The sequence below is a fragment of the Microbispora sp. H13382 genome (genome assembly GCF_014161445.1).
Classification (GTDB): Bacteria; Actinomycetota; Actinomycetes; order Streptosporangiales; family Streptosporangiaceae; genus Microbispora.
Window position 1 is genome coordinate 57139 of the sequence record NZ_JABBXA010000025.1, and the last position, 56113, is coordinate 113251.

General features: G+C 69.5%; 57 protein-coding genes and 1 pseudogene (2 of these 58 running past the window's edge). 28 read left to right on the top strand and 30 right to left on the bottom strand.

Features of this window, described 5'->3' with window-relative positions:
• Positions 1–1093 carry the 3' portion of a GNAT family N-acetyltransferase gene (locus tag HHX41_RS34745; protein WP_182909328.1) on the top strand. Its footprint begins 1565 nt before the window's first position, so only the last 1093 of its 2658 coding nucleotides appear in the window; the start codon falls outside the window, past its left edge; its stop codon occupies positions 1091–1093.
• Positions 1094–1195: 102 nt separating this feature from the next.
• Here the strand turns inward: HHX41_RS34745 and HHX41_RS34750 are convergent, their stop codons facing one another.
• Positions 1196–1816, bottom strand: a complete 621-nt coding sequence (locus tag HHX41_RS34750; RefSeq protein WP_182909329.1) for a copper resistance CopC family protein — start codon at positions 1814–1816, stop codon at positions 1196–1198.
• Positions 1817–2106: 290 nt separating this feature from the next.
• Here HHX41_RS34750 and HHX41_RS34755 point away from each other — a divergent pair, with 290 nt between their 5' ends.
• From HHX41_RS34755 to HHX41_RS34770, 4 genes are all read left to right on the top strand, one after another.
• Positions 2107–3036, top strand: coding sequence for a copper resistance protein CopC (locus HHX41_RS34755; RefSeq protein ID WP_259401542.1), 930 nt, complete (start codon positions 2107–2109; stop codon positions 3034–3036).
• 31 nt (positions 3037–3067) lie between these two features.
• Entirely contained in the window at positions 3068–3562 is a 495-nt protein-coding gene (locus tag HHX41_RS34760; RefSeq protein ID WP_182909331.1) for a hypothetical protein, read from the top strand.
• Positions 3563–3572: 10 nt separating this feature from the next.
• Positions 3573–4889 carry a hypothetical protein gene (locus tag HHX41_RS34765; protein ID WP_182909332.1) on the top strand — a complete coding sequence of 439 codons (1317 nt, stop codon included), beginning with the start codon at positions 3573–3575 and terminating at the stop codon, positions 4887–4889.
• A 174-nt stretch (positions 4890–5063) separates the two neighbouring features.
• The gene (locus HHX41_RS34770; protein ID WP_182909333.1) at positions 5064–6326 is read left to right on the top strand and encodes a CdaR family transcriptional regulator; all 1263 of its coding nucleotides are present in this window, start codon (positions 5064–5066) and stop codon (positions 6324–6326) included.
• A gap of 45 nt (positions 6327–6371) precedes the next feature.
• On the opposite strand, the gene HHX41_RS34775 is transcribed toward HHX41_RS34770, so the two are convergent.
• The 4 genes from HHX41_RS34775 to HHX41_RS34790 are packed head-to-tail and all read right to left on the bottom strand — an operon-like array spanning position 6372 to position 9710.
• Positions 6372–7256, bottom strand: a complete 885-nt coding sequence (locus tag HHX41_RS34775) for an NAD(P)-dependent oxidoreductase (RefSeq protein ID WP_182909334.1) — start codon at positions 7254–7256, stop codon at positions 6372–6374.
• Positions 7253–8059, bottom strand: a complete 807-nt coding sequence (locus HHX41_RS34780; RefSeq protein WP_182909335.1) for an alpha/beta fold hydrolase — start codon at positions 8057–8059, stop codon at positions 7253–7255. The genes HHX41_RS34775 and HHX41_RS34780 overlap by 4 nt, the downstream gene beginning before the upstream one ends.
• Positions 8056–8601, bottom strand: coding sequence for a carboxymuconolactone decarboxylase family protein (locus HHX41_RS34785; protein WP_182909336.1), 546 nt, complete (start codon positions 8599–8601; stop codon positions 8056–8058). Before HHX41_RS34785 ends, HHX41_RS34780 begins: the two co-directional genes overlap by 4 nt.
• Positions 8601–9710: an LLM class flavin-dependent oxidoreductase gene (locus HHX41_RS34790; RefSeq protein WP_182909337.1), complete on the bottom strand. Its 1110-nt coding sequence runs from the start codon at positions 9708–9710 to the stop codon at positions 8601–8603. The genes HHX41_RS34785 and HHX41_RS34790 overlap by 1 nt, the downstream gene beginning before the upstream one ends.
• 320 nt (positions 9711–10030) lie before the next feature.
• On the opposite strand from HHX41_RS34790, the gene HHX41_RS34795 reads away from it, so the two are divergent.
• From HHX41_RS34795 to HHX41_RS34835, 9 genes are all read left to right on the top strand, one after another.
• Positions 10031–11191 carry a flavin reductase gene (locus HHX41_RS34795; RefSeq protein ID WP_182909338.1) on the top strand — a complete coding sequence of 387 codons (1161 nt, stop codon included), beginning with the start codon at positions 10031–10033 and terminating at the stop codon, positions 11189–11191.
• Positions 11188–12735 (top strand): ABC transporter ATP-binding protein, encoded by a 1548-nt coding sequence (locus tag HHX41_RS34800; RefSeq protein WP_182909339.1) that lies wholly within the window; start codon positions 11188–11190, stop codon positions 12733–12735. The genes HHX41_RS34795 and HHX41_RS34800 overlap by 4 nt, the downstream gene beginning before the upstream one ends.
• Positions 12728–13837, top strand: coding sequence for an ABC transporter permease (locus HHX41_RS34805; protein ID WP_169988014.1), 1110 nt, complete (start codon positions 12728–12730; stop codon positions 13835–13837). The genes HHX41_RS34800 and HHX41_RS34805 overlap by 8 nt, the downstream gene beginning before the upstream one ends.
• Positions 13834–14763 carry an ABC transporter permease gene (locus HHX41_RS34810; protein WP_182909340.1) on the top strand — a complete coding sequence of 310 codons (930 nt, stop codon included), beginning with the start codon at positions 13834–13836 and terminating at the stop codon, positions 14761–14763. Before HHX41_RS34805 ends, HHX41_RS34810 begins: the two co-directional genes overlap by 4 nt.
• A gap of 45 nt (positions 14764–14808) precedes the next feature.
• Positions 14809–15912, top strand: a complete 1104-nt coding sequence (locus HHX41_RS34815; RefSeq protein ID WP_182909341.1) for a BMP family protein — start codon at positions 14809–14811, stop codon at positions 15910–15912.
• A 62-nt stretch (positions 15913–15974) separates the two neighbouring features.
• Positions 15975–17333: a RidA family protein gene (locus HHX41_RS34820; protein WP_182909342.1), complete on the top strand. Its 1359-nt coding sequence runs from the start codon at positions 15975–15977 to the stop codon at positions 17331–17333.
• A 46-nt stretch (positions 17334–17379) separates the two neighbouring features.
• Entirely contained in the window at positions 17380–19140 is a 1761-nt protein-coding gene (locus tag HHX41_RS34825) for a CocE/NonD family hydrolase (RefSeq protein ID WP_220504688.1), read from the top strand.
• Entirely contained in the window at positions 19137–20135 is a 999-nt protein-coding gene (locus HHX41_RS34830) for a Gfo/Idh/MocA family protein (RefSeq protein WP_182909343.1), read from the top strand. The genes HHX41_RS34825 and HHX41_RS34830 overlap by 4 nt, the downstream gene beginning before the upstream one ends.
• An 826-nt stretch (positions 20136–20961) precedes the next feature.
• A complete protein-coding gene (locus tag HHX41_RS34835; RefSeq protein WP_182909344.1) occupies positions 20962–21333 on the top strand; it encodes a hypothetical protein in 372 nt (123 codons plus the stop codon).
• A 10-nt stretch (positions 21334–21343) separates the two neighbouring features.
• On the opposite strand, the gene HHX41_RS42475 is transcribed toward HHX41_RS34835, so the two are convergent.
• The 7 genes from HHX41_RS42475 to HHX41_RS42480 form a co-directional block, all read right to left on the bottom strand.
• Positions 21344–21568, bottom strand: coding sequence for a helix-turn-helix domain-containing protein (locus tag HHX41_RS42475; RefSeq protein ID WP_396795653.1), 225 nt, complete (start codon positions 21566–21568; stop codon positions 21344–21346).
• Positions 21569–21845: 277 nt separating this feature from the next.
• Complete coding sequence (locus HHX41_RS34840; RefSeq protein ID WP_182909345.1) at positions 21846–22226, bottom strand: YccF domain-containing protein; 381 nt, start codon at positions 22224–22226, stop codon at positions 21846–21848.
• A 207-nt stretch (positions 22227–22433) separates the two neighbouring features.
• On the bottom strand, positions 22434–23195 hold the full coding sequence (locus HHX41_RS34845) for an ABC transporter permease (protein ID WP_182909346.1): 762 nt from the start codon (positions 23193–23195) through the stop codon (positions 22434–22436).
• 9 nt (positions 23196–23204) lie between these two features.
• Positions 23205–24014 carry an ABC transporter ATP-binding protein gene (locus HHX41_RS34850; RefSeq protein ID WP_182909347.1) on the bottom strand — a complete coding sequence of 270 codons (810 nt, stop codon included), beginning with the start codon at positions 24012–24014 and terminating at the stop codon, positions 23205–23207.
• Positions 24014–24427 (bottom strand): DUF1048 domain-containing protein, encoded by a 414-nt coding sequence (locus HHX41_RS34855; protein WP_182909348.1) that lies wholly within the window; start codon positions 24425–24427, stop codon positions 24014–24016. The genes HHX41_RS34850 and HHX41_RS34855 overlap by 1 nt, the downstream gene beginning before the upstream one ends.
• 2 nt (positions 24428–24429) lie before the next feature.
• Positions 24430–24759 carry a PadR family transcriptional regulator gene (locus HHX41_RS34860; protein ID WP_182909349.1) on the bottom strand — a complete coding sequence of 110 codons (330 nt, stop codon included), beginning with the start codon at positions 24757–24759 and terminating at the stop codon, positions 24430–24432.
• Between the two features lie 353 nt (positions 24760–25112).
• Entirely contained in the window at positions 25113–25433 is a 321-nt protein-coding gene (locus HHX41_RS42480) for an STAS domain-containing protein (RefSeq protein ID WP_396795636.1), read from the bottom strand.
• Positions 25434–25574: 141 nt separating this feature from the next.
• Here HHX41_RS42480 and HHX41_RS34865 point away from each other — a divergent pair, with 141 nt between their 5' ends.
• Both HHX41_RS34865 and HHX41_RS34870 read left to right on the top strand, forming a co-directional pair.
• Entirely contained in the window at positions 25575–26804 is a 1230-nt protein-coding gene (locus HHX41_RS34865; protein ID WP_182909350.1) for a sodium:proton antiporter, read from the top strand.
• Positions 26801–28147, top strand: a complete 1347-nt coding sequence (locus HHX41_RS34870; protein WP_182909351.1) for a TrkH family potassium uptake protein — start codon at positions 26801–26803, stop codon at positions 28145–28147. The genes HHX41_RS34865 and HHX41_RS34870 overlap by 4 nt, the downstream gene beginning before the upstream one ends.
• Before the next feature lie 177 nt (positions 28148–28324).
• On the opposite strand, the pseudogene HHX41_RS34875 reads toward HHX41_RS34870, so the two are convergent.
• Both HHX41_RS34875 and HHX41_RS34880 read right to left on the bottom strand, forming a co-directional pair.
• A pseudogene (locus tag HHX41_RS34875) lies at positions 28325–29449 on the bottom strand (ArsB/NhaD family transporter); the annotation flags it as partial.
• A gap of 4 nt (positions 29450–29453) precedes the next feature.
• Entirely contained in the window at positions 29454–29897 is a 444-nt protein-coding gene (locus tag HHX41_RS34880) for a CBS domain-containing protein (protein WP_182909352.1), read from the bottom strand.
• A gap of 105 nt (positions 29898–30002) precedes the next feature.
• Between HHX41_RS34880 and HHX41_RS34885 the strand changes: the two genes are divergently transcribed.
• Both HHX41_RS34885 and HHX41_RS34890 read left to right on the top strand, forming a co-directional pair.
• A complete protein-coding gene (locus HHX41_RS34885; protein ID WP_182909353.1) occupies positions 30003–30908 on the top strand; it encodes an ABC transporter ATP-binding protein in 906 nt (301 codons plus the stop codon).
• The gene (locus HHX41_RS34890; RefSeq protein ID WP_182909354.1) at positions 30901–31680 is read left to right on the top strand and encodes an ABC transporter permease; all 780 of its coding nucleotides are present in this window, start codon (positions 30901–30903) and stop codon (positions 31678–31680) included. The genes HHX41_RS34885 and HHX41_RS34890 overlap by 8 nt, the downstream gene beginning before the upstream one ends.
• Before the next feature lie 149 nt (positions 31681–31829).
• Here HHX41_RS34890 and HHX41_RS34895 read toward each other — a convergent pair whose 3' ends face one another.
• Both HHX41_RS34895 and HHX41_RS34900 read right to left on the bottom strand, forming a co-directional pair.
• Complete coding sequence (locus tag HHX41_RS34895) at positions 31830–32453, bottom strand: TetR/AcrR family transcriptional regulator (protein WP_182909355.1); 624 nt, start codon at positions 32451–32453, stop codon at positions 31830–31832.
• Between the two features lie 27 nt (positions 32454–32480).
• A complete protein-coding gene (locus tag HHX41_RS34900) occupies positions 32481–33626 on the bottom strand; it encodes an FAD-dependent oxidoreductase (protein ID WP_182909356.1) in 1146 nt (381 codons plus the stop codon).
• A gap of 123 nt (positions 33627–33749) precedes the next feature.
• Here HHX41_RS34900 and HHX41_RS34905 point away from each other — a divergent pair, with 123 nt between their 5' ends.
• The 4 genes from HHX41_RS34905 (at position 33750) to HHX41_RS34920 (ending at position 37113) form a co-directional block, all read left to right on the top strand.
• Positions 33750–34202: a GbsR/MarR family transcriptional regulator gene (locus HHX41_RS34905; protein WP_182909357.1), complete on the top strand. Its 453-nt coding sequence runs from the start codon at positions 33750–33752 to the stop codon at positions 34200–34202.
• Positions 34151–35335 (top strand): FAD-dependent monooxygenase, encoded by a 1185-nt coding sequence (locus tag HHX41_RS34910; RefSeq protein ID WP_396795640.1) that lies wholly within the window; start codon positions 34151–34153, stop codon positions 35333–35335. Before HHX41_RS34905 ends, HHX41_RS34910 begins: the two co-directional genes overlap by 52 nt.
• 129 nt (positions 35336–35464) lie before the next feature.
• Complete coding sequence (locus tag HHX41_RS34915; protein ID WP_182909359.1) at positions 35465–35761, top strand: hypothetical protein; 297 nt, start codon at positions 35465–35467, stop codon at positions 35759–35761.
• A gap of 860 nt (positions 35762–36621) precedes the next feature.
• On the top strand, positions 36622–37113 hold the full coding sequence (locus HHX41_RS34920) for a TspO/MBR family protein (protein ID WP_182909360.1): 492 nt from the start codon (positions 36622–36624) through the stop codon (positions 37111–37113).
• Here HHX41_RS34920 and HHX41_RS42485 read toward each other — a convergent pair.
• Entirely contained in the window at positions 37044–37400 is a 357-nt protein-coding gene (locus tag HHX41_RS42485; protein ID WP_220504691.1) for a TetR-like C-terminal domain-containing protein, read from the bottom strand. The two genes, HHX41_RS34920 and HHX41_RS42485, sit on opposite strands and share 70 nt — an antisense overlap.
• Before the next feature lie 402 nt (positions 37401–37802).
• On the bottom strand, positions 37803–38165 hold the full coding sequence (locus HHX41_RS34930; RefSeq protein ID WP_182909361.1) for a nuclear transport factor 2 family protein: 363 nt from the start codon (positions 38163–38165) through the stop codon (positions 37803–37805).
• Between the two features lie 361 nt (positions 38166–38526).
• On the opposite strand from HHX41_RS34930, the gene HHX41_RS34935 reads away from it, so the two are divergent.
• The gene (locus HHX41_RS34935) at positions 38527–38913 is read left to right on the top strand and encodes an alcohol dehydrogenase catalytic domain-containing protein (RefSeq protein WP_220504692.1); all 387 of its coding nucleotides are present in this window, start codon (positions 38527–38529) and stop codon (positions 38911–38913) included.
• Here the strand turns inward: HHX41_RS34935 and HHX41_RS34940 are convergent.
• Positions 38894–40165, bottom strand: a complete 1272-nt coding sequence (locus HHX41_RS34940) for an APC family permease (RefSeq protein WP_182909362.1) — start codon at positions 40163–40165, stop codon at positions 38894–38896. The two genes, HHX41_RS34935 and HHX41_RS34940, sit on opposite strands and share 20 nt — an antisense overlap.
• A gap of 217 nt (positions 40166–40382) precedes the next feature.
• On the opposite strand from HHX41_RS34940, the gene HHX41_RS34945 reads away from it, so the two are divergent.
• The gene (locus HHX41_RS34945) at positions 40383–41129 is read left to right on the top strand and encodes a hemerythrin domain-containing protein (protein ID WP_310742313.1); all 747 of its coding nucleotides are present in this window, start codon (positions 40383–40385) and stop codon (positions 41127–41129) included.
• 514 nt (positions 41130–41643) lie between these two features.
• On the top strand, positions 41644–41946 hold the full coding sequence (locus HHX41_RS34950) for a PadR family transcriptional regulator (protein ID WP_182909364.1): 303 nt from the start codon (positions 41644–41646) through the stop codon (positions 41944–41946).
• 362 nt (positions 41947–42308) lie between these two features.
• Here the strand turns inward: HHX41_RS34950 and HHX41_RS34955 are convergent, their stop codons facing one another.
• The 3 genes from HHX41_RS34955 to HHX41_RS39950 all read right to left on the bottom strand — a co-directional run bounded on the left by HHX41_RS34955 (position 42309) and on the right by HHX41_RS39950 (position 44675).
• Positions 42309–43523, bottom strand: coding sequence for a GNAT family N-acetyltransferase (locus tag HHX41_RS34955; RefSeq protein ID WP_220504693.1), 1215 nt, complete (start codon positions 43521–43523; stop codon positions 42309–42311).
• Between the two features lie 63 nt (positions 43524–43586).
• A complete protein-coding gene (locus HHX41_RS39945) occupies positions 43587–44216 on the bottom strand; it encodes a hypothetical protein (RefSeq protein WP_220504694.1) in 630 nt (209 codons plus the stop codon).
• 15 nt (positions 44217–44231) lie between these two features.
• Entirely contained in the window at positions 44232–44675 is a 444-nt protein-coding gene (locus HHX41_RS39950) for a GTP-binding protein (protein ID WP_220504695.1), read from the bottom strand.
• A gap of 24 nt (positions 44676–44699) precedes the next feature.
• Here HHX41_RS39950 and HHX41_RS34965 point away from each other — a divergent pair, with 24 nt between their 5' ends.
• Positions 44700–45263: an inorganic phosphate transporter gene (locus HHX41_RS34965; protein ID WP_182909365.1), complete on the top strand. Its 564-nt coding sequence runs from the start codon at positions 44700–44702 to the stop codon at positions 45261–45263.
• A gap of 375 nt (positions 45264–45638) precedes the next feature.
• Positions 45639–46043 carry an arsenate reductase ArsC gene (locus HHX41_RS34970; protein ID WP_182909366.1) on the top strand — a complete coding sequence of 135 codons (405 nt, stop codon included), beginning with the start codon at positions 45639–45641 and terminating at the stop codon, positions 46041–46043.
• Positions 46044–46665: 622 nt separating this feature from the next.
• Here HHX41_RS34970 and HHX41_RS34975 read toward each other — a convergent pair.
• From HHX41_RS34975 to HHX41_RS35010, 8 genes are all read right to left on the bottom strand, one after another.
• Positions 46666–47901 carry an iron-containing alcohol dehydrogenase gene (locus HHX41_RS34975; protein WP_182909367.1) on the bottom strand — a complete coding sequence of 412 codons (1236 nt, stop codon included), beginning with the start codon at positions 47899–47901 and terminating at the stop codon, positions 46666–46668.
• 1 nt (position 47902) lies between these two features.
• Positions 47903–48391, bottom strand: a complete 489-nt coding sequence (locus tag HHX41_RS34980; protein WP_220504696.1) for an Ldh family oxidoreductase — start codon at positions 48389–48391, stop codon at positions 47903–47905.
• Positions 48388–49848: an NAD-dependent succinate-semialdehyde dehydrogenase gene (locus tag HHX41_RS34985; RefSeq protein ID WP_182909368.1), complete on the bottom strand. Its 1461-nt coding sequence runs from the start codon at positions 49846–49848 to the stop codon at positions 48388–48390. The genes HHX41_RS34980 and HHX41_RS34985 overlap by 4 nt, the downstream gene beginning before the upstream one ends.
• Before the next feature lie 289 nt (positions 49849–50137).
• Positions 50138–51214, bottom strand: coding sequence for an ABC transporter ATP-binding protein (locus HHX41_RS34990; RefSeq protein ID WP_182909369.1), 1077 nt, complete (start codon positions 51212–51214; stop codon positions 50138–50140).
• Entirely contained in the window at positions 51214–52281 is a 1068-nt protein-coding gene (locus HHX41_RS34995) for an ABC transporter ATP-binding protein (protein ID WP_182909370.1), read from the bottom strand. Before HHX41_RS34995 ends, HHX41_RS34990 begins: the two co-directional genes overlap by 1 nt.
• On the bottom strand, positions 52281–53192 hold the full coding sequence (locus tag HHX41_RS35000; protein ID WP_182909371.1) for a carbohydrate ABC transporter permease: 912 nt from the start codon (positions 53190–53192) through the stop codon (positions 52281–52283). Before HHX41_RS35000 ends, HHX41_RS34995 begins: the two co-directional genes overlap by 1 nt.
• Positions 53192–54100, bottom strand: coding sequence for a carbohydrate ABC transporter permease (locus tag HHX41_RS35005; RefSeq protein ID WP_220504697.1), 909 nt, complete (start codon positions 54098–54100; stop codon positions 53192–53194). Before HHX41_RS35005 ends, HHX41_RS35000 begins: the two co-directional genes overlap by 1 nt.
• Positions 54101–54138: 38 nt before the next feature.
• On the bottom strand, positions 54139–55488 hold the full coding sequence (locus HHX41_RS35010; RefSeq protein WP_220504698.1) for an extracellular solute-binding protein: 1350 nt from the start codon (positions 55486–55488) through the stop codon (positions 54139–54141).
• A gap of 464 nt (positions 55489–55952) precedes the next feature.
• Here HHX41_RS35010 and HHX41_RS35015 point away from each other — a divergent pair, with 464 nt between their 5' ends.
• Positions 55953–56113, top strand: partial view of a GntR family transcriptional regulator gene (locus HHX41_RS35015; RefSeq protein ID WP_182909374.1) — the 5' portion only. It continues 583 nt past the right edge of the window; 161 of the gene's 744 nt are visible here — the first part of the coding sequence; the start codon lies at positions 55953–55955; its stop codon lies beyond the right edge, outside the window.

Sequence of the window (56113 nt, forward strand, 5' to 3'; positions counted from 1 at the left end):
CCGTCTTCGCCCGGCCGCGGCCGTCGGCAACCCCGTCGATCTCACCGCCGAGGCCGACGCCGCCGACTTCGCCTTCACGATCGCGACCGTCCTCGCCGACCCGGGCGTCGACGCTGTCCTGATCGTCTACACCCCGCCGTTCGGCTCGGGCCTGGAGGAGACCAGGGAAGCGATCGCGGCCACCACCACGGACGCGGCGAAGCCCGTACTCGCCTGCCTGGCCGGGCACGACGAGCTCATCGACGGGAGGGTGCCCGCGTACGCCTTCCCCGAGCAGGCCGTGCACGCTCTCGCCCAGGCGGCCGGGTACGCCGCCCGGCGCGTCCGGCCGGTGACCTCACCGGAGGAACCACCGGGAATCGATCTGCCGCTCGCCCGCCGCGTCGTCGCCGCGGACCTGTCCGCCCATCCCGAGGGACGCTGGCTGGACGAACACACCGCAGCCCGCCTGCTGTCGGCCTACGGCGTCCACGTCGCCGAATCCGTCGCCGTCAACGGGCCCGAGAGCGCCGCCGAGGCCACCGCGCTCACCGGACTGCCCGCCGTGCTCAAGGCGACCGGCCCCCGGCTCGTCCACAAGTCCGAGGTCGGCGGCGTCCGGCTCGATTTGCAGACCCCCGAGCAGGTCCGGCAGGCATACCGGGAGATGTCCGCCCGCCTCGGCCCCGCCATGCAGGGGGCGATCGTCCAGGCCATGGCCGCCGAGGGCACCGAGATGATCATCGGAGGCGTCGCGCACGAGACGTTCGGGCCACTGATCATGGCAGGGCTCGGCGGGGTGGCCACAGAGCTGCTCGCCGACCGCGCCTTCCGCGTGCCGCCGATCGACCGAGCGGAGGCCGGGAGAATGATCGGCGAGCTGCGCTGCGCGCCGCTCCTGCACGGCTACCGGGGCCGCCCGGAAGCCGACGTCCGCGCGTTGGAGGACCAGATCGTCCGCGTCGGCCGCCTCATGGACGACCAGCCCGACATCGCCGAGCTCGACCTCAACCCCGTCATCGTGACGCCAGGCGGAGTGGTGGCCGTGGACGTGCGCGTGCGACTCGCGCCCGCCCCGCCTCTCCCCTCACCCTTCCGGCGCCGTCTCCGCTGACGCGCATCCGGGAGACACCTGCGCTTTCACAGCGGTGGCTGAGACGGTGCGCGCGTGGGTCCGCCGGACCGGCGTCATCGCCGCATCGAGGGCCCGGCAGCATCACGACTCTGCTGCGCCTCGCCGCCGCCGGCGCACGACCAGGGTCCCCGCGGCTACCGCCACCGCCAAGACGGCGACGACCAGTGCGGCGGTCCACCCGCCACCTGACGACGAGGAGGCGGCCGCCGACGTGCCGGCCGCCGGGGACGACGGCGCGGCCCCAGCGGGGGTCGCCACCCCGGCGGATGACGGGCCGGCAGCCGGACTCGCGGTCGTCGGCGTCGCCGAGGGTACGGGCGCGGGAGCTTTCAGGGTGAAGTGAAGCTCCCCACTGACGGGATGACCGTCGGAGGACACCACGCGGAAGGCGATCGCATAACGGCCGTTGGGCAGATCGGCGGTCAGTGGCTGGGTGACGACGGGCCCTTTGGTGCCCGGCTTGCCATTGGCGACCTTCTGCCCGCCCGGGCCGGTCACCACGATGGTGACGAACTGGCGATTGATGCTCTCGGTGAAGACCAGCTCGACGTGGGAGGGCGCCTTTTCCACCGTCGCGCCGTCCTTGGGCGTCGACGACTTCAGCTCCGTGTGCGCGGCCGCGGGACCCGTCACTCCGGCGATCACGGTGGTCACGACAGCGGCGGCTGCGAACAGGCGGATGACGATGTGCGCGTATCTCACGGCTTGCCCTTCCAGAGAAGAGGAGAACGCCTAAGGCTATCCGCGCTGATCGTCCCCTCCCCCTGAGCACCGCCGTAGTGCCTTCGGGGCGCTTCACCGGGCACGTCCACCGCTGAGTCCGGGGCCGAACACCGCGGTTCCGTCGTCCGATCCAGCTCCACTTCTGTTGCAACCGCATCGAGTTCTGTTCATTCGTGGCAAAAGTCGTTAACCTCGACGCAATCGGTCTCACCGGTCCGAGCCGCATCTCCCCATCCAGGGGCCGTACCTCGTGGAGGGCAGAAGTGACGATGGCGCGCTGGCTGGGCCGGTTGCTTCTGCTGATCGTCGCCGGCGTGCTGGCGACGACCGCCCTGGCGGCGCCCGCCTCCGCCCACGGCCAGCTCGCGATGTCGACACCGGTCAAGGACAGTACGGTGCGCGAGCCGATGGAGTCCCTCGCGCTCTACTTCACCGAGGCGCCCGCCCCGAACGCGTACTTCGCGGTCACCGCCCCCAGTGGCGCCCGCGTCGACCGGCCCTGGACGCACGGCCGGCCCGAACGGCTCGACGAGCCGGTTCAGGAGTACAACCTCGTCAACGGGACGTGGGAACCGGTGGTGTACAACACCGGATACCCGGCAGAGATCCCGGTCGCCTACTGGCCGGAGCGGGGCAAGTACGTCGTCCGCTACCTGTCCATCGCCTCCGACGGGGAGCCGGTGCAAGGAGAACTGCGGTTCACCTACAACGGCAGGACCTCAGGGCCGCCCAAGGGCTGGCAGGCCCCGGACAACGAGCCCGACCCCAGCCTGCTCGACTCGCACGAGCCCGGGAGCGGCACCCAGGCCCCGATGCCGGAGACCGGCGGCAGCCCGGCGGCGCTGGGCCCCGCGGCGCCCCAGGCCGGCGCCGGCCCGGCCGCGGTTACGGGGACCGGCGCCAGCCCGGCCGCGGTTCCCGAAACCGGCGGCGGTCAGGACTCCGTGCCCGAAACCGGCGCGGCCGGCACCGCCGCCCGGACAGCGCAGCCGGCCGACTCCGGCACCGGGCTGTCGGTATGGCTGGTGCCCTCGGTCCTCGTCGTGGGAGCGGGCGTCCTGGTGGTGCGGGCGGCGCGGCGGCCCGCGCCCGCCACCCCGGCGGCCCGGCGGTCGTCCGGCCGCCCAGCGGCCGGGAAACCCCCACGGGCCCCGGCGTCACGTACTCCCCAGCGTCCCAAATCCACCAGGCGACGCTGACTCGTCCCACCCCTCAGGAAGAAGACCCCCCATGACGATCGCCCCTGCGCGCCTGCGCCCACTGCTCGCCGCGCTCCCGCTCGGCGTGGCCCTGGTGATGGCCACGGCGGCCTGTGGCGGCTCGGATTCCGCCGCCCCCGCCCAGTCGGCCGCTCCGGTGTCCACCGAGTCGGCTGCCCCGGCTCCTGCCGAGTCGGCTCCCGCGGCCCCCAGCGAGCCGGCCGCCGCCGCCTCCACCGACTCGGCCGACTCCGCCGACTCGGCGGTGAAGGAGATCACCGTCGCTGTCGCCGGTCGCAAGGTCACGCCGCCGCCCGGACGGATCGAGGTGACCAAGGGCCAGACGGTGCGGATCACGATCACCAGCGACGCCGCCGACGAGGCACACCTGCACGGGTACGACAAGGAGGCAAGCCTGAAGCCCGGCACCCCCGCGAGCATCGAGTTCGTCGCCGACGAGACCGGGTTGTTCGAGATGGAAACCCACGAGTCGGGACTGCAACTGTTCCAGCTCGTCGTCCGTTAGGGCCGCCGGGATGCTGCTGGCTCACGGCGTCGGCGGCCGTCAGGACCTGCCGATCCCGTTCTCGGCCGCGCTGACCGGCGCGGCCCTCGCGTTGCTGGTGTCGTTCGTGGCGCTCGGCGCGCTGTGGAAACAACCGCGGCTGAATGCCGCCCTCACCGCTGCCCGCTCGCTGCCCACCGCCGTCCAGGCGGCGGTGACCGCGCCGGCCTGGCGGTGGGTCTGGCGAATCGCCGGGCTCGTCGCCGCGGCGTACTTCTGCATCGGGTTGATCTTCGGTCCCGATCGGGCCGACAATCCCACGGCCGGGGCGTTCTACGTACTGTTCTGGGTCGGCCTGGTGCCGCTGTCGCTGCTGTTCGGCCCGGTGTGGCGCGGCCTGAACCCGCTGCGGACGCTGCACCTGCTGGCCTGCAGAGGGCTCGGACGCGACCCCGAGCTCGGCCTGCGGCCGCTGCCCGCGGGCGTCGGATACTGGCCCGCCTGCGCCGGCCTGTTCGCCTTCGTCTGGCTGGAACTGGTCGCCCCCGAACGGGCCACCCTGCCGGTGATCGGAGCCTGGCTCGCGGCCTACGCCGTGCTCATGCTCGCCGGGGCGGTCGTCTTCGGCTCGCGGTGGTTCGACCACGCCGATCCGTTCGAGGTCTACAGCGACCTCGTGGGCAGGCTGGCCCCGGCGGGCAGACGCCGCGACGGCGTCGTGGTCTGGCGCAACTCCCTCGACGGCATGGCCGGGCTGCGACCGGCACCGGGACTGACGGTACTGGTGGTCGTGCTCCTGGGCTCCACCATGTACGACAGCCTGTCCAACGCCCCGGTGTGGGTGCGCTTCATGCAGGAGAGCGCGGTGCCGGCCCCGGTCACGGGCACCGCCGGCCTGATCGCCGTCATCGCTCTGGTGCTCGCGGCGTACCGGGGCGCGACGGCGTTGGCCGGCCGGTGGGGTGCGGCGGAGCCGGGTACGACGGCGGGCGAGATCGCCCACTCGATCGTTCCGGTGGCCGTCGGATACGTGGTGGCCCACTACTACACCCTGTTCCTGCTGGAGGGGCAGCGGACCATCGCCCTGCTGTCCGATCCGCTGGACACCGGCGCCGACTGGCTCGGCACCGCCGGGTGGACCATCCAGGCGCTCGGCACCACCCCGGCCGGAGTCGCCACCCTCCAGGTGACGGTGATCGTCGTCGGCCACGTGCTGGGCACCGTCCTGGCGCACGACCGCGCGCTGGCCCTGTTCCCTCGGCGTACCGCCGTCCTCGGGCAGATTCCCCTGCTCGTGCTGATGGTGGTCTACACCGTCGTGGGCCTGCTCCTCCTGTTCGCCGCCTGAGCGGACTCGGCGCACCCACCCGCGCAGCTGCCTCGCGGTGACCGGCGTACGCGCAGATCGTCCCAGTGCACCGAGAAAGCCCTCCTACCAGCCCAAACTCGATCAGACGCTATCCTCACCAGACCGACTACCGGGCGCAACCTGGCCCGGCAGGGTCCGTCGAGGGAGATTCCGATGCAGCCTGCTTCCCGGCGCTTGTCCGACCGGCCCTCGTCCGGGGGTGCCTCGCTGCCGGACTGGGCGCGAGAGGCCGCCGACGACGTCGACCTCCGCGTCCTCTGCGACGTGGTCGTGCGCAGGGACATCGAGGTGGCGTTCCCGTCGTACGCCGAGGACCAGGAGTTCGTCGACCACCTCACCGCCAGCGTCCGGGAGAATCTACGGACCCTCCAGGACGTGTTGTGCGCGAGGATGCGCCTGTCCGACGTGCGGCTGCGCCAGCCCTTGACGTTCGGTGCCGTCCAGGCGCGACTGCGCATTCCGCAGAGCGCGCTGCAGCGTTCGTACCGCGTGGGGTTCGTGGCGATGTGGGAGACATGGGCGGCGCGACTGCGCGCGCACGCGCAGACGGCCGACATTTCCCGGGACGAGACGAGCGACGCGCTGACCGCCCTGACCTTGGCGATCTTCGGTTATCAGGACCATGTGGCGGTGCAGGTCGCCGACACCTATATCCGCGAGGACGAGGCACTGAGCCGGTCCCGCGCGCACGTCAGGCAGCGGCTGATCCGCGGCCTCCTCGACGGCGACGAGGACCGCCTCTCCCCCTCCGATCTGCTGACGATCGGCTACGAGTTCGACGCGCACCACGTCGCCGTGCTCCTGCCCGAGGTGGCCGAGGGCGCCGCAGGACGGCTCACGATCGGAATGCGGACGGCGACGGGGGCGCGGCAGTCGCTCATCTACCCCTCGGGGCTGAGAAGCACGGTGGTGTGGCTGAGCCGCCTCTCCCCGTGGCCCGGCGAACTGGTCGACAGGCTGCGCGCCGCCCTGTCGACGGCCGGTGTGACCGCGTCGCTCGGGGAGGGCCGGCCGGGCCTGGAGGGGTTCCGCCGGACGTACGCCCAAACCCAGGACGTCGAGAGGATTCGGGCGGCCTGGGGCCCCGAACGGTCACCCAAGGTGATCAATTACTCGGAGGTGGGGCTCGAGGTCCTGCTGATGCGCGACCACGATCTGGCCCGTCGCTTCGTCGAGGACGAACTCGGCCCGCTGGCCCTCGACAACCCCGAGACGGCCCGGCTGAGGGAGACACTCGACACGTGGTTCCGCCTCGGTAGTCACGTGGCGACCGCCGAGTTCCTCGGCCTCCACGAGCACACCATCCGCAACCGGCTGCGCAAGGTGGAGAAGCTGATCGGCCACGGCGTTGGCGAGCGGCGAACGGAGACGCAGGTCGCGCTCCGCGTGATGACGCTGCTCGCCAATCGGCCGTGAGCCACCGGAGCCCGCTCCCCCGGTGTTCCGGACGAGCCGTGCCGATCAGTCGCCAGTCAGCCCACGCAGGACGGCGAAGACGCTGGCGGTGTCCTGATGTGACCTGCCCTGCGCCACCGCGGCCTGGTAGAGCACCGCGGTGACCGCCAGCAGCGGAGTCGGGCTGGCGACGCTCGCCGCGAAGTCGGCGATGATCCGCAGGTCCTTCTGGAACGTGTCCACGCGCATGGTGGCGTTCTCGAAGCCGCCCGCGACCATCATCGGCCCCCGGATCTCGAACATCCGTGAACTGCCGGCGCCGTCGCCGATCGCGGTGAGCACCTGGCCCAGGTCGAGCCCTGACCGCTGGGCCAGCAGGAGCGCCTCGGCCGCGGCGGCGTTGTGCACCGCGACGAGCAGGTTGGCCACCACCTTCATCCGGGTGCCGTTGCCGAACTCTCCGAGGTCGTAACAGGCGCGGGTGGTGTGCGAAAGGATGGGCAGGACGGCTTCGCGATCGGCGGTGGTACCCCCGCTCAGATAGGCGATCAGATCCCCGTCGCGGGCCTGCTGCCCCGTCCCGCTGAGTGGGCAGTCGAGCAGGAGCACACGGGGGCCGGCGGCCTCGCACGCGCGTCGCTTCTCGTCCGGCGACAGCGTACTGGTCTCGATGACGGTGACCGGCTGTCCGGCGGCCCGCACGCCGTCCGGTCTGGTGAGCACATCGAGCAGCGCCTCGGCGTTCGGCAGTGAGCTGATGATCACCCCGCACTCCCCCGCCATCTCCCGGGCCGACGACACGGTGCGGCCGCCCGCGGCCCGGTGGGCCCGCATCCGCTCCGGGTCCACGTCGAGGCCCACGACGTCGAGCCCCGCTCGCAGCAGGTGGGAGCTCATCGCGGAGCCCATCACGCCGAGGCCGATCACGCCGACGGTTCCGGTGCCGCTCATGACCTCCGCTCCTCGTCGCCGCGATCACGGAGGAACGCGTCCAGCACGGAGACGAACCGGTCCGGCCGCTCTACGACGGCCGCGTGGCGCGCCGATGCGATCCACTCCAGGCGGGCGCCGACGATCGCGTCCCGCAGCGCCGGCGCCGCCGCCACGAACGCCGGCATGTCGTCGTCGCCGCAGATCACCAGGGCCGGCGCCGTGATACGCGGCAGCGACGACGTCACGTCCGCGGTCTCGAGCGCCTCACAGGCCCGGGCATACCCTTCGGGATCGGTGTTCAGGAGGATCTGCCGGGCCAGGCCGACGGCGGGCGCGCCCGTAGCGAGCGCCTCCGCGGTGAACCAGGTGGCGATCGTTGGATCGACCAGGGGGGCCATCCCGCGCGCACGGGCGACGGCCGCCCGCTCGCGCCACAGTTCCCGCATCGTCCCGGGATAGGTCGCCACCGTGTCGGCCAGCACGAGCCGGTCGATCAGGTCGGGGCGGTCCGCGGCCAGGTGCTGGGCGACCAGGCCGCCGAGCGAGACGCCTGCGACCACGAACCTGCCGTCGGGCCGTCCGAAACCATCCGCGCGCAGGCGGTCCAGCCCGGCGGCGAGCCAGGCGGCCAGATCGGCGACGCCGTAGCGCCCGCTGGGCACCGGGGCATCCCCGTGTCCCGGCAGGTCGCACGTGTGCACCCGGCGGCCGGTGAGCAGGGGGACGATCCCGGACCAGAACCGGTGGCTGGAGGCGAGCGGATGGAGCAGGACGACGTCGCGTCCCGAACCGGTCGTATGCCACTTCGCGGGCTCGATCATCCTTCCTCCGGCGCCGGCGTGCCCGCGACGTTCATGATCATCGCGAGCGTGGTGTAGTAGCCGACCGTAGTGACGAGCTCCACCAGAACCGTCTCGCCCAGCTCCCCGTGGGCCCGCTCGTAGGTCGCGTCGCCGACCTCGCCGGTGCGCTGCAGTTCGTCCACGAGATCCCAGGTCACCGCGAGGCGGGCGGGCAGGTCGTCCGGCCGGCGGCCGACGGCGACGGCGTCCACCACGTCGGCGGCGATCCCGGCGCGCAGCGCGAGCGGCCGATGGAAGGCCCACTCGAAGCCCTGGTTCCATCGGCGCGCGACGAGCAGGATCGCGAGCTCCAGCACCGCTGGAGGCAGCGTGGATTCGAACCGCAGGAACTCCCCGACCTTCTGCAGCCGTGTCATCAGCTCGGGACTGCGCAGAAGCGGCGCGAACGGTCCGATGAGAGCGCCGCGCGGCCCGGACGCGATCACCTCTACGGCCCGGCGCTGCTCTGGGGTCAGCTCCTCCTCCCGCGGCGGCGGCAGGCGGTGTGACCGGTCGATCATCAGGAGGTCCCCTCCGCCTCGATCGCCTTGTTGACGAGCGGCATGACCTCGGTCGCCATGAGCTCCATGGATCGGCGCGCGAGGCCGGGGTCGGCCCAGTCGAGACCGGCGTAGACGAGCTCCCCGAAGTCGCCGGTCTGCTCGCGCAGTTCGAGCACCTGCTCGGCGACGGACTCGGGAGTACCGGTGATCACCAGCCGGTCGAGGACGTAGTCGAGAGTGATCTCGTCGTCGGGCTGGTCGCGGCGGGTCTTGAACAGCTCCAGGCGGCCCATCTTCCGCATCTTGTCGACCATCTGCCGGAAGTAGAAGCGGTAGGGGCTCGCCTCGTCCGTCCGGCCGTACCGCTCGGCGGTCTCGGCGTCGTCGGCCACGAAGACGGTGCGGGCCACCCGCCAGTCGTCGCTCCGGGCGGTCTCCCCCACCGACTCCTTGCCGCGCACGTAGTTGCCCCAGTGCGTGGCCACCCACTGCGGCAGCAGGAAGTTGGCCGACAGCGGGTGGAAGTCCTTGGCCCCCATCTCGATCACACCCTTCGAGAACGGCGCGACCACCGTGCCGACGATCTCCGGCCGCGGTGTCTGCAGCGGCCGGCCGACGACGCCGACGCCGAGGTCCAGGTCGATCGTGCGCGCCGTCGAGACCTCGAACCGGTTGCCGGGCAGAGCGATGTCGTACGGCGGGTCCGCCGACCAGAGGCGGGTGATGACGTCGATCGCCTCGGCGAACAGCTTGTTGCGGTCCTCACCGAGGATCCCGAGGATCTCGGCGTCCGACGCCAGCGCGCCCGGGCTGACGCCGAGGATGAACCGGCCGCCGCTGAGGTGGTCGAACATCGCCGAGTTCACCGCGACGAGCACCGGGTGCTGGTGCGACAGGTTCGTCGTGCCTGTGCCGAGCCGGATCTGCCGGGTGTCGGAGATCAGCGTGGCGAGAAACAGAAGGCTGTTGGTGATGTTCTCGTGCCGGTCGGTCAGGTGCTCTCCCACGAAGGCGTCGTGGAAACCGAGACGGTCCGCCAGGATCACCGCCTCTCGGTCCTCAGCCAGGGTGTCCGCCCAGGGGCGGCCCAGCGGATGGACGGGCATCGTGAAGTAACCGAGTCTCACTGTGAGCTCCCAGGTCCCTTGATCGTGCGCACCACCGCGCGCCTTGGCCGCCGCGGTTACGGAACGCGTGCGGCAGGGCCAGTCAACGAGCGGACCCGCCTCCCGCGCACTGGCGGCCGGCGTGAGATCGCCGCCGTCCGCACTCACGCCACCCGTCATCGACGTGAGCCGTCCGTTTCCCCACTGACGGAATCCGCCATCCGGGCACCGCAGAGTTCACGGGTTCCGCCATGCCGCGTTATGGGCGTGCACCGGTCTACTCCTCTCCAAGCCACCGGCGGCGTCTGGTCGCCGGCTCACCGAGTACGAGGGAACGCCCGATGACTCGACCGGATGACATCCAGCTCGAACACATGCCCACGCCGGTGGACCCGGTCGTCTTCCGCCGCGTCGTGGGGCACCTGGCCAGCGGCGTCACCATCGTCACGACCAGTCACGGCAGCGACATGTACGGCATGACGGCCAGCTCGGTCACATCGCTGTCACTGGAGCCGCCTCTGATGTTGGCGTGCATCAACAACGCCGCACCCACGGCGTCGGCGGTGTCGCAGGCCGGGCACTACGCGGTGAACGTACTGGGAGAGGGGTCCGCGCATCTGGCCCAGCAGTTCGCCGGACCGCACCGGGACAAGTTCCGCGGTGTCGACATCGTGCCGGGCGCGCTCGGCGCACCGGTGCTGAGTGCCGCGCTCGCCAATCTGGAGTGCCGGGTGGTGGAACGAGTGCGTGGCGGAACGCACACGATCTTCATCGGTGAGGTCGTCGCCGCGAGCGCCCGCGAGGGCAGCCCACTGACCTACTTCCGGGGAGGCTTCGGCCGGTTCGAGTTCGAGCGCGACGACGAGGCCTACCGGCGGGCCCGGCGCCTCCTGCTGGAGCGCCGCTACGGCGCCGACACCGTGCTCAGCCTCGACGAGTTCGCCTACGACCTCGACGTGGACAAGGCGAGCGCGTTCTACGCCCTGACCCGGCTCGCGGTCGACCAGCTGGTGCGCCGCGATCCCGAGCGCGGCTACGTCGTGGCGCCGTTCGACGTCCGTACCTCCGACGAGGCGTTCGACGCCCGCAGCGCCATCGAGGCGGGGGTGATCGACATGACGGCCGGGCGGCTGACGCCGGCCGACCTCGGCGGTCTGCGTGAGCGCTTCGAGACGATGGCGACCCTGCTGGTCGGCGACCACTTCATCGACTTCGATCGGTACGTCGACGCCAACCTCTCCTTTCACGAATACCTGGTGAGTCTGGCCGGCAACGCCGCACTGTCGGCCGCCTTCGGCCAGATCGGCCTGCGCGCGGTGATGGTGCGCAGCTTCGGCGCGAGCCCCCTCACCTCGCAGGCGTTCATCGAGGTGCAGCGAGAACTGACCGAGGCGCTGGAAGCCGCGGACACCGTGGCCGCCAAACGGGCCGCGTTCGCCTACACCGAGCTGGCGAAGGCACGCGCCCGGGAGATCCTCGCCGAGACGGGCGGCATGCTGTGACCGGCGGCGCCACACCGCTGGTGACGATGCGCGGCATCAGCAAGAGCTTCGGGAACCTGCGCGCCAACCGCGACGTCGACCTCACCCTGTACCGCGGCGAGGTGCACTCGCTTCTCGGCGAGAACGGCGCCGGCAAGTCCACTCTCATGAACATCCTGTTCGGCATGTACCGGCCCGACACCGGGCGGATCGAGGTGGACGGCACGCCGGTCTCCTTCGGCTCTCCCCGCGACGCACTGGCCCGGGGAATCGGCATGGTTCACCAGCACTTCATGCTCGTGCCGGACTTCACCGTGGCCGAGAACGTCGCTCTCGGCGGTGAGCGGCGGCACCGCCTGGGCCTGCGCCGCACCCGGGTGACCGCGGAGGTGGCGGAACTGGCCGAGCGGTTCGGCATGCACCTGGACGTACGCACACCGGTCCGGCTGCTCTCGGTCGAGCAGCAGCAGCAGGTCGAGATCCTCAAGCTGCTCTACCGCGGCGCCGACCTGCTGATCCTCGACGAGCCGACCGCCGTGCTGGGGCCGGTCGAGATCGAACGGCTGTTCGTCACCCTGCGCCGGCTGTGTGACGCGGGCCGCGGGGTCGTCATCATCACCCACAAACTGACCGAGGTACTGTCCGTCGCCGACCGGATCACCGTTCTGCGCCAGGGCGCGGTCGCGGCCACCGCCCGAAGTGGAGAGCTCGACCGAGCCGGCCTCGCTCTCGCGATGCTCGGCCGTGAACTGCCCGCTCTGCCCGCCCGGCGTCCACACCCGGACGCCGAGCCCCCCACCGTCCTGGAGGTCGAGGGCCTCAGCCTTCCGGCGGGGCGGAGCACGAAGCCGCTGCACGACGTCCGTCTGCGGGTGTCGGCCGGAGAGATCGTCGGGATCACGGGGGTCGAGGGCAACGGGCAGACCGAGCTCATGCGGGCCCTGTCGGGCCTGGTCACGCCCTCGTCCGGGACGGTGCGGCTACGCGGACGCGACGTGACCGGGATCTCGCCCCGGCAGTTGCGCGCGCACGGCGTCGGCATCGTCACGGACGACCGGCTCCGCTGGGACGCCGTCACGGAAATGTCGCTGGAGGAGAACTTGGCGCTTGTCGACGTGCCCGCCGGCCGGTTCAGCCGCTTCGGGCTGCTTCGCGGTGGCCGGATGCGCGTGTGGGCGCGGCGGCTGCTGGACGACCACGACGTCTCGCCGCCCGACCCTCAGGCCCGTATGGGTGCGTTGTCCGGCGGCAACCAGCAGAAGGTCGTCATCGCCCGCGAACTCGCTCACGGCCCCGACCTTCTGCTCGCCTCCCACCCCGTACGCGGCCTTGACGCCGGAGCGGCGGACTTCGTGTTCCGCCGGATCGTCGAGCTGCGCGACCGGGGCTCCGGGATCCTGCTGAACTCCGCCGACCTCGACGAGCTGTGGGCCGTCGCCGATCGGGTCGTCGTGCTCAACGGCGGCCGGGTGGCGCTGGAGGGGCGCACCGAGGATCTGACGATCGACCAGGTCGCCGAGGCCATGACAGGCGGCGACGTACCTTCGGCGGTGGGCCGTGACTGAGCGGGCGGGCGGCGTCGCCGTCCAGACAGCGCACGCCGGTTCGGGAGGCGGCGAGGGGAATCGCCGGCGTCTCACGCCGCCTCCCCGGCTGCGCCGGCCACTGGCGTTCGTCGCGGCGCTGGTCATCGCGCTCGCGGTCATGGCGGTGCTGTTCGCCGTGCTCGGGGCCGACCCGGTGAAGGCCCTGCGGGCGATGGCGACCGGCGCGTTCGGCACGCCGTACGCGCTGAACCAGACCCTGCAGGTGGCCAGCGTGCTGACCATGGTCGCGATCGCGGCCCTCATCCCGTTCCGGGCCGGCGTGATGAACGTCGGCGGCGAGGGGCAGCTGGCAGCCGGGGCGACCGCCGCGACCGTCGTGGTGTTCACCGTCGGTGGAGGAGGCGGGGGGCTGGGCGTCGTGCTGCTCGCGGTCGCCGCCGCGATGATCGGCGCCGCCGTCTGGGCGGGCCTCACCGGCGTGCTGCGCGCGGCGCTCGGCGCCAACGAGGTGATCGTCGGGCTGATGCTGAACTTCCTCGGCGCCCTGCTCGCCGAATGGGTGATCGCCGGGCCCTGGGCCGACACGCTCGCGCCGCAGACCCGCGCGTTCGACGAGGGCACCGACCTCCCGCAGATCCCCTTGCTGGGCGGGGAGTTCGCCACCGCGCTGCTCGTCGCGCTCGCGGTCTCGGGGCTGGCGTGGGTGCTGCTCGATCGGAGCCGCTTCGGCTTCGCCGTCCGCGTGCTCGGCGGCAACGCGGACGCCGGACTGCGCGCCGGCATCTCGATGCGGCGCATGACGGTCGCCGTCATGCTCGTCGGCGGCGCCGCGGCGGGCCTCGCCGCCTCCGTCCAGGTGTTCACCGTCAACCACGCGCTCATCCAGAACCCGGCGCAGGGCTACGGCTACACGGGCATCGCGGTCGCGCTGCTCGCTGGGCTGCGGCCCCGGCTCGTCCCGCTCGCCGCGGTGCTCTTCGCCGCCCTGACCGTGGGAGCCAACTCGCTGCCCGCCGTGACCGGGGTCTCCACGTCGGCGTCGCTCATCGTCCAGGGCGTGTTCGTGATCTGCCTGATCGCGACGGGCGCCATCACCGTGCGTTCAAGGGGTGCATCATGAGCCAGGCCGCCCTCGTGACCATCCTGTCGACCGGGGTGCTGCTCGCCGTACCGGTGCTGTGGGCCGCGCTCGGCGAACTCATCGTCGAGAAGTCGGGCACGCTGAACCTGGGCGTCGAAGGGGTCATGCTCATCGGCGCCGCCACCGCGGCCCTCGTCGTCAAGGCCGGCGCCGGCTTCGCCGCGGCCGCGCTGGTCAGTCTGCCCGTCGGAGCGCTCTGCGGGGCCGTGCTGGCCTACCTGTACGTGTCCCGGCGCACCGACCAGATCGTGACCGGCATCCTGTTCAACCTGGTCGCGCTGGGCCTCACCACGACCTTGTTCGCCCGCTACCTCAACGGCGTCGGCGAGGTGTCCACCGCGCCCCGTTACGCGGTACCGCTCCTGTCGCGGATCCCGGTCGTCGGGCCGTCCCTGTTCACCCAGACGCCCCTGTTCTACCTGTCGGTCGCGGCCGCCGTGCTGGTGCTGCTGGCCGTGCACGGCACGTGGTTCGGCCTCGGGCTGCTGTCGGCCGGCGAACAGCCCCGCGCCGCCGAGACGGCCGGGATCGACGTCATCCGCGTCCGCTGGAAGGCCCTGCTCGCCGGGAACGCGCTGGCGGGCCTCGGCGGCGCCTGCATCGTCCTCACCCAGAGCGGCGCGTTCCTGCCCAACATCACCAACGGGCAGGGATACATCGCTCTCGCCGTCGTCGTCCTCGGCCGGTTCAAGCCGGCGTACATCGTCCTGGGCGCCGTGTTCTTCGGCATCGCCAACGCGTTCCAGTTCCAGCTACAGAGTCTGCCGTTCGCGCAGGGATACCCCCGCCAGCTGTGGCTCGCCCTGCCCTACATCGCCACCATCGTCGCCGTCACGCTCAGCCGGAGCGCACGTTACCCCGCCGCGGTGGGCCGGCCGTACGTGCCGGCCACCCGCCGCGGCTGATCCGCCCCCGTCCCGTCCTCGGCCCCACTCCTCCTGGAGGTCACCATGCGCACCGTCCCCCGGCCCTTCCGTCACACACCCGTCCGAGTGGCCGCGCTGGCGGCCGCCGCGCTCCTCCTCGCCGCCTGCGGCGGGGAGACGAGCGGCGAGCCGAGCGCCTCCGGCGACGCCGGAGGCAAGCTCAAGGTCGCCGTCCTGACCTCGGGAACGGCCCAGGACGGGTCATGGGGCCAGGCCGTGACCGAGGGCGCCAAGGCCGCGGCCGGGAAGTTCGGCGCCGAGGTCCAGGTGTCCGACAACCTCGACACGCCGCAGCAGTTCCAGCAGCTCGGCAGCGCCTTCGCCCAGCAGGGCTACGACCTGGTCGTGGTCGCGAACGGCGCGGCGGCCGACGCCGTCAAGCAGCTCGCCAAGCAGTTCCCCGACGTGAAGTTCGGCGGCATCGCCCAGGAGATCCCCGACATCCCGGCCAACGTCCGGACCGTGACGCCGATCTTCCAGGAGACCTCGTTCCTGGCCGGAGTGCTCGCGGGCACGATGACCAAGACCGACACCGTGGCCACGATCGGCGGCTTCGACTTCCCCGTGCTCAACAACGAGATGGAGGGCTTCGCGCTGGGCGCCCGCTACGCCAACGCCGATGTCAAGGTCCTGCGCAGCTTCATCAACAGCTGGACCGACGCCGGCAAGGGGCGGGCCGCCGCCGAGGCGGCCGTGTCGCAGGGCGCCGACTTCATCTTCTCGGCCACGGACCAGGCCACCCAGGGAATGGCGCAGGTCACGCAGGACAAGGCCGATCACTACGTCATCACCCAGTACGCCGACGACCACAAGCAGGCCCCCAAGACGATCCTCACCAGCGCGCTGTACGGCCTCGGCGAGATCACCGGCCAGTTCGTCGAGGACGTCGCGGGCGGCGGCTGGAAGAACGAGAACGTGCAGCTCGGCCTGAAGGACATCGGCGGCCTCGCACCGTTCTACGAGCTGGAGAGCAAGGTGCCGCAGGCGGCCAAGGCGGCGGTTACGCAGGCCGAGGAGGCCATGAAGAAGGGCTGCCTGACGCTGCCGGACGGAGCGGCCCTCGGCAAGTCCGGCTCGGCCGACGCCGTAGACGTGACCCCGCTGCAGGAAGCGGTCAAATCGTGTTGAGTATGACGTTGTCGCCACAAAACGCCCGGACAGTGTGATCTTCGAGAAGGAGAGCGGTTCCTATGTCGTCCCGTAAGGTGTTCAGCGTCCCCGGCGCCGACTTCCCCGAGTGGTACCCGAGCTCGCCGGTCGCCACGGCCGGCCCGTTCGCCTTCACCGCCTCCATGAGCGCGGTCGACTGGCGGACCGGCGGCCTCGCCGAGGCCGCCCGCCCCAGGCCGGGCCTGCCGCTGAGCACCGGCCACCCGGTCAAGCTCCAGGTGCGCGAGGCCTATCGCCGGCTCGACCTGGCCCTGCAGGCCGCCGGCTCGTCGCTGGACCGCGGCGTGTCGATCAACCAGTGGCAGCCGACGTACCACGGCCTGCAGGAGCGGGAACCCGCCGGCCGCGACCCGTACGCGCTGTACTGGGAGGACTGGCGACGCGTCGCCCACGCCTACATCCAGGGCCGCAACGAGTTCCTGCTGTCGGATCGGCCGGCGAGCTGCCTCATGCCCGTCGACCGGCTGGTCGGGGCCGACGCCGACATCGAGATCCAGCTCGTGTCCCTGCTCGCCGGCTCCGGCATCACCAAGTCGACGTACGCGCACGACATCCACAGCCCGCTCGGGGGGTACTCCATCGGCGTCGAGGCCGGCCCGTGGCTGTTCTCGGCCGGGTTCATCGCCACCGACTTCACGACCGGCCTGCACCCGAACGCCCGGGTGCCCGAGCACATCTGGTACGGCAACCAGGTGGCTCAGGAGACCGAGGAGACCCTTCGGCAGATCCGCGTCGCGATGGAGGCGGCCGGCGGCCGCTGGGAGAACGTCGTCAAGGTCGTGCTGTACCTCACTCCGGAGGGCATCAGGAACCTGCCGGCGATCGACGAGGTGTGGGCGAAGCAGTGGCCGGTCGATCCGCCCGCCCGCGCGATCGTGCCGGTGTCCGGCATCGGCGGAGTCAAGCACGGCAACGTCGAGATCTACGTGATCGTCACCAGGCCCGAGCACGGCGGCGACCGTGAGGTGATCCATGCGCCGAACGCATTCGACGCGCTGGGGCATTCGGTGCAGGCCGTCCGGTCCGGACCGTTGCTGTTCCTGTCCACCCAGCTCGGGCGGACCGCGGAGGGATTGTCGCCGGAGGCGGCCGCGGCCCGCAGAGGCATGCCCCACACGCGGCGGCACATCGTCGACCAGGTGCGCCGGATCCACGACGACGTGGCGGCGATCTGCGAGGCCGCCGGCACCTCGATCGAGAACACGGTGAAGGTCGACGCCTTCCTGACGGACATGTCCGACCTGCCGACGTTCCTCGACGCGTGGAAGGAGCCCTTCACCGACGGCTACCCGGCGAGCGGGTTCTTCGAGGTGCCGCCGGGCTCGCACGAGATCCCCGACTGCGACGTCACGGTCGACCTCGTGGTGGCCATGCCCTGACGGGCGCACCGTCTCGACCTCCCCACCGCATCCCGAAGGAAGGCTTGTGTCCGATACCCCCGCGTACGACATCGTCCCCGACCACCGTGACGGCATGCGCGTCCTGTGGGACGTCCCGATCCCCCAGGACGACGGCGTCGTCCTCCGGGCGGACGTGTTCCTGCCCGAGGACGAGGGCCGCTACCCCGTGCTCCTCAGCTACGGCCCGTACGCCAAGGGCCTCGCGTTCCAGGACGGCTACCCGACGGCCTGGCAGACGCTGTCCGAGCAGCACCCGGACGTCGCCGCCGGATCCACCAACCAGTACCAGAACTGGGAGGTCGTCGACCCCGAGAAGTGGATTCCGCACGGCTACGCGGTCGTGCGGGTCGACTCGCGCGGCTGCGGGCGCTCGCCCAGCGTCGTCGACCACTTCTCGGCCCGTGAGACGCGGGACTACCACGACTGCGTCGAGTGGGCGGGCACACAGCCCTGGAGCGACGGCAACGTCGGGCTGTCGGGAGTGTCGTACTTCGGGATGAACCAGTGGCTGGTCGCCGCGACCCAGCCCGAGCATCTGCGGGCGATCTGCGTGTGGGAGGGGGCGAGCGACTTCTACCGGGACGCCTCCCACCACGGTGGAATCCTGTCGACCTTCTGGCAGCACTGGTACGACAAGCAGGTGAAGACGGTGCAGTACGGCCTGGGCGGCCGCGGTCCACGTCATCCGGTGACGGGTCTGCAGGTCTGCGGGGACGACGACTTCACCGACGAGGAGATGGCGGCCAACCGCGTCGACTTCGGAGGCGACATCCGCGCGCACCCCTTCATCGACGACTACCACCGGACCCGCATACCGGACTGGAGCCGCATCACCGTCCCCCTGCTGTCGGCCGGCAACTGGGGCGGCCAGGGGCTGCACCTGCGCGGCAACGTCGAAGGGTTCCTGCAAGCGGCCTCGGAGCAGAAATGGCTGGAGCTGCACGGCTTGGAGCACTGGACGACGTACTACACGGACTACGGGCGCGAGATCCAGCTGGCGTTCTTCGACCACTTCCTCAAAGGCGCCGACAACGGGTGGGACCGGCGCCCCCGGGTCCAGCTGCAGGTGCGCCATGTCGACGACACCTTCACCGAGCGGTTCGAGGACGACTGGCCGATCCCGCGGACGCGCTGGCAGGAGATGTTCCTCGACCCAGCGGCCCGGCGGCTGTCGGAAACGGTTCCCGCCGGGGGCACGGTCGAGTTCGACGCGATGGGGAACGGCGTGACCTTCGAGACCTCGCCGTTCACCGAGACCACGGAGATCACCGGGCCGCTGGCCGCACGCCTGTGGGTGGAGACGACGGCTGCCGACTGCGACCTGTTCCTCACCCTGAAGGTGCTTGACGAGTCCGGCCGGCATCTCACCTTCGTGGGCGCGGTCGATCCGCACGCGCCGGCGACCCAGGGATGGCTACGGCTGAGCCATCGCGCGCTCGACCCCGCACGCAGCTTGCCGTACCGGCCGGTCCACCGGCACGAGAGCGCCGACCCGGTCGAGCCGGGAGTGGTCTACGAGGTCGAGGTGGAGCTGTGGCCGACCAGTCTGGTGATCCCGCCCGGTCACCGGCTGGCGCTGACCGTCGGCGGCCGTGACTTCGCCGACCCGGACCTGCCCGAGATCCGCATGTCGAACTTCAAGAACCAGATGCGCGGCTCGGGACCGTTCCTGCACGACGATCCGGTGGACCGCGACCCCCGGGTCCTGACCGGTCGCACCACGCTGCACGCCGGGCCCGGCCGACCGGCCCGGCTGCTGGTGCCGATCATTCCTGCCGCATCATGACGGCGGCCTTCCGCGTCGCCGTCGTCGGCCTCGGCTGGTGGGGCCGCACCGTCGCGGCCGCGCTCAGGGGCAGCGGTCTGGTCAGCGTGGTACTCGGCGCCGACCCCTCCGCAGCCGGCCGGACGGCGGGCGAAGAGCTCGGGCTGCGCATGGCGAACAGTCTGGAGGAGGTGTTGCAAGCGCCGAACATCGACGGCGTCGTGCTGTGCACCCCGCACACGGCGCACGCCGGCCAGATCGTCGCCGCAGCCCGGGCCGGCAAACATGTGTTCTGTGAGAAACCCCTGTGCACATCGGGGGAAGAAGCCGAGTGGGCGCTCGGCGAGGTGGCCGAGCACGGCGTCACGCTCGGGGTGGGCCACGAGCGGCGGTTCGAGCCGCCGGTGGTCGACCTCCTGCGCCGGGTCCGGGCGGGAGAATTCGGGACGCCGCTGGTGTTCGAGGGTGCCTTCAGCCAGGACAAGTTCCTCGGCATGGACCCTGGCAACTGGCGGTTGTCACCGGAGGTCTCACCCGTCGGCCCGCTGTCGGCCACCGGCGTCCACCTGGTCGACCTGTCCATAGCTTTGCTCGGCGCTCCTACTCAGGTATGGGCGCGGATGGCGACGCTCGGCAGCGAGCTGCCCAACGGCGACACCCTCACCGTCACCATCGGCTTCGAGAGCGGGGCCACGGCGCTGCTGACCTCAGTCCTCGCCACGCCCTTCTTCGGCAGGGCGATGCTGGTCGGGTCATCAGGCTGGGTCGAGGTGCGCGACCGCAACCATCCCGAGGACCCGCAGGGCTGGGACGTCGTGCGCAAGCGCCGCGGCGCCCCCGCCGTGACCGAGTTCGTGCCGCCCCACCCCGCCGTTCGCGACAATAGCGAGCAGTGGGCGAAGGCCGCGCTCGGCGGCTCTCCCTACCCAATCCCCGTAGAGGAGATGCGCTGGACCGTACGGACCTACGAGGCCGTTGTCCGATCGGTGGCGAGCGGCCGCGTGGAGTCTCCGTAGCAACAGCCAGAGCCGCGACGGATCGGGGCGGAAAACATCGTGAGAGCTGTTTGTACATGGTGCCGAGGGTGATGTCGCCCAGGTAGCAGGCGATGTCCCGGGGGCGCCAGGACCGACCGGGATCTCGCTGGAGCAGAGCCGGGACCGTTTCCCTGCGGCGGTCGGTCAGTGCAACGAGTCGGTCGTCGCGGGACGCTGTGGGAAGTGGGGGCTCTATAGGTGCTGCGAGGACGGCGATGGTGAGCGCGGTGACGGGCTGACTGCGGTCGGGCCGGCCGTCATAGAACCGATCAGGGTGTTCCTCATCAGGGGGTTCTCTCCGGTGATGTCGGCGAGCTTAGTGGGTTCGGTCCGGTCGGCCCTCCCCGTGATGTAGAGAGACACTGCCCCGGTACTCGCGTCTTCGGCGATGAACGCGATGGGCCTGCCGTCGGGGAAGCCGTGGCGTCACGGATCATGTTGGGACTCTCGGGAAGCAGCACTACCTGGGTAAGGGGATCAGGCACAACTTCCGTGATCGGACCCCGGCTGAGCTGATCACGATTCAGGTGTTCTAGCCAGTAAGTCACCTGTCGATGGCGACGATCTGCGGCGTCTTGATCAGTGAGATGGTCGCGGCGTTGTTCCCCCACCTGGCCAGCGTGTGCATTGACCAGGTGTTACGTGCGGGAACGACGGCGCGGCCCCGGGCCAGAACCGGCACCGTGGAGGCCGCGTGCCCGGACTGCGGGGTTGGTTCAGTCGCGGCGCAGGCACAGCCTCTATGAACGGCGGTTGTCCGACACCGCAGTGGGCGGCCAGGAACTGCTCATCCACCTGCAGGGCCGTGGCCGTTTTCCTGGAGGCGCAAAGCAGGTCGATCTACCTGGATCAGGCCCAGCCAGACCCCGGCCAGCGTCTTCGGAACAGGATTGATGGAGTGAACCGAGCCTTCACCGACGTGGTCCGCCTCATGGATGACCTACGGCGAGACGTGGAAGCTCAGCAGGCAGCTCGCGAAGTCCTCCTCACTCAGGCTGAGGAGCAGCAACGGCTCCTTTCGGTCAACCGCGAGCAAGCCGAAAAGATCCGGCAGATCCTCGTTGGAGAGACCAAGGCGACCGTCCGCGCTGAGCGTCGCCAGCAGTGGATGTTCTTCGCCCTGGGCGTGCTCGTGCCCATCCCCATCGGTGTCTTGATCAACCTGCTTGTCCCGTGACAGGAGCAGCTCACGCCGTAGTGGCACACTTCCGAACCCCGCCCCAAGGACGCAGCAGCGCGCCCGCCTCCTCCAGAGGTTGGTGAACGAACCCGTACGAACGGCCGTCGAGGTCGCCAGCGTGCGAATCAACTCCCCCGTCCGCGTACCGACGCTTCACCTCGGCCTTCAGCGCCTCACCGCCGGGGCCGTCACCCGCTGGTGCTTCCGAAGCTCCACCATGGCCTCCACCCAGATCACTTCACGCGGCCGCCGCCAACCGAGCACGCAACGCATTTCGGGCCTACGGCGTCGGAGGAACCGCATCCTCCCGCCAGATGCAGCCCTCGATCGTCGCCAAGTCGTCGAACTCGTACACCACCTCGCGGTCGCACCGGCCCAGCGTCCGCGCACCACGCCGGCGCGCCCACTGGCGGATCGTCACCGCGCTGCGACCCAACCGAACACCGGCGATCTTCGCCGTCGCGGGAGACAAGGCACCCCCCGACAGCAGAAACCCCCGGAGCTGTCACTTATCCGCGGCTTACGGGAACGATGTCCTTGCCCAGCGGCATCAACGAGATCGGGATCATTTTGAGGTTCGCGATCCCCAGCGGGATGCCGATGATCGTGATGAACAGCGGGATCGCGGTGACGATGTGCCCGATCGCCAACCAGATCCCGGCGACGAGCAGCCAGATGACGTTGCCGAGCACTGACCACGCGCCGGCGGACGGCTTGTCGGCGACGGTCCGGCCGAACGGCCACAGCGCGTAACCCGCGATCCGGAACGACGCGATGCCGAACGGGATGGTGACGATGAGGACGCAGCAGATGATCCCCGCCACGACATAGCCTAATGCGAGCCACAGACCGGCGAAGATCAGCCAGATGACATTAAGGACGGTGTTCATAGTGCTCACTGTCCCACCCGGCCGGCTCAGCAGGTAGTGGACCGTCCTTACACAATCGATAGTGACCGCCTGGCGGTGAAGGGGCACGCGACGCGCGATAAGCGAGATCGATGCGGCCCTGCGGCCGGGCATTCGGCCTGGGCGTCGGCCGCCACCACGTCGGGAGCGACCTCCACCGATCTGGATCAGGACAAGCCCGGATGCGGCCTAGGAGATCTTGCGGCGGTAGGTGCGCATGGCGAAGGCGAACGCGACGATGAGGATGCCGACGCACCAGGCCAGGGCGGTCCAGATGTCGGTTCCGACCGGCTGCTCGGTGAACAGGTCGCGGATGGCGTTGACGATGGAGGTCACCGGCTGGTGCTCGGCGAAGGCGCGCACCGGGCCGGGCATGGTGTCGGTGGGCACGAAGGCCGAGCTGAGGAAGGGCAGGAAGATGAGGGGGTAGGAGAACGCGCTCGCGCCTTCCATGGTCTTGGCCGAGAGGCCGGGGATGACGGCGATCCACGTCAGTGCCAGGGTGAACAGGATCAGGATGCCGGCGACCGCGAGCCATGCGGGCGCCCCCGCCGCCGAGCGGAAGCCCATGAGCAGGGCGACGAGCACGACGACCACGAGTGAAATCAGGTTGGCGACCAGCGAGGTCAGCACGTGCGCCCACAGCACGGACGAGCGTGCGATCGGCATGGACTGGAAGCGCTCGAAGATGCCGCCCTTCATGTCCGTGAAGAGCCGGAACGCGGTGTAGGCGATGCCCGAGGCGACCGTGATGAGCAGGATGCCGGGCAGCATGTAGTTCACGTACGAGTCCGACCCTGTTCTGATCGCGCCGCCGAAGACGTAGACGAACATCAGCATCATGGCGATAGGCATGACTGCGGTGGTGATGATGGTGTCGGGGCTGCGGGTGATGTGGCGCAGGGATCGTCCCAGCAGGACGACGGTGTCGCCGAGGAAATGCTTGGCCATCGTGGTTCCTTACTGGTCCGTACTGACCTGCGGTGTTCGCCGGGCGTCGCCGTTCTTGCCGTCGGTACCGACGAGGGTGAGGAAGACGTCCTCGAGGGTCGGCTGCTTTTCGACGTATTCGACCTTGGCGGGCGGGAGCAGCTGCTTGAGCTCGGTGAGGGTGCCGTTGACGATGATCCGGCCCTCGTGGAGGATCGCGATTCGGTCGGCGAGGTGTTCGGCCTCGTCCAGGTACTGCGTGGTGAGCAGCACCGTCGTCCCCTGGACGGCGAGTTCCTTGACGGCCTGCCATACCTCGATGCGTGCCTGGGGGTCGAGCCCGGTCGTCGGCTCGTCGAGGAAGATGACCGGCGGGTTCCCTATGAGGCTCATGGCGATGTCGAGGCGGCGGCGCATGCCACCGGAGTACGTCCCCACCTTCCGCGCGGCCGCGTCGGTCAGCGAGAAACGGGCGAGCAGGTCATCGGCGATCCTGCCCGGGTTCCTGAGGTGCCGCAGCCGGGCGACCAGCACCAGGTTCTCCCGCCCGCTGAGGATCTCGTCGACGGCGGCGAACTGTCCGGTGAGACTGATGGACTCCCGCACGCCCGCTGCCTGCGTCGCGACGTCGAAGCCGTTGACGCGGGCCGTGCCCGCGTCGGCCTTGAGCAGCGTGGACAGAATCTTCACGGCCGTGGTCTTGCCCGCACCGTTGGAGCCGAGCAGGGCGAAGATGCTGCCGCGCGCCACGTCGAAGTCCACGCCGCGCAGCACCCGCAGGTCCTTGTACGACTTCTCCAGGCCCTGCACCTGGATCGCCGGGGCTTGCTGTGTCGTCATCACTCGGTCCTGTCTTGTCTTCCGGGCTCTTCGCCGGCGGCGCGCTCGACGGCGCTGATGAGGCGGTTCCGCACCCGGCTTCTCCACTGTCCGAGTGGGTAGTTGGCCGCGAACGCCTCCACGAACTCCACGGGGTCGTCCCCGAAGAGGTCGCGGATCGGGGTTCCGTCCGCCGCGCTCTGTTCGAACAGATCGGCCAGGTCCTCGTACATCGCCATCGCCCCGGCGCCGTCGGCCGGCCCGAGGAGCATCAGGTAGCGCTCCATCGCCTCGGCCGCCGTGCGGTAGCTCTCGGGAAGCTGCTTGACGCGCGCCTTGTACTGCCGGTAGCGCCGCTTGTCCTCCAGCGGCCCGGTGACCTTCTCCAGGTACTGCAGATAGCGGCTCTTCGACTCGTCCGGCCCTGTGGCCATGTCTACTTACCTCCTTCGCGGAGCTGTTCGAGCCTCTCGGCGAGAAAGCTCCAGGTCCTCCAGAACTCTTCGAGGTACTCCCGTCCCTGGGCGTTCAGGGAGTACACCTTGCGCGGCGGCCCCTTCTCGGACGGGACCTTCTCCACGTCGACCAGGCCGCGCTGCTCGACCCGGACCAGCAGCGCGTAGATGGTGCCCTCGGCGATGTCGGAGAAGCCCTGCTCCCGTAGCCACGCCGTGATCTCGTAGCCGTACGCGGGCTGGCCGGACAGGATCGCCAGGACGATGCCCTCCAGCGTTCCCTTGAGCATCTCGGTCGCCTGCTTGCCCATGGAGACGCCCCCCTTCAGCTACTTGGTGTTGCTGAGTACCGGTACACAGTAACGCTAGATACCGGTACTCAGCAACACCAAGTAGTTCGCGCGTATGGGTGGATGCGACCTGATCACTGCTCGTGAGCGAGCGCAGCCGCGAATGGCGCAATCGCTGAAGGCCTCATGGCGTCCACGATCACCGGACACGCTGATACCGCGCCGCCACCGTCCTGACACGGCCGCTGACACGACACCGCAGACGACCTGATCGCCGTCGAAACCTCCGTCGGCCTGCCGCCCGCCCAGCGCGGCCTCCATCTCCGGTTCCGCGACGGCGCCGCCGACGGCAAGCCGTGCAGGAGGCCACTCGGCTACAGATACGACGCGACCGGCGCAACTGCTGTATGCGGCCCGACTCGACTGATCCCGGAGGAGTCACAGAAGCGCAGCGGGCCGAGGTCCAGGATCAAACAACCGTCGCGGAGGTGATCCCACAAGCGCTCAACCGTGTCGAGCAGACTGGCGGACCTCGTCCAATCAAGATCTCCCGTGACGTGCACGACCGCCCATCTGCCATAGGCGCCGTGATCCACGTCGAACACGATCCCCTTAGGAGGCACCGCGATCACCGCCTCCCACCCGCAAGCGCCACTGCCGTACAACCCAGTCCCCCGACGAAGGTACGGCAACATCGGCCACACGAGGCGCTGCTGTTACGGTAAGCGCGGTGTGCCGGGAAGTCTGGTCGGCGACGTCTTTCAGCGTTGCACTCGGCGGAGGTTCTCGGTGGCACTCGAGACGGCGTGTAGGCACCACATCGAGGCAGGCCGGCGGTGAGCGCTCTGCTGCCGGCGTTCGCCGGTGTCCTGTTGCTGGCTGTGCTGCTGTCCAGCCTGGCGAACCGTACGATCCTGTCCACCGCGGCGTTGTTCCTGGTCGCCGGGTTCGTCCTGGGGGACGGCGTGCTGGGCGTGATGCCGATCGCCCCGGACGACGAGATCGTCGGCACGCTGGCGGAGCTCGCGCTGTTCGCGGTGCTGTTCACCGACGGCATGCGGGTCGGTTGGAACGAGTTGCGCGAGGCGTGGAAGCTGCCCGGGCGGGCCCTCGGCTGGGGTCTGCCGCTCACGCTGCTGGTGACCGCGGTCGGCGCACACTATCTCGTCGGGCTGGGCTGGATCGAATCGCTGCTGATCGGCGCGATCCTGTCCCCCACCGACCCGGTGTTCGCCGCCGCGCTGGTCGGCAACGAGAAGGTGCCACCCCGGCTGCGCCGGCTGCTGAACGTCGAGTCGGGCGTCAACGACGGGCTGGCTCTGCCGTTTGTGATGGTGTTCCTCGCGGTCGCCGCGGGCTCGCACAACCTGCACCTCGGTGAGCTCGGCCTGGAGCTCGCCGTCGGGGTGCTGATCGGCGTGGCCGTTCCGTGGCTGGCCATCAAACTGGAGCGCACTCGCTGGTTTTCCGCCTCCACCGCCTACGAGCCATTGAACGCGCTGGCCATCGGCCTGCTGGTGCTGGCGCTGGGCAAGGCCGCGCACGGCAACCTGTTCCTCGCCGCCTTCTGCGCCGGCATCACCGTGGCGACCTTCGGCGAGCGGCAGCGCGAGTCGTTCGAGCACTTCGGCGAGCTGATCGCCGAGCTGTTCAAGCTCGGCGCCCTGCTGGTCTTCGGCGCGCTGATCAGTCCGGCGCTGCTGGGCTCGGTCGGCTGGGCAGGCTGGGTGTTCGCGATTTTGGCGCTGGTTGTGGCCCGGCCGGTCGCCATCTGGGTGTCCTTCCTCGGCTCCGGGCTGGGTGTACGTGAGCAGGCCGCGACGGCTTGGTTCGGGCCGAAGGGCTTCGCCTCGGTCGTCTACGGGCTCATCGTGCTGGGCTCCGGCATCGTCGCCGCCCAGCAGGTCTTCCAGCTTGTCGCCGTCACCATCGTGGCCTCGATCCTGCTGCACTCCTCCACCGACATCCTGGTGGCCCGCTGGTTCGACGACGAGCGGGAAGTCCCCGCCTGGTATGGCGCCGCCCGTCGCCTGCACGGACGCGTACGCCGGAATCACGAGGCATGATGCGGAGGGGTGTGCTGGGACGTTTCCGGCATCCGACCCAGGTCGTCACGACCGGGTTCGCGGCGGCGGTCCTCCTGGGGGCCGTTCTGCTGTCCACCCCGCTCGCCACGACCTCGGGGAGACCCGCGGGATGGATCACGGCCCTGTTCACCGCGACGTCGGCGGTGTGCGTGACCGGACTGACCGTCGTCGACACGGCCGCGCACTGGTCGGCGTTCGGCGAGGTGGTCATCGCCGTCCTGATCCAGGTGGGCGGTCTCGGCATCATGACCCTCGCGACCGTCTTCACCCTGCTGATCTCCCGCAGGCTGAGCCTGCGCGCCCGATTATCGGCGCAGGCGGAGACCAAAGCGCTCAGTGCGAGTGACCTGCGGCGCGTGGTGGCCAAGGTCGTGCTGTTCAGCTTGGCCGCCGAAGCGGTGACGGCCTCCGTGCTCACGCTCAGGTTCATGACGGGATATGCGGAGCCAGTCGGCCATGCTGCCTACCTCGGCGTCTTCCACGCGGTCTCGGCGTTCAACAACGCCGGTTTCGCGTTGTGGCCCGACAGCCTGGTCCGCTTCGTCGGTGATCCGTGGATCTGCCTGACCATCGCGGCGGCGGTGATCGTGGGCGGGCTCGGCTTCCCGGTGCTGTTCGAGCTGCGCCGCTCCTGGCGCCGGCCTGGACGCTGGTCGCTGCTGACCCGCGTCACACTCGCGGTGACCGCGGTTCTGCTGGCCGGCGGCACGCTGATCTTCCTCGCCACGGAGTGGGCCAATCCCCGCACTCTGGGGCAGTTGGACGGGCCGGGCAAGCTGCTGGCGGCATTTTTCACCGCCGTGATGCCGCGTACGGCCGGGTTCAACAGCCTCGATCTCGCCCAGATGCATCCGTCCAGCTGGCTGGTCACCGACCTGCTGATGTTCGTGGGCGGCGGCAGCGCGGGCACCGCCGGCGGCATCAAGGTCACCACCCTCGGCCTGCTGGCGTTCATCGTCTGGACCGAGATGCGCGGCGAGAGCCGGGTGAACATCGGCCACCGCCGCCTGCCCGAGGCGGCGCAGCGGCAGGCGGTCTCCCTCACTGTGCTCGGCGTGGGCCTGGTCGCCTTCTCGACCTACATCCTGCTGGTGCTCACCCCGCACGGTCTCGACCGGGTGCTGTTCGAGGTCGTCTCCGCCTTCGGCACGGCGGGTCTGTCGACGGGCATCACCGCCTCCATCCCGCCGGCCGGGCACCTGCTGCTCGTCGCCCTGATGTTCGTCGGCCGGATCGGCCCGCTCACGCTGGGCTCCGCGCTCGCCCTGAAAGAGCGCACCCGGCGGTACGAGCTCCCGGAGGAAGGAATGATCGTCGGCTGACGGGCACGAGCACGCTACGACAGATAGCGCAGCCATAGGTACGGCGCGACCAGGGCGACGGTCACGACCGTGACGATGAGCCCGTATTTGGTGAACTGCCAGAAGCTGATCGGGGGTGCCGTTGCGCGCGGCGATGCCCAGGACGACGACGTTGGCGGCGGCGCCGACGGCGGTCGCGTTTCCGCCCAGGTCGGCCCCGAAGGCCAGCGCCCACCACAGCACCTGCGACGGCCCGCCGCCACCGTTGGCCTGGACGAGATCGGCGACGATCGGGCTCATCGTGGCCACGTACGGAATGTTGTCCACGATCGCCGACAGTCCCGCGGAAGCCCCGAGCAGACCCATGGTGGTCAGCTCCGGACGCCCGGAGGTCGCCTCCACGGCGATATGGGACAGCCGCTCGATGACACCCGTCTCCACCAGGCCGCCCACCATGACGAACAGCCCGGCGAAGAAGACCAGCGTGGGCCACTCCACCTCGGCCAGGGCCTGCTGAGTGGTGATCTTCGTGGCCGCCACGAGCACGCCCGCGCCGAGCAGCGCGACCACTGAGGGCTCGTAGTGCAGTACCGGGTGCAGCACGAAGGCGGCCATGACCAGCGCGAGCACCGCGAGGCTCTGCCACAGCAGCCGCCGGTCGGCGATCGCCTCGCGCTCGTTCAGGGCCATGACCTCCTGGGCCCGCTGGGGGTCGTAGCGCAGGGAGCGCCCGAACATCAACCGGCACAGTCCGATGAAGACCAGCATCAGCACGATGACCAGCGGGGTCATGTGGACGAGGAAGTCGTTGAAGCTCAGTCCGCCCCGGCTGGCGATGATGATGTTGGGCGGGTCGCCGACGAGGGTGGCGGCGCCGCCGATGTTGGAGGCCATCGCCTCGGCGATCAGGAACGGCGTCGCGGGCAGCGCGAGACGCTCGCACACCAGGAATGTCACCGGCGCGATGAGCAGCACGGTGGTGACGTTGTCGAGCAGGGCCGAGGCGCACGCGGTGATGACCACCAGCAGGGCCATCAGGCGGAAGGGCCGGCCTCTGGCGCGTTTGGCCGCCCAGATCGCCAGGTACTCGAAGATCCCGGTCTCCTTGAGCACCCCAACGATGATCATCATGCCGAGCAGCAGGAAGATCACGTTCCAGTCGATGCCGGAGTGCGTGGAGAAGAAGGCCGCCTCGGCATCGGTGGCATGGACGAGCAGCATGATCCCCACACCGCCGAGGGCGGCGGCGACGCGGTGGACCTTCTCTGTGGCGATCAGCGCGTAGGCGGCCAGGAACACCGCCACGGTGACCCAGGCGAGCACGGGCTCATGCCGCGAGCACCCGGTCGAGCAGCGCCTGCAGGGTCACCGCGCCCAGCAGCCGGCCGTCCTCTGTCACGGCGACCAGGGGACTGTGGGTGCGGGCCATCAGCGCGGCCAGTTCCAGCACGGTGGCGTCGGGATCGGTGACCGGTAGTTGGCGGGGTGGATCCGGCAGGGCGTCACGTACCTTGCGGCCGTTCATGTCGTTCAGGAAGGTGTCGGCGTGCGCCTCGTCCACGACACGGGCCAGCGCCGGATCGTCCTGGCAGTAGGCGGGCACGGCCAGGCGCAGGACCTCGGGGCCGGGCAGGATGGTGATCGGCGTCCCTGCCGCGTCGACCACGACGAGGCCGGGCAGGTCTTGGTTCGCCAGGAGCCTGGCGGCGTCGAGGACGGGCGTGTCCAGGTCGACCGTGGGGAAGGGGGCGAGCAGGTCTCGGGCGCGCACGTACACGTCCTTCGTGACATAGGGGGACAGAACGTGCCGACCAGACTTCCCGGCTCACCTGCGGCCACCCTACCGGTGATCGCCCGAGTGGTGCAGAGTTGGTCCGTGCCCGTCGTCCACGTCTCGGCTCTGAGCAAGAGGTACGGCGGCCTCGCCGCGGTCGACGAGGTGACCTTGAGCATCGAGCGCGGTGAGATCTACGCCCTGCTCGGGCTCAACGGCGCGGGCAAGACCACTCTGATCCGCATGCTGCTCGGCATGATCCGGCCCACCGGCGGGTCGGTCACCGTGCTGGGCGCGGCGGTCAGCGCCGGCGAACGCTCGGCCTGGGCGCGCGTCGGCTACCTCGTGGAGGCGCCGGCCGCGTACCCCGAGCTGACCGTCCGGGAGAACCTCGATGTGGTCAGGAGGCTACGCCGGCTGCAGGGCAGCGCCGATGAGGTGATCGACCGGCTGGCGTTGAGTCCGTACGCGGATCAGAAGGCACGGACCCTGTCGATGGGCAACCTGCAACGCCTGGGCCTGGCCAAGGCCCTCATCCACCGGCCCGAACTCCTGATCCTCGATGAGCCCGTGAACGGCCTCGATCCGGCCGGAGTCGTGGAGATCCGCACCCTGCTCACGGAGCTGGCCCGCGATGACGGCGCCACCGTCTTCCTGTCCAGCCATCTGCTGGCCGAGGTCGCCCTCCTCGCCACCCGCATCGGCATCATCCACCGCGGCCGGCTCTTACAGGGGATCGAGGCGCACGGCCTGGAACGCCACGTACGGCGGCGCCTCGCCGTCACGAGCACCCAGGACGCCAAGGCGCGTAGCGTGCTCGAATCCCACGGCTACGCCCCGAGCGACGCGGGCGACGGCCTCGTACTCACCGATGACCAGGCCCTCGCCCACCCCGAGGAGATCGCCACTCTCCTCGTTCAGGCCGGCTGCCCGCCCACCCGGCTCGTCATCGAGGAGGAGGATCTGGAGACCTACTTTCTGCGCATCGTGGGAGCCGGCGATGCGTGAGGCACTGTGGGCCGAGGTGCTGAAGGTACGGCGCAGCCGCCTCCTTTGGCTCACCGCCCTCGCGTTCGCAGTCGCCGCCGCGATGTGCGGGCTGTTCATGTTCATCCTTCAGGACCCGCAACGTGCCCGCACTCTCGGCCTGCTGGGTGACAAGGCGCAGCTCAGCGGGGCCGTGGCCGACTGGCCCGGCCACCTGGGCCTGCTGGCCCAGGCCGTGGGCGTGAGCGGCGTGATGATCTATGGGATCACCGTCATCTGGCTGTTCGGCCGCGAGTTCAGCGACCACACCGCCAAGGACCTGCTGGCCCTGCCCACCTCCCGCATGGCGATCGTCGCTGCCAAGTTCACGGTCGCGGCCTGCTGGTCGGTGCTACTGGCGATCCAGGCGGCCCTGCTCGGCCTGCTCATCGGCACGGCGCTCGGCCTGCCGGGCTGGTCGGCACAGGCGATCGTCTCAGGGACGGTCCGTATTCTGGTGACCGGAGCGCTGACCTTCGTGCTCACCACGCCCTTCGGGCTGGCCGCCAGCCTCGGCCGCGGGTACCTGGCCGCAGTCGGGGCCATGTTCGCCGCGCTCTTTTCCGCGCAGCTCCTCGCCGCCCTCGGCTTCGGCGCCTACTTTCCCTGGTCGGTTCCCGGCCTTTACGCCGGCCTCGCGGGACCGGACCAGGATCCACCTGGTTTCGTCGGCTACCTGCTCGTGACCGCCGTCGGGGTGAGCGGAGTGGCCGCCACCGTCATCTGGTGGCACCGCGCCGATCACACCCGCTGACCGCCGCCTTGTCGCGATCGTCCTCGCGGTGAGCGCCGGACATGCCGGCGTTCAGCCGGGAGGCGAGTTCCGGCGCAAGCCGTCCAGAACCGAGTCCCGACCAGGGGACCGTCGTGCTGCCGGCCGTCGCTCCCGCCCGAGACCGGTGTTCAACCTACGCGAGCATCCTCCGACGGCCGGGTGAGGCCCGTGGCGACGATGTCGATGAGCAGGTCGAGGATCTTCGGATACAGGTCGGGGGTCGCGAGCCGGTTCCGGTGCATGGGCATGAGGAGCACGGCCTGCAGCACGCCGATGATCACAGCGGGGTCGGCGTCCACGAGGTCCTCGTCGTGCTGCTGGAGGAAGGCCGCCAGAGCGGTGACGGGATTCTCCTGCGCCTGCGTCACCCGGGCGGGATCCAGCTTCCTGACGACGGCATCCATCTCCTCGGGATGCGTCATCAGCCTGCCGTACAAGGGATTGCTCTCCAGCTCGGTGAGGGTGGCGTGGAGGAAGCGCCGCAACCCCGCGCGAATGTCGGACCCGCCCAGCAGCGCCTGGTCGATGACCTTGCGCTTGACCTCCGCCATCTGGGCGAGCATCAGCTCCAGGTAGAGCGCCTCCTTGGAGTCGAAGAAGACGTAGAAGGTGCTCTTGGCGATTCCGGTGCCGGCGACCAGGTCCTCCAACGAGGTCTTGCGCAGGCCCTGGGTGGTGAAAAGGCGCCGGCCGTTGTGCAGGAGGAGCCCGGTGATGCGGGCTCGCTCCTCTGCGGAAAGGGCGGGAGGCACGAGCTCCATCCTTTCAGATCTGCGGTCCTACCCCTGTAGCTGGAACTTGCGCTCGATCATCCGGCGTACCGGACCCCACGATGACAGGCGCAGCGGCAGCTGAGTGAGTTCCAGCACGACGGGGTTGCGCGGCGCGTAGACACCCTTGACCCGGCGGCCGAGCTTCTGCTTCTTCTCGGTTTCGGGCCGCAGGCCCGCCTCCCATTCCGCCAGTGCAGTGGGAACGTCGCCGCCGTGGCGCTCCAGCGCGGCGCCGAGCAGGTCGGCGCCGCCGACGGCGAGCGAGGAGCCGTATCCGGCGAACAGCGTGACGCACCACGCGGCATCGCCCAGCAGGACGACCCGGCCGCGGCTCCACCGGTCGACCACCATCTGGCTGATGCTGTCGGAGTAGACCGAGTCGGCGTGCTGCAGGCCTTCCAGAGCCTGAGGGACCAGCCAGCCCATGTCGCCGTAGACGTCCCGCAACTCCTCCGGAGAACTCCCAGTCCGGCCCTGGTCGGTGCGGTAGCCGAAGAACGCGGCCGTACGGCCGTCGCCCACGCTCATCATCGCGAACGTACGGCCGTTGTCACTGATCGAGCTCGTGGTCCCTTCCGGGAGTCCGGCGGGGCGCTCCTTCATCATGTAGACCGCGACCCTGTGCCCCATGTCCAGGCGGTAGTCCTCCTCGGGGCCGAAGACCAGGGCGCGGGTGGCCGAGTGCAGGCCGTCTGCGCCGATGAGCAGGTCGGCTGACTCGACGGCGCCGTCGCTCAAGGTGACGTGCACCGCGTCCGCGTCCTGCTCGACGGCCGTGATCGTCGTGCCGAAACGGATCGTGGTCGTGTTCCTCGCCGCCTCGTACAGCACCGACTCGATGTCGCCGCGCAGGATGTTGAACGATCTCTTTCCCATGGTGGCGGCGATCGTCTGGCCGCCGACCGCGAACCGGCGCTCGCCGTTGGACTTGCGGTAGACCAGCTCCCGGGTGACGAAGGCCCGCTCCTTCAGGGCCGGCAGGATGCCCATCCGCTCGGCGCCGTCGTACCTGATTCCCCCGAAGGTGACGCCGTAGCCGCCGCCGCGGCGCTGCGGAGCCCGTTCGATCACAAGGGTCTCCCACCCCGCCTGCTCCAACCGCAGCGCTGCGGCGAGTCCCGCGATTCCTGCCCCGATGATGATCGCGCGCATGTCGCACCCCCCTCCCTGCATCCACAAAAACAGTCTGGAGATTTGTTTTCAAGTCCTGATCTATATCCCTTTGTTGCTTTTCAGGGATTTCAGTAGATACTGAAATCCCTGAAGGAGGGGTGGATGGCTGAGCAGGATCAGTTATTGGAATGGGCCGAACGGGTGGCCATGTACCTGGCGCGCGACGGCGTGCCGCCGATCGCCGGCCGGGTGCTGGGCTGGCTCATGATCTGCGACCCGCCGGAGCAGTCGGCCGGCCAGATCAGCGAAGCCATCGGCGCCAGCCGCGCCTCGCTGACCTCGAATCTGCGGCTGCTGACCGGCATGGGCTTCCTCACCTGGCGGACCCGGCCTGGCGAGCGCACCGTGTACTACCGCATGGCCGACGAAGCCTGGGCTGTCGTGGTACGCCGCCAGGTCGCCGGGATCGCCGCGTTCCTCGACATCACTCGCCAGGGGCTCGATCTGGTCGGCACGGACAGCGATCGGGCCGCCCGAATCGGCCAGGCGCACGCCACCTTCGCGTGGATGGCCAAGGTGTTCGACAACGCACCGCCCCTGCGGGAGGAGCGATGACCTCGCACGCCATCGTGATCGGCGGCGGCATCGGCGGCCTGGCAGCGGCCCTGGCACTGCACCGGATCGGCTGGCACGCCACCGTCCTCGAACGCGCGCCCGAACTGCGCGAGATCGGCGCAGGAATGTCCCAGGCGCCGAACGCGCTCCGCGCGCTCGACGAACTCGGTGTCGGCAAACAGGCACGGGCAGTGGGTGTGCCCACATACGCGACCGGCAACCTGCGCACACCCGACGGGCGCTACCTGCAGCGTGCCCGCCCGGGCGATCCGACCCCGCTGCTCGGCTTCCACCGAGCCGACCTGCACCGGGTCTTGCTGGAAGCCATCCCATCGGGATGGGTCCGGCCAGGTGCCGAGGTCACCGCCATCAGGCAGGACAAGGAGACCGTCACGGTCCGATGCGGCGACGACGAGCTGAGCGCCGGCCTCGTCATCGCCGCCGACGGCATCCGCAGCACGACCCGCCGCCTGCTGTGGCCGGATGCGCCGCCGCCGCGATTCCTCGGCCGTACCGCCTGGCTGGGCGTCTCCGAGACCCTCGGCATGCCGGGCAGCATGACCCTTGGCCCCGGCGGTTACTTCCTCATCCACCCGGTCGCCGGTGACCGCGCCTACTGGGCCTACGTCACCTCCGCCGACCGGCCAGGCATCCGCTACGACTCGGAGAAGGGAGAACTCCTCGAGCGCGTCGGCGACTGGCACGACCCCATCCCTGCCCTGATCGAGGCCACCGCGCCCGAAACGGTGATCCGCATCGACATCCACGACCTCGATCCCCTGCCGACATACGTCAACGGCCGGGTCGTCCTGCTCGGCGACGCCGCACACGCGATGAGCCCGGACCGCGGCCAGGGCGCGGGCCAATCCCTGGAGGACGCGGTGGTGCTCGCCGCGGCGCTCGCGGGCGAGCCGACCATTGACGACGCGTTGCGCTGTTACGACGCTGTACGCCGCCCTCGCACGCGGGCCACCGCCATGGGCGCACGCAAGGACGGCGCCCGCAGCATCTCCAAGGCGGCCTACCGGCTGATGACGCCGATGCTGCGCCTGGTGCCCGCACCGCTCTGGCGTAAGGTCACCTCGCCGGATGGAAACTCCACCTGGCGATGGCAACCTCCGCGATTGACCTGACTCCCGGCACGGGGACGAGGGATCACACCGCGGGGCGCCGAAGGCACGGGCAGGTGGTCAGGACCCGGTGACGGCGCGGCCGTGGTCGGCCGCATACGCGGCGAATGCCTCCGCGGGTGTTCCATTCGTGTGGAGGAAACGCTGGTCGAGGATGGTGGCGAGGTCTTCCAGCGCATCGGCGAGCACGGTGGCAGTCAGACGCACATCTGCCCGTCGGGCCGCCTGCCCGCGCTGGGCGAGGTGAACGGCATAGCCGATCTCGGCCGCCAGAGAGGAGTGGTCCTGCGTGTGGAACAGGTCGCGAAGAGCGGCATGACCAGCGCGGCGCCGAGCAGCGAGACCAACCACTCCATTCATCTCTGCCGCGGTGACTGCCCTGCGGAGCGGCGGGCGACTCGTGCAGGCATGGCCGGACCTGCCGCCTGAGCCCGGCCCGCGCTTGCGCGTATCGTCAGTGAAGGCAGGCTCGCCGTATCCACGGCAGGTATAGCCGTGCTGCAACGGCTGGGTGAAAGCACCGTCGAGGATCTGACGGCCCGAGTGCACAGCGTTCGCCTGGCCGATGACGTAATCGCCGGCAAGGACCTCATCCGGCCGGCCTTCCGAGAACTGGACGCCGCCGTGCGCACCACCACGAGGGTGGAGACCGCACGCTTGAGTCCAGCCTCATCGGCTCGCTCGCCTACCAGGTCGCGCACGTCGGCGGCCCTCAGGAGGCGACGGAGCTTACCGTAACGGCGATGGAGGTAACGGGGGAACGTGAGCGATAGGGAAGGTTTTCCGAGCATGGTCTCCAGCTCGGCCCGGCCGACCACCCCGTCCATCACCGCCTGTACGTCCAGCGGCGTGATGTCGAGCTGACGGGATCTGGCCCGGACAGCCGGATTGACCAAACCGATAGTAGATGTCAAATTATAGTTAATGTCAGAATTTGGGAGGCGTCGGCTGCACCCCGCCGATCGCCTCACCCATCACGATCCGATCTCCGCGGACGGGGGTCGGGCGTCCGCTCCAGACGACGAGCGCCTGCTGCACCTGCCGCCGTTCCCGCTCATCGCCGACCCCGATCAGCGTCGCTACCGCGACTGCGGCGTCGAGCCCTCACCATTGGCGCTTGCGCACCCCCGCTCCTGGCGGGCGGCGCCGCGCGTACTGCGGTCGACTCGGTCAACCCGGCCCGCCCGGGTACTGCCGGGCGCGCAGATACTCGGGCGGCCAGGCGACTTATTCATCGCGCCGGACGGGACCGTCCTGGCCGTCCACCGCGGTCGCCACGCCGACGACCAGTGGAGCGCGGAAGACCTCCTCGCCTCGCGGCCACGGTCACCGCCGCCATCACACTCTTCGCCGCCGTCGTCGGCAACCTGCTCATCCCCGCGTCGGCGTTGGCCTGGTTCCGCGGTCTGCCCTGGCCGCGCTGGCTGGTGCCGTACCGGGTCTTCATCGCCGTCGGCCTCACCTACTACGCGCTCATCGCGACCGTCCTGTACCGAGCCCTGGACCGCCAGGATCTGCCCGCGATCATCTGGGCCATCGTGGTCATCGTCGCCAACGAGACGTGGAACGCCGTCTTCTTCGGCCTGCGCAGCACCTTGGCCGGCTTCACCGGCATGCTGGCCTTCACCGCCCCGCTGTCCGCCCTGATCGTCGCAGCACGAGACGACTTCGTATCCCTGGCACTGCTTCTCGTCTACGCTCTGTGGGTCGTCTACGACATCGCGTGGACCGCCGCGCTCTGGCGAACGTCACGCACGGCATGGCGACGTTTCGAGCAGTGATGCGAACTGAGCGATCTCCCGCGGGCTTCTGGCACCGGCCCTGCATCAGGCGTCCCGCCTGTTCGAGTACAGGCCGGCCTGGCGGTAGACGGCGGTGAGGTAGCGCAGCATTCCGGCCGCGTCGGGTCGGGCTGCAGGACGCGGTAGGTGACCGCGCTAGCCACCATGTCGATCAGCACGTCCGGGTCGGCGTCGGCGGCTACCGTGCCGTCCTGCTGGGCGCGCCGGAGCATCGCGGCGGCCAACTGGCGGCGGGGCAGGATGTAGTGCCGCCAGTAGATCTCCACCAGGTGCGGGTGGCTCGCGACGCAGCACCTCTATTGATCTTGCTTGGGGAAAGGGTCGTTGGACGAACCGGCCACTACAGCGAGCAGTGGCTCGCGAAGACCAGCCGGGCGGTTCTCAGAAGAGCGGCCAGTTGCGTAGGGCGACGTCGGCCATCTTCTGGAGTTCATCGCGGCCGACGCCGCTCGCGGCTTGCACGGCGATGCCGATCGCCAGAGTGGTGACGTAGCGGGCCAGGAGCCCCGGATCGCTTTCCGGAGGCAGGTCGCCGCCGTCGACGGCTTACTGGAACCGCTCTCGGACGCAGGAGTAGGAATTGTTGCGCCAGGCGACGAGCGTCGCGGACTCCAGCGGCCGTTCTCATGCCACCTCAACCGCGAAGATCGCGAAGTGTCACTGGAGTACTAGACCGCGTAGACGGGGGCGAGATCGACGAATATGCGGTAATCCGAGATCAGGCCGTCGTCGCGGGTGCGCCAGATCGATACGGCTACGGCGCTCGCATCCTTGCCATCGAGCCTCCGGTAGGTCACCTCGGTCTCGGCGATGATGTCGGCATCCACCCGCCAGTTCCGGACGACCCGGTGCTGCAGGCCGCCGATGGTGGAGTAGAAGTCCCGGAGTCCGGCGACGATGGCCCCACGTCCCGCAAGCGGCTCGGCATTGCCGAACACCAGCATGGCATCCTCGGCCAGCAGTCGCCCAAACTCGTCAGGATCGAACGAATCGACTGATCGGAAAACGCGTTCCACCGCATCGTCGGACATGCCGGTCCCTTCTCACACAGACGGGATCACTGATGGGGACGATACGGGGCGAAGGATGGCCTACAACTAGCGCAAGGGTGGGGATTTCGTCGCCGCGTCCGGGCAGGAGATCTGTCTCAGGTCGTGCTCACCCCGGAGGGCAGGCGCGGCCTCACCCTGCTGTTCTGGTCGCGCGTGCTCCCGTACAACGAGGTCATGCTCAACATGGAGAGCAGGCTCACCCTCGGCGGAAGCCGACCCCGTGCGATTCAGGTGCGGTCGATTCCTTTTTGTGGTGGCCGGGGTCTACATGGTGGGAGGCGCGACCCGCGCGGCGGGCCGGTCTCTCTCATGTACGGCGAGAAAGAAAGGCTGATCGCCAATGAGCATTCCCACGACCATGCGCGCGCTGCAGCAGACTTCCCTCAACGGCCCACAGGACATACGCCTGATCACCAACGCGCCGGTGCCGAGCCCCGGCCAGGGCGAGGTCCTGATCCACGTCACCGCCGCCGGGGTCAACTTCGCCGACATCTCCAAGGCCCACGGCACGTTCCTGGAGGGCCCGCAGCCACCGTACCTGGCGGGTTTCGAGGCCGCCGGCGAGGTCGTCGCGGTGGGAGAGTCAGTGACCGGCCCGCGACCGGGGGCCCGCGTCGTCGGCGTCGGAACCGGCGCTTTCGCCGAGTACATGGTGCTGCCCACGGCCGCGGCGATGTCAGTGCCTCCCGGCTGGACGGAGCAGCGAGTCACGGGAGGCGTGCCCTGATCGCGCGCCGCGCCCCGTAGGCGGCGGCGCCGGCGGCGAGCACCGCGGTCCCGGCGATGACCGAGGAGGCCGGCAGGGCGAAGGCGAAGGTCAGGCATCCGGCCAGGCCGAGGGCGGGTACGACCCGTGGCGGGCGGCCTTCGGCCGGGGTGAGGGTCCAGGCGCTGGCGTTGGCGATGGCGTAGTAGACCAGCACGCCGAAGGAGGAGAACCCGATCGCGCCGCGCAGGTCCGCGGTGGCCGCCAGGACCGCCACGACCGCGCCGATGACCAGTTCGGCGCGGTGGGGTACGGCGAAGCGGGGGTGGACGGCGGCGAGGGCGTGCGGCAGGTGCCGGTCCCGGGCCATGGCCAGCGTGGTGCGGGAGACGCCCAGGATCAGCGCCAGCAGCGAGCCGAGCGCGGCCAGCGCGGCGCCCGCGCGCACCAGCGGCGCCAGGCCTGGCTGGCCGGCGGCGCGGACGGCGTCGGCCAGCGGGGCGGTGGTCTGGGCGAGCCCGGCGGCGCCCAGCACGGCCAGTGCGGCGACCGCTACCGCCGCGTACACGACCAGGGTGAGGCCGAGCGCGAGCGGAATCGCCCGGGGAATGGTGCGGGCCGGGTCGCGCACCTCCTCACCCAGGGTGGCGATGCGGGCGTATCCGGCGAAGGCGAAAAACAGCAGGCCCGCCGCCTGCAGCACCCCGGCGGCGGTGGCGCCGGAGGTCACCTCCAGCCGCACCACCTGCGCCTCGCCGGAGGTCAGGCAGGCGGCGACCACCGCGGCCAGCACGGCCACCACCACGGCGACGATCCCCCTGGTCACCCAGACCGTCTTGTGCATGCCGGTGTAGTTGACCACGGTCAGCGCCACCACGGCCGCCACCGCCACCGTGTGCGCCTGCTCCGGCCACACGTACGCGCCGACCGTCAGCGCCATCGCCGCGCACGACGCGGTCTTGCCGACCACGAACCCCCACCCGGCCAGGTAGCCCCAGAAATCCCCCAGACGCTCCCGCCCATAAACGTAGGTGCCGCCGGAGGCGGGATAGCGCGCGGCCAGTCGGGCCGAGGATGTCGCGTTGCAGTAGGCGACGACCGCGGCCGCGGCCAGCCCGAGCAGCAGCCCCGAGCCGGCCGCCCGCGCCGCCGGGGCGAAGGCGGCGAAGACACCGGCCCCGATCATCGACCCCAGCCCGATGACCACCGCGTCGGCCAGGCCCAGCCGGCGTTCCAGCCGCCCGGACCCGGTACGGGTCGGTATGCCCGCCATGACGACCTCTCCTGAAACGAAACCCGATATCGGACCACGATACTTTGCCCTGCTGGGCCCGGATCCGCCAGGTCCTGACGGGGCGGCAGGCGACACCCCGGTAGCCGGGCGAAGCGTTTACTCGATCGGCGGCGTGCGGGCCGCCCATGCGGGGGACTGTCCCGACCGCACGCCGTGCGCGTGGACAAACGTCAGGACCGGGCGAAACGGAGATGTCGTGGAAGATCGCAACTCACCGGCGGTGCGCCGCCGTGACCTGCTGGGCCTGTCCACCGCGGCCCTGGTGGGCGCGGTGAGCCTGACTGCCTACCGCGACCTGCCCGGCGCCCCGGCGCTTGCGGCGACACCCGGCCCGCACGCGGCACCATCTGAGCAGGAGGCGGAGGTGACCCCGCCGGAAGACCTCATGCGCGAGCACGGCGTGCTGAAGCGGATCCTGCTGGTCTACCGGGAGGGCATCCGCCGGGTCGAGGGCGGCGAGAGCGCACCCGCCCAGCCGCTGAACGCCGCCGCCCACATCATCCGCGGCTTCATCGAGGACTACCACGAGCACCTGGAAGAGCAGTACGTCTTCCCCCGCCTGCGCGAGGCCGGCAAGCTCACCGACACCGTCTCGGTCCTCCAGCTGCAACACCGCCGAGGCCGCGCGCTGACCGCCCGCATCCTGGCCGCCACCGGGCGCTCCGGCGCCTCCGCCGCCCACGCCCGCCGGACCCTGGTCGCCGACATGGCCGCGTTCATCCGCATGTACGAACCCCACGAAGCCCGCGAGGACACCGTCGTGTTCCCCGCCTTCCGCGAGGTCGTGCCCGCCAAGGAGTTCCTCGAGCTGGCCGAACGTTTCGAAGACGAAGAGCACCGCCGCTTCGGCCGGCGCGGCTTCGAAGGCATCGTCGACCAGGTCGCGGACATCGAAAAGGCCCTGGGCATCTACGACCTGTCCCAGTTCACGCCCACCAGGTGACCGCCCGGACCGTACCCGGGTCCGTGCAGCCCACCCGCCCCCAGGACTCATCCAGGATTCAGCCCGCGCCTGCGGATCGCCGGGCAGGAGCTCGGCGAGCAGGCGCAACACGCGCCGGTCCAGTTCATCGCGGCTTGCGCGGACTGTCTCGAAGGGCTGGTCGCGCAGGTCGGGGACGTCCCAGTGCAGCCGACGCTGCCGATCGGCCATGACGCTCACACCCGCGCCCTGGGGCAGGTCGATCTGACCGAGCACGACGATCACACCCGCTGCCCGCAGCGCGTTATCGGTCAGCGGCCTGGCTGCGTCCCATGCCTCATCTCCGCTCGCCGTCTACGGCCGGTCGCCCTGCGCATCGCCTGACGATATACGGCCCGGCATCCCTCTTGCCCTGCTCGATCGAGGCAACCGGGGCCGCCGCCCGCGGTACCGGCAGGCGGTAACATCGAATGCCGATATCGGTTTCAGCACATCCGATGCCGCTCATGCGGCACGGGAACCCGGGGGTGAGAAGGTGCGGGAATTCCTCCGCGGTGCGGTGCGGCTGCACATCCTGCACCACGCCGCCGAGCAGGAGATCCACGGCGCGTGGATGACCGAGGAGCTCAAGCGGCACGGATACGCCATCAGCCCCGGCACGCTGTACCCGACCCTGCACCGTCTGGAAGCCGAAGGCCTGCTGGTATCCGAGCAGCGCACCGTCGCCGGACGCGTGCGCCGTGTGTACCGGGCCACCGACGCCGGCCGCCAGGCGCTGGCCGAAGACCGCGCCGCCCTCGCCGAGCTCGCCCGCGAAGTCCTGCCCGGCCAGCAGTAGCCACTCCGGGCACGCCTCGGTCGCCTCCCTGGCCCGCTACGCACGCGTCTCGCCCGAGGCGCTGGCGGGCTCGCATGACGGCCGCGATCCGGCCGCGCGCCGTCGACTCTGATGCGGCCGGCTCGGCATGCGGGCGGCCGATCCAGCGCGGGATGCCTCACCTTGGAAGGGCGAGTCGGCAGGGCGCCTGGCGGTCACCGAGGATCATGCTTGTGCTGGCGCGCTCATGCCGGCTGGGTGTTGGGGTGAAGCATCTCGTATTCGATCGGGTCGCGCTGATGACCTACCGCGCCTGCGCGGCGGTCCTGCGCCTGCCGCGCTCTGCTCCTCCTGCCGGAGGCCGGACCGCGCCACCGGTGACGTCAGATGGCGGGGCTGCGGCGTTCGATCATGAGGACGTCGCGCCAGACGCCGTGATGGCGGCCGATGCGTTCGCGGGTGCCGAGGACGCGGAAGCCGGCCGCCTGGTGCAGGGCCAGGCTGGCCGTGTTCTCGGGGAACACGCCGGATTGGATGGTCCAGATGCCGGCGTCCTCGCTGGCGGTGACGAAGGCGTTCAGAAGGGCACGGCCCAGGCCCCGGGAGCCGTAATCGGGGTGGACGTAGATGCTGTGCTCGACGACGCCGGCGTAGACGGGACGGGCGGAGACGCGGGAGGCGGCCACCCAGGCGAGCACCCGGTCCGTACGAGTGTCGGCGACGACGTAGCGCAGATGGCCGAGGCGGGCCGAACTGAACGTCTCCCACGCCGGAGCGGTGGTCTCGAAGCTCGCGTGGCCGGTGTCGAGGCCGAGCTGGTAGACCTCCAGGACCTGGGCGGCGTCCGCGTCCCGCATGGGACGGATCTCGAAGCCGGGAGCGACGGGAGGCTTGGCGGCCTTGACGATGGCCGAATGTACGCCGTCGCCGTGGTCGGCGGTGGGGGTGATGGTGATGCCGGTGAAGCCGGCGTCCAGGAGCAGGGTGCGATACTCGCCGACGGTCAGGGAACCGGCCGTGCAGCCGATGCGGGTCTCGGTGCGGCGGCGCCGGCCCTGATCCGTGATGCCGTCCTCGGTGACGACGTCGCTGACACCGAACCGGCCGCCGGGACGCAGGACGCGGAACGCCTCCGCCAGGGTGGCGGCCTTGTCGTCGGACAGGTTGATGACGCAGTTGGAGATGACCACGTCGACCGTACGGCCGGGCAGGGGGACGTGCTCGATGGCGCCGTGCAGGAACTCGGTGTTGGTCACACCGGCCTGTGCGGCGTTGTCGCGGGCGAGGCTCAGCATGTCGGGGCTGGCGTCGAGGCCGTAGACCTTGCCGGTGGGGCCGACGCGGCGGGCGGACAGCAGGACGTCGATCCCGCCGCCGGAGCCGAGGTCGAGCACGACGTCGCCCTCGTGGAGGTCGGCCACGGCGACGGGGTCGCCGCAGCCCAGGCTGGCGCGCAGGGCACCGTCGGGCAGGGCGGCGGTGTCGTCGTAGCCGGCGGCGCCGACGCAGCCCTCGCCGAAGGACGCGTGGGCGGGCTGGCCGGTCATCGCGTTCCTGGCGAACCTGGAGTAACGGTCGACGATCTCCTCGTGAGCCACGGCGGCCTCCTTCACGCGCGGACGGGTGCGACGGCGAGCCCAGGTCGCCCCCGCGACTTCACCTCATCCTGCCGCGGCGGGGATCCGGTACGTGGGACGCGGGTAGCCGGGTTTGGACGACGGGACGCCGGCGCTCTGCACGGCCGATGTGCCGGTGGCGGCGGACACCGCCTTCACCGCCTCGACCACCGCGGCGTCGAGTTCGGCGGGCTCGCACGCGACGCGGGCGTTGAGCCGCGCCTGCGCCTCGGTGAGCGTCCTGCCCGCGACGGCGTCCACGGTCGGCTCGGCGCCGCCCGCGGTCACGCTCACCTTGCTCAGGTCACCGGCGGACTCGAGGCTGACCTTCACGTGGCCGATCATCCAGCCGTTGCCGGCGGTGGTCTCGGAGAGGTGCTCCAGCAGTGCACGGGCCCAGGTGTCCGGGTCGAACCCCTCCGCCGCCGTCACGTCCAGGCTGAGGTTCAGCCACGCCAGCGCGGCCTCGGCGTTGGCGTAGCGGTCGTAGTCGATGTCGAGGCCGCGCCCGGCGGGCTCCGCGCCCAGCCACAGGGACACCAGCCGGTCCAGCCCCTCGCCGGTTTTCGCCGAGTAGCCGGCCACGGTGGCCGTGGGGTACCGCTCGCGCAAATCCGCGATGACGGCGGCGGCCTCCGCCGCGTCGAGCAGGTCGATCTTGTTGAGCGCGATCACGTCGGCTTCCTGTAACTACTTGCCGAACAGGTAGGACATGTCCGACTCCGTGTCCTCCAGCGGCAACGACGTACGGAGCGCGTCAAGCCTTTCCGGTTCGACGACAACCAGGAGGGGGGCGGGCGCGAAACGTTCACCGTAGTGAGCACTGAGCGGCCGGATGACGGTGGCCTGCAGATCGGTGCAACTGCCCACCGCCTCGGCGAGCAGTGTGTCCACCTGGTGGCCGTCGACCAGGCGCTGTGCGACGGTCAGCAGGTCTTCGAACCGGCAGCAGAAACATCCGCCCGTGACCTCGCCGGCCTCCGCGATCGCCGACTTCGCGAGCTGGGTGTCCACCAGTTCGGTGCCCTGGTCGTTGGTGATGACCGCGACCCTGCGGCCCTGCGACTGGAGATGTTTCGCGACCGCGACGAGAGTGGTGGTCTTGCCCGCCCCGAGAAAACCACTCAAGGTCATGAAGCGATCATCACCCGGAAAGTCGTGACGATCCGTACCGCGAAAAAGGAAAGAATCCAGGCTGCGGTCCCAGACGGTGATGCGGCGCCGGTCGCGACCCTGGCAAGACAGGTCGAGCCGACCAAAGCGCAGCACGCCATCGGGATCGCTCACTGGGCGACAAGCGGCCTGGCGAGCTTCGCCCGGGGCCTCAACGACGCGCCCAAGATCGTTGCTATCGGCACCTTCGCGCTGGTGGGCGGGATGACCCCGACCGGCCTGCTGTTCCCCGTCACCGCGGCCATGGCCATCGGAGGTGTTGTGGCGGGCTCTCGCATCGCCGACCGGCTCGCGTACTCCGTTGTCAAGATTCCTCATGTCGAAGGCTTCACCGCCAACCTCACGACCGCGAGCCTCGTCGGACTGGGCGCCATGTTGGGCTTGCCTATTTCGACCACGCAGGTGTCGGCAGGGGCCATCTCCGGCATCGCGGCCAATGATCTCTCCAGGCTCAACAAGAAGACGGTCCGTGACCTTCTGATCGCATGGTTGTGCACACCGCCTGTCGCCGCCGCCGTAGCCGCAGGAACGTATCTACTGCTCTCGTAGCGGGCACAGCAGACGGGATTGCCACCGTCCCTGGTCGCCGGCGGCAATCCCGGAGTTGCAGGAGGTGTGGTGGATCGAGGTGGCGTACGCCAACCCACGGTGCCCTTGTCGCCTCGCGTCATCTTGGCCACGGCGGACAGCAACGGAGGAGCCTTCGGTTGCACTCAGCGGGAGCACCGCTTCGAGGAGTGGCAGCACCTCCTGGTCGCCTCAGGCAACCTGAGAAGTTCCGCAATCGCTTGTGAGTGATGTCGTGATCGACGATGCCTCCGCACCGAAGCGACGCACAACGGCGGGAGAGCAGGCAAGGCGTGCCGTGAACGCCATCAGCCAGAGCGAATATCAGGAGCTCCAAACAGATCGAAGGGACCATCCATGCCCCCGATGCCCAGCGTCCTGTTCGTGTGCGTGCACAACGCCGGCCGTTCCCAGATGGCGGCCGGCTGGCTCGCTCATCTGGCTGGCGACCGCATCCAGGTCCGTTCAGCCGGGTCTGCGCCCGCGGAGCAGGTCAACCCCGTCGCCGTCGACGCCATGCGCGAGGTCGGCATCGACATCAGTGCCGAAAGTCCGAAGCTCCTCACTGCCGATGCCGTTCAGGCATCCGACGTGATCATCACCATGGGCTGCGGTGATGCATGCCCTATCCTCCCCGGCAAACGGTACGAGGATTGGAAACTCGACGACCCGGCCGGGCAAGGCATCGATGCTGTGCGCGTGATAAGAGCCGAGATCTACGACCGGGTAAAGGCTCTGATGGTCGAGCTTCTGAAGCCCTGATGCGCTTCCCCAGGAGTACAGGGCGGTCCTACAGGTCACGGAAGCCCCGGCCTATGAGTACCACGGAGAAGGGCTACGCCGAGCCCAGGCCTTTACATAGTAGATTCGCCCGCTGGATTCCGCCAAAACGGACAGTTTCCGGATGACGAGGAAGCTCATTTGAACACGGCGGCCACGCGCACCTTCGTTGACCGTGGATCCCCTGATGAACACCGGTATTCAGGGGCACCGGTCGGGAGCGGTCGGCACGTTCAGCTTCACGGTCAAACGACGGTCAGACATCAAAAGAGCCTGATCACTTTAGTAGTGATCAGGCCTTGACCTGCTATGAACAGTGTCGGGACGACGGGATTTGAACCCACGGCCCCCTGTTTTGACGCGCAGGAGCCCATCCGGACAGACGGGCGACGAGGCCCGAAGCGCCGGCCACCTGTTAGGCGGGTAGTGAAATGATCTTGGGGTGGTGGGCCGGTGAGGTTGTGGCTGTTGTGGCCGTGGTCGGCCTGGTGGGCGTGCAGGCGTGCGCCAGGCCTGGGAATGGGCGGCTCCCATTAAGGCGTAGCCGACAATTCCGATACCTAGGGCGGGGCAGGGAACTCGTCGTCATGTGAAAGGCCCGTCACTATCTCTGCTCCGGAGTCAGGACGTGCCGGGTCCGGTCCCCGATCCAGGCCGCTTCGAGGATCGCGGTCAGGCTGGCGGTGTCGGCCGGGCCTGGATGGTTCTGGATCAAGCGGGTGACGCCACTGGCCATCTCCGCGAAGCGCGGGAGGTCGGCGCGTGCCACGCCGATGTCCGCCAAGCTGGCAGGGATGCCGATGTCGGCAAGGAGCCCGTGGAGCCAGGTGAGGAACGTATCTGCGGCCTCGGCATCCGAGGCATCGGTCACGTCGAGCCCGCACACCCGGGCGAGGATGGCCAACCGGTCGCTGATGGCATCCCTGGCCGCGTCCAGCGCGTAGGGCAGCAGCAGCCCGACGCCCAGGCCGTGCGGCGTGTGGGTGGCTGCGCCGATGGGGTACTGGAGGGCGTGCGGAGCCGCGGTGCCTGCGTGGGCAAATGCGAGCCCGGCCAGCATGGACCCATAGGACATGTCCGCGCGCGCGTCCTTGTCGCCTCCGTCCCTGACGGCACGGGGCAAGCTGCGGGCGATCCGCTCCGCGGCCAGGAGCGCGTAGTGATCGGTGATCGGGTTGCGGCCGAGGAAGACCTGCTCCACCGGGTCGCTCGGTCCGTGGGCCCGGGGTCGCGCGGTGTAGCTCTCCACCGCGTGACAAAACGCGTCAATGCCGGAGTGGGCAGTGACGGTCGCAGGGCAGGTGTAGGTGAGCTCGGGGTCGACGATGGCGAAGTCGGGCACGATGTGGACGCTGGAGACCCCCACCTTCAGCTCGCGGTCCGGGTCGGTCAACACCGAGACGGGCGTGAGCTCGGAGCCGGTGCCTGACGTCGTCGGGACCGCGACGAGAGGAATCGTCGGCCCCGGCACCTTCGACTCGCCGTAGAAGTCACGCGGTGTCCCACCGTGGCGCCGGATTACGCCGACGATTTTGGCGAGGTCGATCACCGTGCCACCCCCGATGGCGAGGAGTACGTCGGCGTCCACCTCTGCGGCGGCCGAGACGGCCAGGGCGACATCGGCGAGTGGCACGTCCGGAGTCGCGTCGGCGAACACCCCGACGACTGCGACCTTCTCCCGCACGGCGGCCACGATCTCGGCCACGCCCGGCTGCCCCTGAAGAAACCGGTCGGTCACGATGAGGACTCGCGAGCCACACTCGGCCACCACTCGTGGGATGTTCTGCGCGACCCCTTCGCCCACTATCAGCTGGCGTGGTCCGCGGACGGTCTCAAGCATGTCAGTGCCTCTCTGGAACGTCGGCGGTGATTTGCTGGGCGGACGTCCAGGTCACCTGCGAGACCGGGACGGCGTCGGCAAGGTTGGCTGCCGGGTGGCGCAGGCGCGCGCCGGGCTCCCGGACTCGGTCGCGCCCGGGCGCCCCCGGGTCCATCGCGATGAAGACGTCGCCCTTGGTGGGCGGGTCAGTCGGGTCGAGGGTCCCGCGGACATCGTCGCCAAGGCCGGTACGAGTCGAGGTCGCGACCAGCACCTCGATCATGAGCCTGAGGGCGTAGCCTTTGGGAGCGCCGAAAGGGCTGATCGCCCCGTCCACCGCCGCGGCCGCGTCTGTGGCGCGCACACCGGCGGAGTCGACGGCGTCCCCGGGTGCCGGCGGATTCGTGCCGGCCATGGCCCGGGTCCCGCCCCACGGGTGGAGGCCGGTCAGATCATGTGTGCACAGGGCGTGGTGATCCTCGGCGGGCACCCCGAGCAGCAGGCCGGTCACGGTAGGTCGATCGCCGCGTAGGTGACGTCGAGGTACTCAAGGATGCCCTCGTGCGACCCCTCCTTGCCGATCCCGGACTGCTTCACGCCTCCGAACGGAGCTGACGGGTCCGAGATCAGACCACGGTTGATGCCGACCATCCCCGTCTCCAGCCCCTCGGTGAACCGGAGCGCCCGCTGGAGGTCACGGGTGAAGACGTATCCGACCAGGCCGTGCTCGGTGTCGTTGGCCTTCGCAATCACCTCGTCGTCGGACGTGAACGAGATGATCGGCGCAACCGGGCCGAAGATTTCCTCCTCCAGTATCCGCGCGTCTCCGGGCACATCGACGAGGACCGTAGGCGGATAGAAGTGACCCGGCCCATCCGGACGCTCGCCGCCCACCAGGACACGGGCGCCGCGATCGACCGCGTCGGCGACGAGCTCCTCGATCTTGGTGACCGAGGCATCGTCGATCAACGCCCCGACGTCCACGCCGTCGTCGAGACCATGGCCCACCGAGAGCGCGCCCATCCGCTTGGCGAAGCGCGCCGTGAACTCCTCGCGCACCGACTCCTCGACGTAGATTCGGTTGGCCGCGATGCAGGACTCCCCGATGTTGCGCATCTTGGCCACCATGGCACCGTCGAGCGCGACGTCCAGGTCCGCGTCGGCACACACGATCAAGGCCGCGTTGCCGCCCAATTCCATGGAGGTGCGCAGCACGTTGTCCGCCGCCTGTCGTAGCAGCACGCGCCCGACCTCGGTCGACCCGGTGAACGAAAGCTTGCGGGTCCGACGGTCGGCCAGCAGTGCTGAGACCACCTCGCCGGAACGCTTGGTTGTCACGACGTTGACGACGCCCGCGGGAACGCCGACCTCCTCCATGATGCGGGCCAGGAACAGCATGGTGAGTGGCGTCTGGGCGGCCGGCTTGGTGATCGTCGTGCAGCCCGCCGCCAGCGCAGGAGCGATCTTGCGGGCACCCATGGCCAACGGAAAGTTCCAGGGCGTCACGAAGACGCACGGTCCGACCGGCTTCGGCACGGTGAGGATGCGATATCCACCATTGGGAGCGGTGTTGTAGCGCCCCTCGACGCGCACCGCCTCCTCGGCGAACCAACGGAAGAACTCGGCGCCGTAGGCCACCTCTGCCCGAGCCTCGGCGAGCGGCTTGCCCATCTCGAGCGTTATCAGCCGGGCGACCTCCTCGGATCGCTCGGTCAGTGCCCGGTACGTCGCGGTCAACAACTCTGACCGTTTTCGCGGCGGGGTCGCCGCCCACTCCGCCATCGCCTTGCTCGCCGCGTCCAGAGCGGCGAGCCCGTCGGCGACGCCGGCGTCCGCCACCTCGGCGATGGTCATGCCGGTGGCCGGGTCCTCGACGGCGAACGTGGCTCCGCTGGCGGCGTCGCGCCAGGCGTCGCCGATCCGGAGCCGCCGGTGCTCGGGGGCCAGGACGTTCATCGGGTCACTCATTGCGTCGCCTCCTGCGATGTTCTTGGTGATGTCCAGCGTGACCTCAGCGATCGCGCCACGCGCGTTGACGAACGGGTCACACGACCTCGTCGGGGTCGAGGTTGCCGAGCGGGTCGAACGGGGCCTTGGCCCCGGCTGCAGGGCGACGCCCCGCGCCACCGATCGCCTTCTCGGGCCATGGCTGCTTCAGCGTCGTCAGGCCGAGCTCACCGGTGACGGTCGCGAGGCTCGATTGCCACGTGCGGGCGCATGGTGACGTCGCCGCCCTGTGCTGTTACCTCCCGGGCGGTTACCTCCCGGTCTCGGACAGCGCCAGCCCGGTGCCCGCATCGAAAAGGTGCGCACGGTCCAGGTCGACCGTGACATGCAGCCGCTCGCCCGGCGTACCGGTGAAGGTGGGTCGTGCCTTGACCTTGAGCATCTCCGTCCCCACTTGGACGTCGACCACCGTTCGGTCACCGAGCGGCTCAAGGCCGTAGAGCTCACCCGGCAACGACGCGTCCCCACGCTGCTCGACGGACAGGTCCTCCGCGCGCAGGCCCAGCAGCAGCGGACGACCGTTCTCAGCCGTGGTCCAGCGGGGCCGCGGCAGCGTCCAGCCTTCCGCCCCGACCAGACGATCTCCCTCGGCGTGGCAGGCGAGCAGGCTGATCGACGGGCTCCCGACGAAGCCTGCGACCCACTGGTTGGCTGGACGCTCGTACACCTCGGTCGGCGTTCCGACCTGCTGCACCTTCCCCTCCTTGAGGACCGCGACCTGGTCGGCCATGGACAGGGCCTCGACCTGGTCGTTGGTCACGTAGACGAAGGTTCCCCCGAGGCTCCGGTGGATACGGGTGAGCTCGGTGCGCATCTCGACGCGGAGCTTGAGGTCGAGGTTCGTCAGCGGCTCGTCCATGAGAAACGCGCGCGGGCGACGGACCAGCGCCCGGGCCAGGGCGACACGCTGCATCTCACCGCCCGACATCTGCGCGGGACGACGCTGCAGCAGACGTTCGATGTGCAGCAGGCTCGACATCTGCTCGACGGCGGCGGCGATCTCGCTCGAAGAACAGCGGCGTGCCCGCAGCGGCGAAGCGATGTTCTCGTACGCCGTGCGTCGCGGGTAGAGGGCGTAGCTCTGGAAGACCATGGCCAGGTCGCGTGCGGCCGGGGTGTCACCGGTCGCGTCCCTCCCGTCCAGATGCACCGACCCGGCGTCAAGCTTCTCAAGGCCGGCGATCGCTCGCAGGGTCGTCGTCTTGCCTGCCCCGGAGGGCCCGAGCACGACGAAGAACGAGCCGTCCGGCACGTCCAGCGTCACCCCGTCCAGGGCCTGGACTTTGCCGAAGGACTTGCGCAGCCCGTGTACTGCCACGGTTCCCATCAGGCCACCAGCTCTTCCGTGTCCACGTCGTAGACCGGCGGGGGCCCGCCGGTGTGCCGCAGCCCGACCGGTGCGTCAGCAGCGAAACGGACAGTCGGTGCCATCCGAACTCGTACGTCGCGCTGGCCGCCGTGGTCGACCACGTAGATGATTTCGTCGCCCAGCCACTCCGCCGAGACCACGCGGGCCGGGACCGAACCTTCCGCCCCTGGTTCTGTGACTTCCAGCGCCTCCGGACGGACGCCTGCGACCAGGCGACGGTCGCGCGGCAGGCCTGGCGGTGGCGTGAGGACCAGTCCGCCCTGACTGCGCAGCTTCCCGTCGGCCACCTCCACCTCGATCAGGTTCATCGGCGGGGAGCCGATGAATGCGGCGCAGAAAAGACTCGCCGGACGGTCGTAGACCTCCAGCGGCGTGCCGATCTGCTCGACGCGGCCCTTGTTGAGGATGGCGATTCTGTGACCGAGCGACATCGCCTCGACCTGGTCGTGGGTGACGTAAACCATCGTCGTCCCCAGCTCCCCCTGCAGGTGCTTGATCTCCGTGCGCATGTCCGCCCTCAGCTCCGCGTCCAGATTGGTGAGGGGTTCGTCCATGAGGAATGCGCGCGGTCGTCGCACCAGGGCGCGAGCAAGCGCGACGCGCTGCTGCTCCCCGCCGGACAGCCGGTGTGGTCGCCGGTCCAGGAGCGGACCAAGCCGCATCAGCCGGGCGGCCTCGTCGACCCGCTCCTGCACCTCCGCCTTGGGCAGTCCCTCGGCCCGCAGTGGGAACGCCAGGTTGTCGCGGGTTCTCAGATGCGGGTAGAGAGCGTAGAACTGGAACACCATGGCGATGTCGCGCTCGGCGGGCGGCAGGTCGTTGACCAGCGTGTCGCCGATGCGGATGTCGCCCGACGTCTGCCTCTCCAGGCCGGCTATGGCCCGCAGCGTGGTCGTCTTGCCGCAACCCGAAGGGCCGAGCATCACGAACAGCTCGCCGTCGCCGATGGACAGGTCCACCTGCTCGACTGCGACCGTCCCGTCCGGGTAGCGCTTGTGCAGGGTGGTCACCTCGATGCCCGCCATCAGCGTCGCACCGCCCCGAGCGTCACACCGGCGACGAGGTGCTTGCGCACCAGATAGGCGAAGACGAGCACCGGTAGGGCGAAGACCACGGAGGCTGCGGCCACGAGACCCCAGTCCACAGTGGTTCCACCGATGAGGCCGGCGATGGCGGGTGGGGCCGTCCGCACGCTGTCGCTGGAGGTGAGGAAGATGGCGAACACGAACTCGTTCCACGAGAAGATGAGTGCGAAGACCGCCGTCGCGGCGATGCCGGGCAGGAGCAGGGGAAGGGTGAATTTCCAGAACGCCTGCAGGCGGGTGTAGCCGTCGAGCATGGCGGCATCCTCGTACTCTGCGGGCACCTCGTCGACGAACCCCTTCATCATCCAGATCGTGAACGGGACGTTGAACGCGGTGTAGATGAGGATCAGGCCGAGCTTGTTGTCGATCAGTCCGAGTTGGCGGTACATGAGGAAGATCGGGATCACGACCACCACGGGCGGCATGAAGCGGGTGGACAGGATGAAGAACAGTTGGTCCTTCTTGGCCTTCACGGAGAAGCGTGAGTAGGCCCAGGCCGCCGGGACCCCCAGCACGGTGGCCAGCGCCGTGGAGACCCCGGCGACCACGACGGAGTTGAGGAACGAGACGGACAAGGCCGAGCGACCGCCGCCGGAGGCGGCGAACACGTCCTTGAAATGGTCCAGAGTGACCTTGAAGTCGAAGAACTTGGCCGGGATGGCGTAGACGTCCCGGTTCTCCTTGATGGACGTCTCGATCATCCACAGCACCGGGAAGAGCATCACGACGGCCAGCACGGTCAGCAGCGCGACCTCCAGCACGGAGCGGCCCCGGCCGCCACGGCGCCGCGTGGAGGGCGTGTGATCCCGGCCAGGACCTGTGGACACGGCCTCGTTGACGGAGACGGCCATCAGTCCTCCTTGAGCTTGTTCAAGTAGCGCAGGTAGAGCTGCGTGAGGACGAGGACGACGAGGACCATGAGGATCCCGTACGCCGAGGCGGTTCCGGTGTTGAAGCCCAGGAACGCGACCTTGTAGACGTGGAACGACAACGTCTCGGTGGAGACCCCCGGACCTCCGCTGGTGAGGATGTAGACGAGGTCGAACAGCCGGAAGGCCTCGATGGCCCTGAACAACACGGCGATGAGGAGCAGCGGCCACACCAGCGGAAGAGTGATGGTGCGGAACCGGAACCACTCGGACGCCCGGTCGATCGAGGCGGCCTCGTACAGGTACTTGGGGACCGCGGTAAGGCCCGCGAGTGCGATGAGCATGATGAACGGCGTCCATTGCCAGGTGTCGACCACGATCAGGGAAAGCAATGCCGTTCCCTGCTGGGTGAGCCACTCCACCTGCCCCAGGCCGAGCGAGCCGAGCATGCTGTTGATCACGCCGAACTGCGCGTCGAGCATGAACCGCCAGAACAGCCCGACCACGACCGGCGACAGCATCATCGGAACCAGGAACAGAGTGGTCAGCACTCCTCGCCCGTGCGTGCGCCGTGAGATCAGGTAGGCGATGGAGAAACCGAGCACGGTCTGCAGGGCGACCGCGCCGACCACGTAGATCAACGTCGTCAGGGCCCTCAGGTGGACCTGCGCCGACGTCAGGATGGCGGTGTAGTTCTCGAACCAGACGAAATGGGCGGGCCCCCCGCGGGTGGCCGAGTAGTCGGTGAAAGACAGGTACAACGCCCACAGCAACGGGAACACCGACATCGCGAGCAACAGCAGCAACGCGGGGGAGATGAAGGCCCCGGCGAGCCAGCGGTCGCTCAGGCGGCGGGACCGGCCCGGTGCAGGCGGCGTCGCGGACGCCACCTGCCCAGGCTGGTCGATCGTCAGAGGAGCGGACTCACTCACAGTCCGCCGCCGCCCTTGCGGCCGCTGGAGTCGAGCACGGCCTGCTGCTCCTTGGCGATGTCGTTGAGCGCATCCTTGGGGTTCTTCGCGCCGTTGAGAGCCGCGTTCACGTTGGTGTTCTCAATGTCGATGAGGCGCGCGTACTCGGGCACGTTCCACATGTCCCGCATCCGCGAAACCGAGTCGGTGTACACCTTGTTGAACGGCCCGGCGTTGAGGAACTCGGGCGACTCCAGGGCGTCCGTACGCGATGGCACGCCACCAGCCGCGGCCCACTTCTTCTGGATGTCAGCCTGCTCGAACCACTTCATGAAGTTCAGGGCCTCCGCCTGGTTCGCCTCCGGGGAGTAGGCCGACACGTGCATCCCCATGCCGCCGAGAGGCACCAGGTTCGTCTTCTGGCTCGGCAGGGGGGCGAACCCCAGCTTGTCGAGAATCTGCTCCCGCGTGGTGCCGAGCGTCGACTCCTTCGGGTCGAGCAGGCCGCCGCTCGCGGCGATCCAGTTGAACGCGATGCATGCCTTGCCCTGGGCGACCGCCGCGTTCACCTCGTCGATGAACCAGTTGCCGGAGCCCTTGGCGGTCAGCGGCTTCATCTTGTTGACCAGGACGTCCATCGCCTCCTGGCCCGCGGCGTCGTTGACGACGCCGTCGATCTTGCGCGTCTTGGCGTCCCAGAGGTTGCCGCCGTAGACGCCGTTGACCGTGTTGTAGGTTACGGCCGCGGCGTCGGAGCCGTTGGCCTGGTGGAAAGCCAGCCCGCTGACGCCGGGGTTGTCCGCCTGGCACTTCTCGGCGACTGAGATCATCTCGTCCCAGGTCTGCGGTGGCTTGTCGCCGATCAGGTCCTTGCGGTAGATCATCGTCCAGGTGTCGCCGAGCAGCGGCAGTCCGTACAGGCTGGCGTTTTCGTCGCGCTTCCCGGTCTCCGCCTGGGGGTACTGGCCGTAGGCCGCCAGGAGGTACGGGTTGTAGGCCTTGACATCGATGTTCTTCTTGACGAAGTCGGTGATGTCGAGGATGTTGCCGTTCGTCACGGCCTCGCCGATGTGTTGCGAGTCCAGGATCGGGATGTCGAAGTCGGTCTTGCGCGCTGCGAACTGGGTGAACATCGCGTCGTGCCAGTTCGCGTTCGGCACGGTCTTGACCTTGATGGTCACGTTCGACCGCTCCTTGGTGTACTCCGCGTTCGCGAAGTCTTCCAGCGCGTGGGCGGGGGGCCAGTCGAACCAGATGAAGCTGAGGGTCAGCGGGTCCTTGGTGAGCTCCGGGATGGTCGCCGGCGCCTTGGGGGCGCTCGACGTCGCGCCGTCGTCCTGGCCGCAAGCCGCCATGGCCGTGGCCATCAACATGGCCGCCGTCGCCAGCCGCGCCTTTCGACCGGGAGCGGACAGTCGTCCTATTCGTTTTGGAGACCGCATCTTCTTGCCTGCTTTCTGGGGGGGACCTCTGGAGCCCTGCTGCGTGCTTCGCCGAGCAGTTGCTGGGGGGTGTTCAGGCGTGTTGCCGGCTGTCGCAGGGCTGGCCCGCAGACCGGCGTCACGGGTACGCCGCGACGTAATGGGGCTTCAAGCAGTCGAGAAGTCCTTCGGTCCTTATCGGCCCGGTGGCGAATTGAGTAGGACGTCGAGCATGCTCATAGGAGCTCCAACTGATCGAAGCGGAGCGATAACGGGGGGTTTCGCGAGGGTGAAGGATGGCTGGCATCCGCCACCTTTCCTATACGATCCGAGTGGGGGCGTCAACATCCCGCAGCGTTGCGACCGAAGTCAACAGGTTTCCGAAAACGTAAGAAAGGTCTCACGTCACGATGGACGACGAAGTGATGATCGCGCGGCGCCGTGGGGCCACGACGGGCGGAACGCCGCCGCGAAGATCTCGCGGCCGGCTTGCCGACGAGGTGTACGACACGCTGCTCGGACAGCTGATGTCGCTACGGATCGAGCCTGGCTCCCGCGTCACGATCGACGT

Coding starts and splice junctions, on each gene's coding strand:
- HHX41_RS34755 (WP_259401542.1), top strand. CDS start 2,107: ATGGCGCGCTGGCTGGGCCGGTTGCTTCTGCTGATCGTCGCCGGCGTG.
- HHX41_RS34760 (WP_182909331.1), top strand. CDS start 3,068: ATGACGATCGCCCCTGCGCGCCTGCGCCCACTGCTCGCCGCGCTCCCG.
- HHX41_RS34765 (WP_182909332.1), top strand. CDS start 3,573: ATGCTGCTGGCTCACGGCGTCGGCGGCCGTCAGGACCTGCCGATCCCG.
- HHX41_RS34770 (WP_182909333.1), top strand. CDS start 5,064: ATGCAGCCTGCTTCCCGGCGCTTGTCCGACCGGCCCTCGTCCGGGGGT.
- HHX41_RS34775 (WP_182909334.1), bottom strand. CDS start 7,256: ATGAGCGGCACCGGAACCGTCGGCGTGATCGGCCTCGGCGTGATGGGC.
- HHX41_RS34780 (WP_182909335.1), bottom strand. CDS start 8,059: ATGATCGAGCCCGCGAAGTGGCATACGACCGGTTCGGGACGCGACGTC.
- HHX41_RS34785 (WP_182909336.1), bottom strand. CDS start 8,601: ATGATCGACCGGTCACACCGCCTGCCGCCGCCGCGGGAGGAGGAGCTG.
- HHX41_RS34795 (WP_182909338.1), top strand. CDS start 10,031: ATGACTCGACCGGATGACATCCAGCTCGAACACATGCCCACGCCGGTG.
- HHX41_RS34810 (WP_182909340.1), top strand. CDS start 13,834: ATGAGCCAGGCCGCCCTCGTGACCATCCTGTCGACCGGGGTGCTGCTC.
- HHX41_RS34815 (WP_182909341.1), top strand. CDS start 14,809: ATGCGCACCGTCCCCCGGCCCTTCCGTCACACACCCGTCCGAGTGGCC.
- HHX41_RS34820 (WP_182909342.1), top strand. CDS start 15,975: ATGTCGTCCCGTAAGGTGTTCAGCGTCCCCGGCGCCGACTTCCCCGAG.
- HHX41_RS34830 (WP_182909343.1), top strand. CDS start 19,137: ATGACGGCGGCCTTCCGCGTCGCCGTCGTCGGCCTCGGCTGGTGGGGC.
- HHX41_RS34840 (WP_182909345.1), bottom strand. CDS start 22,226: ATGAACACCGTCCTTAATGTCATCTGGCTGATCTTCGCCGGTCTGTGG.
- HHX41_RS34845 (WP_182909346.1), bottom strand. CDS start 23,195: ATGGCCAAGCATTTCCTCGGCGACACCGTCGTCCTGCTGGGACGATCC.
- HHX41_RS34850 (WP_182909347.1), bottom strand. CDS start 24,014: ATGACGACACAGCAAGCCCCGGCGATCCAGGTGCAGGGCCTGGAGAAG.
- HHX41_RS34855 (WP_182909348.1), bottom strand. CDS start 24,427: ATGGCCACAGGGCCGGACGAGTCGAAGAGCCGCTATCTGCAGTACCTG.
- HHX41_RS34860 (WP_182909349.1), bottom strand. CDS start 24,759: ATGGGCAAGCAGGCGACCGAGATGCTCAAGGGAACGCTGGAGGGCATC.
- HHX41_RS42480 (WP_396795636.1), bottom strand. CDS start 25,433: ATGTTGCCGTACCTTCGTCGGGGGACTGGGTTGTACGGCAGTGGCGCT.
- HHX41_RS34870 (WP_182909351.1), top strand. CDS start 26,801: ATGATGCGGAGGGGTGTGCTGGGACGTTTCCGGCATCCGACCCAGGTC.
- HHX41_RS34890 (WP_182909354.1), top strand. CDS start 30,901: ATGCGTGAGGCACTGTGGGCCGAGGTGCTGAAGGTACGGCGCAGCCGC.
- HHX41_RS34900 (WP_182909356.1), bottom strand. CDS start 33,626: ATGCGCGCGATCATCATCGGGGCAGGAATCGCGGGACTCGCCGCAGCG.
- HHX41_RS34905 (WP_182909357.1), top strand. CDS start 33,750: ATGGCTGAGCAGGATCAGTTATTGGAATGGGCCGAACGGGTGGCCATG.
- HHX41_RS34930 (WP_182909361.1), bottom strand. CDS start 38,165: ATGTCCGACGATGCGGTGGAACGCGTTTTCCGATCAGTCGATTCGTTC.
- HHX41_RS34935 (WP_220504692.1), top strand. CDS start 38,527: ATGAGCATTCCCACGACCATGCGCGCGCTGCAGCAGACTTCCCTCAAC.
- HHX41_RS34940 (WP_182909362.1), bottom strand. CDS start 40,165: ATGGCGGGCATACCGACCCGTACCGGGTCCGGGCGGCTGGAACGCCGG.
- HHX41_RS39950 (WP_220504695.1), bottom strand. CDS start 44,675: ATGACCTTGAGTGGTTTTCTCGGGGCGGGCAAGACCACCACTCTCGTC.
- HHX41_RS34970 (WP_182909366.1), top strand. CDS start 45,639: ATGCCCCCGATGCCCAGCGTCCTGTTCGTGTGCGTGCACAACGCCGGC.
- HHX41_RS34975 (WP_182909367.1), bottom strand. CDS start 47,901: ATGCTTGAGACCGTCCGCGGACCACGCCAGCTGATAGTGGGCGAAGGG.
- HHX41_RS34985 (WP_182909368.1), bottom strand. CDS start 49,848: ATGAGTGACCCGATGAACGTCCTGGCCCCCGAGCACCGGCGGCTCCGG.
- HHX41_RS34990 (WP_182909369.1), bottom strand. CDS start 51,214: ATGGGAACCGTGGCAGTACACGGGCTGCGCAAGTCCTTCGGCAAAGTC.
- HHX41_RS34995 (WP_182909370.1), bottom strand. CDS start 52,281: ATGGCGGGCATCGAGGTGACCACCCTGCACAAGCGCTACCCGGACGGG.
- HHX41_RS35000 (WP_182909371.1), bottom strand. CDS start 53,192: ATGGCCGTCTCCGTCAACGAGGCCGTGTCCACAGGTCCTGGCCGGGAT.
- HHX41_RS35010 (WP_220504698.1), bottom strand. CDS start 55,488: ATGGCCACGGCCATGGCGGCTTGCGGCCAGGACGACGGCGCGACGTCG.